At 63.7% G+C, this 57044-nt stretch carries 56 protein-coding genes (2 of these 56 cut by a window edge); 29 read left to right on the top strand and 27 right to left on the bottom strand.

Annotated elements, in window-relative coordinates; genetic code table 11:
- On the bottom strand, positions 1–553 hold the 5' portion of the coding sequence (locus tag PP263_RS16385; RefSeq protein ID WP_308364802.1) for an FMN-binding negative transcriptional regulator. The gene continues 86 nt to the left of window position 1, outside the view; only the first 553 of its 639 coding nucleotides appear in the window; it begins with the start codon at positions 551–553; its stop codon lies beyond the left edge, outside the window.
- A gap of 127 nt (positions 554–680) precedes the next feature.
- Between PP263_RS16385 and rsd the strand changes: the two genes are divergently transcribed.
- Entirely contained in the window at positions 681–1148 is a 468-nt protein-coding gene (rsd, locus tag PP263_RS16380) for a sigma D regulator (protein ID WP_308364801.1), read from the top strand.
- A gap of 140 nt (positions 1149–1288) precedes the next feature.
- On the opposite strand, the gene PP263_RS16375 is transcribed toward rsd, so the two are convergent.
- Positions 1289–2119 carry an FKBP-type peptidyl-prolyl cis-trans isomerase gene (locus PP263_RS16375; protein ID WP_308364799.1) on the bottom strand — a complete coding sequence of 277 codons (831 nt, stop codon included), beginning with the start codon at positions 2117–2119 and terminating at the stop codon, positions 1289–1291.
- Positions 2120–2573: 454 nt separating this feature from the next.
- On the opposite strand from PP263_RS16375, the gene PP263_RS16370 reads away from it, so the two are divergent.
- Positions 2574–3587 carry a histidine kinase gene (locus PP263_RS16370; protein WP_308364797.1) on the top strand — a complete coding sequence of 338 codons (1014 nt, stop codon included), beginning with the start codon at positions 2574–2576 and terminating at the stop codon, positions 3585–3587.
- A 6-nt stretch (positions 3588–3593) separates the two neighbouring features.
- Here the strand turns inward: PP263_RS16370 and PP263_RS16365 are convergent, their stop codons facing one another.
- Positions 3594–4079, bottom strand: coding sequence for a TIGR02444 family protein (locus PP263_RS16365; protein WP_308364794.1), 486 nt, complete (start codon positions 4077–4079; stop codon positions 3594–3596).
- Between the two features lie 69 nt (positions 4080–4148).
- Here PP263_RS16365 and PP263_RS16360 point away from each other — a divergent pair, with 69 nt between their 5' ends.
- Positions 4149–6050 (top strand): ATP-binding cassette domain-containing protein, encoded by a 1902-nt coding sequence (locus PP263_RS16360; protein ID WP_308364791.1) that lies wholly within the window; start codon positions 4149–4151, stop codon positions 6048–6050.
- 165 nt (positions 6051–6215) lie between these two features.
- Here PP263_RS16360 and PP263_RS16355 read toward each other — a convergent pair whose 3' ends face one another.
- Both PP263_RS16355 and ycaC read right to left on the bottom strand, forming a co-directional pair.
- On the bottom strand, positions 6216–7049 hold the full coding sequence (locus tag PP263_RS16355) for a porin family protein (protein ID WP_308364789.1): 834 nt from the start codon (positions 7047–7049) through the stop codon (positions 6216–6218).
- Positions 7050–7349: 300 nt separating this feature from the next.
- Positions 7350–7979 (bottom strand): isochorismate family cysteine hydrolase YcaC, encoded by a 630-nt coding sequence (ycaC, locus tag PP263_RS16350; protein WP_308364788.1) that lies wholly within the window; start codon positions 7977–7979, stop codon positions 7350–7352.
- A gap of 423 nt (positions 7980–8402) precedes the next feature.
- Between ycaC and PP263_RS16345 the strand changes: the two genes are divergently transcribed.
- Positions 8403–9818, top strand: coding sequence for a DUF1254 domain-containing protein (locus tag PP263_RS16345; protein WP_308364787.1), 1416 nt, complete (start codon positions 8403–8405; stop codon positions 9816–9818).
- 27 nt (positions 9819–9845) lie between these two features.
- On the opposite strand, the gene trmB is transcribed toward PP263_RS16345, so the two are convergent.
- From trmB to ftsY, 6 genes are all read right to left on the bottom strand, one after another.
- Positions 9846–10562 (bottom strand): tRNA (guanosine(46)-N7)-methyltransferase TrmB, encoded by a 717-nt coding sequence (gene trmB, locus PP263_RS16340; RefSeq protein ID WP_308364785.1) that lies wholly within the window; start codon positions 10560–10562, stop codon positions 9846–9848.
- A 148-nt stretch (positions 10563–10710) separates the two neighbouring features.
- Positions 10711–11088, bottom strand: coding sequence for a DUF423 domain-containing protein (locus PP263_RS16335; RefSeq protein WP_308364784.1), 378 nt, complete (start codon positions 11086–11088; stop codon positions 10711–10713).
- Positions 11089–11267: 179 nt separating this feature from the next.
- A complete protein-coding gene (gene rpoH, locus PP263_RS16330) occupies positions 11268–12122 on the bottom strand; it encodes an RNA polymerase sigma factor RpoH (protein WP_308364783.1) in 855 nt (284 codons plus the stop codon).
- A 214-nt stretch (positions 12123–12336) separates the two neighbouring features.
- Positions 12337–13383 (bottom strand): permease-like cell division protein FtsX, encoded by a 1047-nt coding sequence (gene ftsX, locus PP263_RS16325; RefSeq protein WP_308364782.1) that lies wholly within the window; start codon positions 13381–13383, stop codon positions 12337–12339.
- The gene (gene ftsE / locus PP263_RS16320) at positions 13364–14050 is read right to left on the bottom strand and encodes a cell division ATP-binding protein FtsE (RefSeq protein WP_308364780.1); all 687 of its coding nucleotides are present in this window, start codon (positions 14048–14050) and stop codon (positions 13364–13366) included. Before ftsE ends, ftsX begins: the two co-directional genes overlap by 20 nt.
- Positions 14051–14164: 114 nt before the next feature.
- Positions 14165–15265, bottom strand: coding sequence for a signal recognition particle-docking protein FtsY (gene ftsY / locus PP263_RS16315; protein ID WP_308364779.1), 1101 nt, complete (start codon positions 15263–15265; stop codon positions 14165–14167).
- Positions 15266–15348: 83 nt separating this feature from the next.
- On the opposite strand from ftsY, the gene rsmD reads away from it, so the two are divergent.
- The 4 genes from rsmD (at position 15349) to ggt (ending at position 20212) form a co-directional block, all read left to right on the top strand.
- Positions 15349–15930: a 16S rRNA (guanine(966)-N(2))-methyltransferase RsmD gene (gene rsmD / locus PP263_RS16310; RefSeq protein WP_308364778.1), complete on the top strand. Its 582-nt coding sequence runs from the start codon at positions 15349–15351 to the stop codon at positions 15928–15930.
- A 36-nt stretch (positions 15931–15966) separates the two neighbouring features.
- Complete coding sequence (locus PP263_RS16305; protein ID WP_308364777.1) at positions 15967–17844, top strand: fructose-specific PTS transporter subunit EIIC; 1878 nt, start codon at positions 15967–15969, stop codon at positions 17842–17844.
- A 111-nt stretch (positions 17845–17955) separates the two neighbouring features.
- Positions 17956–18432 carry a pantetheine-phosphate adenylyltransferase gene (gene coaD / locus PP263_RS16300; RefSeq protein ID WP_308364775.1) on the top strand — a complete coding sequence of 159 codons (477 nt, stop codon included), beginning with the start codon at positions 17956–17958 and terminating at the stop codon, positions 18430–18432.
- A 61-nt stretch (positions 18433–18493) separates the two neighbouring features.
- Entirely contained in the window at positions 18494–20212 is a 1719-nt protein-coding gene (ggt, locus tag PP263_RS16295; protein WP_308364773.1) for a gamma-glutamyltransferase, read from the top strand.
- A gap of 4 nt (positions 20213–20216) precedes the next feature.
- Here ggt and PP263_RS16290 read toward each other — a convergent pair whose 3' ends face one another.
- From PP263_RS16290 to radC, 7 genes are all read right to left on the bottom strand, one after another.
- Positions 20217–20762 carry an amidohydrolase family protein gene (locus tag PP263_RS16290; RefSeq protein ID WP_308364772.1) on the bottom strand — a complete coding sequence of 182 codons (546 nt, stop codon included), beginning with the start codon at positions 20760–20762 and terminating at the stop codon, positions 20217–20219.
- Between the two features lie 89 nt (positions 20763–20851).
- Positions 20852–21403, bottom strand: coding sequence for a disulfide bond formation protein B (locus tag PP263_RS16285; protein WP_308364770.1), 552 nt, complete (start codon positions 21401–21403; stop codon positions 20852–20854).
- A gap of 2 nt (positions 21404–21405) precedes the next feature.
- Positions 21406–21564, bottom strand: a complete 159-nt coding sequence (locus PP263_RS16280; RefSeq protein WP_183460246.1) for a DUF5993 family protein — start codon at positions 21562–21564, stop codon at positions 21406–21408.
- A 49-nt stretch (positions 21565–21613) separates the two neighbouring features.
- Positions 21614–22429, bottom strand: coding sequence for a bifunctional DNA-formamidopyrimidine glycosylase/DNA-(apurinic or apyrimidinic site) lyase (mutM, locus tag PP263_RS16275; RefSeq protein ID WP_308364767.1), 816 nt, complete (start codon positions 22427–22429; stop codon positions 21614–21616).
- Between the two features lie 127 nt (positions 22430–22556).
- Positions 22557–22712 carry a 50S ribosomal protein L33 gene (gene rpmG / locus PP263_RS16270; RefSeq protein WP_069946430.1) on the bottom strand — a complete coding sequence of 52 codons (156 nt, stop codon included), beginning with the start codon at positions 22710–22712 and terminating at the stop codon, positions 22557–22559.
- Between the two features lie 35 nt (positions 22713–22747).
- Complete coding sequence (gene rpmB / locus PP263_RS16265; RefSeq protein ID WP_183460240.1) at positions 22748–22984, bottom strand: 50S ribosomal protein L28; 237 nt, start codon at positions 22982–22984, stop codon at positions 22748–22750.
- Between the two features lie 448 nt (positions 22985–23432).
- A complete protein-coding gene (gene radC / locus PP263_RS16260) occupies positions 23433–24107 on the bottom strand; it encodes a DNA repair protein RadC (protein WP_308364762.1) in 675 nt (224 codons plus the stop codon).
- 95 nt (positions 24108–24202) lie between these two features.
- Here radC and coaBC point away from each other — a divergent pair, with 95 nt between their 5' ends.
- The 4 genes from coaBC (at position 24203) to slmA (ending at position 29567) form a co-directional block, all read left to right on the top strand.
- Complete coding sequence (gene coaBC, locus PP263_RS16255; protein WP_308364761.1) at positions 24203–25414, top strand: bifunctional phosphopantothenoylcysteine decarboxylase/phosphopantothenate--cysteine ligase CoaBC; 1212 nt, start codon at positions 24203–24205, stop codon at positions 25412–25414.
- Between the two features lie 12 nt (positions 25415–25426).
- Positions 25427–27793 carry a phosphomannomutase/phosphoglucomutase gene (locus tag PP263_RS16250; RefSeq protein WP_308364758.1) on the top strand — a complete coding sequence of 789 codons (2367 nt, stop codon included), beginning with the start codon at positions 25427–25429 and terminating at the stop codon, positions 27791–27793.
- 74 nt (positions 27794–27867) lie between these two features.
- Positions 27868–28821 carry an acetylglutamate kinase gene (argB, locus tag PP263_RS16245; protein ID WP_308364756.1) on the top strand — a complete coding sequence of 318 codons (954 nt, stop codon included), beginning with the start codon at positions 27868–27870 and terminating at the stop codon, positions 28819–28821.
- Between the two features lie 140 nt (positions 28822–28961).
- Positions 28962–29567 (top strand): nucleoid occlusion factor SlmA, encoded by a 606-nt coding sequence (slmA, locus tag PP263_RS16240; protein ID WP_183460230.1) that lies wholly within the window; start codon positions 28962–28964, stop codon positions 29565–29567.
- 26 nt (positions 29568–29593) lie between these two features.
- Here the strand turns inward: slmA and PP263_RS16235 are convergent, their stop codons facing one another.
- The gene (locus PP263_RS16235) at positions 29594–30211 is read right to left on the bottom strand and encodes a hypothetical protein (protein WP_308364754.1); all 618 of its coding nucleotides are present in this window, start codon (positions 30209–30211) and stop codon (positions 29594–29596) included.
- 8 nt (positions 30212–30219) lie between these two features.
- A complete protein-coding gene (gene pyrE, locus PP263_RS16230) occupies positions 30220–30888 on the bottom strand; it encodes an orotate phosphoribosyltransferase (RefSeq protein ID WP_308364753.1) in 669 nt (222 codons plus the stop codon).
- Between the two features lie 128 nt (positions 30889–31016).
- Between pyrE and PP263_RS16225 the strand changes: the two genes are divergently transcribed.
- Positions 31017–31784: an exodeoxyribonuclease III gene (locus PP263_RS16225; RefSeq protein ID WP_308364751.1), complete on the top strand. Its 768-nt coding sequence runs from the start codon at positions 31017–31019 to the stop codon at positions 31782–31784.
- A gap of 229 nt (positions 31785–32013) precedes the next feature.
- On the opposite strand, the gene rph is transcribed toward PP263_RS16225, so the two are convergent.
- Complete coding sequence (gene rph / locus PP263_RS16220) at positions 32014–32733, bottom strand: ribonuclease PH (RefSeq protein WP_308364750.1); 720 nt, start codon at positions 32731–32733, stop codon at positions 32014–32016.
- Positions 32734–32829: 96 nt separating this feature from the next.
- Between rph and PP263_RS16215 the strand changes: the two genes are divergently transcribed.
- A complete protein-coding gene (locus PP263_RS16215; RefSeq protein ID WP_308364748.1) occupies positions 32830–33723 on the top strand; it encodes a YicC/YloC family endoribonuclease in 894 nt (297 codons plus the stop codon).
- A 79-nt stretch (positions 33724–33802) separates the two neighbouring features.
- On the opposite strand, the gene PP263_RS16210 is transcribed toward PP263_RS16215, so the two are convergent.
- Positions 33803–34345 carry a DUF805 domain-containing protein gene (locus tag PP263_RS16210; RefSeq protein WP_308364745.1) on the bottom strand — a complete coding sequence of 181 codons (543 nt, stop codon included), beginning with the start codon at positions 34343–34345 and terminating at the stop codon, positions 33803–33805.
- 472 nt (positions 34346–34817) lie between these two features.
- Here PP263_RS16210 and PP263_RS16205 point away from each other — a divergent pair, with 472 nt between their 5' ends.
- The 6 genes from PP263_RS16205 (at position 34818) to PP263_RS16180 (ending at position 42392) form a co-directional block, all read left to right on the top strand.
- Complete coding sequence (locus tag PP263_RS16205) at positions 34818–36881, top strand: S8 family peptidase (protein WP_308364743.1); 2064 nt, start codon at positions 34818–34820, stop codon at positions 36879–36881.
- Positions 36882–37062: 181 nt separating this feature from the next.
- Positions 37063–38307: a sterol desaturase family protein gene (locus tag PP263_RS16200; RefSeq protein WP_308364742.1), complete on the top strand. Its 1245-nt coding sequence runs from the start codon at positions 37063–37065 to the stop codon at positions 38305–38307.
- Positions 38308–38571: 264 nt separating this feature from the next.
- Positions 38572–39192 (top strand): guanylate kinase, encoded by a 621-nt coding sequence (gene gmk / locus PP263_RS16195; protein WP_308364741.1) that lies wholly within the window; start codon positions 38572–38574, stop codon positions 39190–39192.
- Positions 39193–39325: 133 nt separating this feature from the next.
- Positions 39326–39592: a DNA-directed RNA polymerase subunit omega gene (rpoZ, locus tag PP263_RS16190; protein ID WP_308364740.1), complete on the top strand. Its 267-nt coding sequence runs from the start codon at positions 39326–39328 to the stop codon at positions 39590–39592.
- A 52-nt stretch (positions 39593–39644) separates the two neighbouring features.
- Complete coding sequence (gene spoT, locus PP263_RS16185) at positions 39645–41747, top strand: bifunctional GTP diphosphokinase/guanosine-3',5'-bis pyrophosphate 3'-pyrophosphohydrolase (RefSeq protein ID WP_308364739.1); 2103 nt, start codon at positions 39645–39647, stop codon at positions 41745–41747.
- A 261-nt stretch (positions 41748–42008) separates the two neighbouring features.
- Complete coding sequence (locus tag PP263_RS16180) at positions 42009–42392, top strand: RidA family protein (protein WP_308364737.1); 384 nt, start codon at positions 42009–42011, stop codon at positions 42390–42392.
- Positions 42393–42593: 201 nt separating this feature from the next.
- Here the strand turns inward: PP263_RS16180 and PP263_RS16175 are convergent, their stop codons facing one another.
- Positions 42594–43475: an NAD-dependent epimerase/dehydratase family protein gene (locus PP263_RS16175; RefSeq protein WP_308364736.1), complete on the bottom strand. Its 882-nt coding sequence runs from the start codon at positions 43473–43475 to the stop codon at positions 42594–42596.
- Between the two features lie 138 nt (positions 43476–43613).
- On the bottom strand, positions 43614–43874 hold the full coding sequence (locus PP263_RS16170; protein WP_183460201.1) for a GlsB/YeaQ/YmgE family stress response membrane protein: 261 nt from the start codon (positions 43872–43874) through the stop codon (positions 43614–43616).
- A gap of 188 nt (positions 43875–44062) precedes the next feature.
- Here PP263_RS16170 and PP263_RS16165 point away from each other — a divergent pair, with 188 nt between their 5' ends.
- The 4 genes from PP263_RS16165 to PP263_RS16150 all read left to right on the top strand — a co-directional run bounded on the left by PP263_RS16165 (position 44063) and on the right by PP263_RS16150 (position 48974).
- Positions 44063–44980 (top strand): hydrogen peroxide-inducible genes activator, encoded by a 918-nt coding sequence (locus tag PP263_RS16165; protein ID WP_308364734.1) that lies wholly within the window; start codon positions 44063–44065, stop codon positions 44978–44980.
- A gap of 279 nt (positions 44981–45259) precedes the next feature.
- Positions 45260–47344 carry an ATP-dependent DNA helicase RecG gene (recG, locus tag PP263_RS16160; protein WP_308364732.1) on the top strand — a complete coding sequence of 695 codons (2085 nt, stop codon included), beginning with the start codon at positions 45260–45262 and terminating at the stop codon, positions 47342–47344.
- 160 nt (positions 47345–47504) lie between these two features.
- Positions 47505–48191 carry a hypothetical protein gene (locus PP263_RS16155; protein ID WP_308364731.1) on the top strand — a complete coding sequence of 229 codons (687 nt, stop codon included), beginning with the start codon at positions 47505–47507 and terminating at the stop codon, positions 48189–48191.
- A 120-nt stretch (positions 48192–48311) separates the two neighbouring features.
- The gene (locus PP263_RS16150) at positions 48312–48974 is read left to right on the top strand and encodes a hypothetical protein (RefSeq protein WP_308364730.1); all 663 of its coding nucleotides are present in this window, start codon (positions 48312–48314) and stop codon (positions 48972–48974) included.
- 50 nt (positions 48975–49024) lie between these two features.
- Here the strand turns inward: PP263_RS16150 and PP263_RS16145 are convergent, their stop codons facing one another.
- Positions 49025–50353 (bottom strand): dicarboxylate/amino acid:cation symporter, encoded by a 1329-nt coding sequence (locus tag PP263_RS16145; RefSeq protein WP_308364729.1) that lies wholly within the window; start codon positions 50351–50353, stop codon positions 49025–49027.
- Positions 50354–50545: 192 nt separating this feature from the next.
- Between PP263_RS16145 and PP263_RS16140 the strand changes: the two genes are divergently transcribed.
- From PP263_RS16140 to PP263_RS16120, 5 genes are all read left to right on the top strand, one after another.
- Entirely contained in the window at positions 50546–51157 is a 612-nt protein-coding gene (locus PP263_RS16140) for a chorismate lyase (RefSeq protein WP_308364728.1), read from the top strand.
- Positions 51150–52031 carry a 4-hydroxybenzoate octaprenyltransferase gene (gene ubiA, locus PP263_RS16135; RefSeq protein WP_308364727.1) on the top strand — a complete coding sequence of 294 codons (882 nt, stop codon included), beginning with the start codon at positions 51150–51152 and terminating at the stop codon, positions 52029–52031. Before PP263_RS16140 ends, ubiA begins: the two co-directional genes overlap by 8 nt.
- Before the next feature lie 88 nt (positions 52032–52119).
- Entirely contained in the window at positions 52120–52824 is a 705-nt protein-coding gene (phoB, locus tag PP263_RS16130; RefSeq protein ID WP_308364725.1) for a phosphate regulon transcriptional regulator PhoB, read from the top strand.
- Between the two features lie 37 nt (positions 52825–52861).
- Positions 52862–54157: a phosphate regulon sensor histidine kinase PhoR gene (gene phoR / locus PP263_RS16125; protein WP_308364724.1), complete on the top strand. Its 1296-nt coding sequence runs from the start codon at positions 52862–52864 to the stop codon at positions 54155–54157.
- 82 nt (positions 54158–54239) lie between these two features.
- Positions 54240–56471, top strand: coding sequence for a lipopolysaccharide kinase InaA family protein (locus PP263_RS16120; protein WP_308364722.1), 2232 nt, complete (start codon positions 54240–54242; stop codon positions 56469–56471).
- A 180-nt stretch (positions 56472–56651) separates the two neighbouring features.
- Here PP263_RS16120 and PP263_RS16115 read toward each other — a convergent pair whose 3' ends face one another.
- Positions 56652–57011, bottom strand: coding sequence for a hypothetical protein (locus tag PP263_RS16115; protein ID WP_308364721.1), 360 nt, complete (start codon positions 57009–57011; stop codon positions 56652–56654).
- Positions 57012–57022: 11 nt separating this feature from the next.
- Positions 57023–57044: the final stretch of a DUF938 domain-containing protein gene (locus PP263_RS16110; protein ID WP_308364720.1), read on the bottom strand. Its footprint extends 599 nt past the window's final position; 22 of the gene's 621 nt are visible here — the last part of the coding sequence; its start codon lies off the right edge, out of view; its stop codon occupies positions 57023–57025.

The following is a 57044-nucleotide window of genomic DNA, read 5'->3' as shown; positions in this document are numbered from 1 at the left end:
CACGGGTTGCGCGGCGCTGGTTCTGGCTGACTTTCCACTTTCCCTCCAGCGTATCGATGCTGAGCTCTATTCCCACGATGGCGGCTGAGAGTTTTTCAATGAAGTCCTCCGGCGCGTCCGCCACCGACCAGGGTGATGGAGCCCCAGCCTCCTTTTGCCCGGTCAGTCCTTCCAGTTGCTCCCTCAACCAGTGGGGCTCCTCCACGATTCGCAGGCTGCCGCGGGCATGGACCGCCACATAATTCCAGGTGGGCACTACCTTGCCGTGCTCGACTTTCTCCGGATACCAGGAGGGGGAGATATAGCTGTCGGGGCCGCAGAATATCGCCAGCGCCTGCAGCGGCTCCTCCGCTTCCCGCGCCAGCGGGTTGGCCCGCGCGATGTGCCCGCGCAGTACACCCCGGGAACCCGGCTCGGCGACCAACTGCAGGGGGATATGGTTGGCGTTGGGACCATCCGGCGAACTGGTTACCAGGGTTGCCAGCGGGCGATCGCGCATCAACTGGTGCAGAGCTGCCATATCCTCCTGGCGAAAGCTGCTGGGTATGTACATTTATTCCTTCCTTTCAGTTTTTCAGTTGGTATCTATCTGGCGCAGAATGTACTCAGTTCCTTGCCGGCGGCGGGGGAATCTCCTATCTTGCAGAAAGCCGTTAGGAGTCACAAAGGGAAACCCGGAGATGCTGGAGAATTGCAAATCGGCGCGAGAGCGCTGGGGAGGCGTAAGCGAGATCATCGATCGCTGGTTGCTCTCGCGCCAGGAGCTGCTGGTGCGCTTCTGTACGCTCTCGCAAAAAAAGGAAATCGCCGAGGGCGATGCCGAAACCGAGGAGAATGTGCGTCAGCTCTGCCAGCAACTGGTGGACTATGTCTCAGCCGGCCACTTCGAGGTGTACGAACAACTGATCCACGAGGGAAAGGCGTTCGGCGACAAGCAGGGCCTGGAGACAGCGCGCCAGCTTTACCGGGAAATCGACGGCACCACCGATATCGCCGTGGACTTCAACGACAAGTACCAGGAGACCGACGACCTGACCGCGCTGCAGCGCGACCTGTCCCAACTGGGTGAGGCGCTGGAAACCCGCTTCAGTTCCGAGGATCAGATGATCGCGCTGTTGCACACGGCGCACAAGAACCAGTTGGCCTGAACCGTAATACTGCTCACTTACTAATAAGGCGGAAGGGAAGGTCCTGCCGGGGCGAATTCAAGATTCGCCTCTATATTTTCAATCGGCACAAAAAAGGGGCTCCGGAGAGCCCCTTTTTTTTGTGTCACTGACGAACAGCCTTACTCTTCCTGGGCACCTGCTTCCCCGGCGCCCTCTCCCTGAGTGCCTTCCTCCGGCTGCTGCTCTCCCTCGGGGGACTCCTCACCGCCGTCGGCCTTCACATTGGCCTTGTGCAGCTCAACCTCAAAAATCAGCGTGGCGTTGGGGCCGATCAGACCGCCGGCACCACCGGGCCCGTAGGCCAGGTCGGAAGGAATATACAGCTCCCACTTGGCGCCTTCCTTCATCATCTGCAGGGCCTCGGTCCAGCCCTTGATCACACCGTTCACCGGAAACTGTACCGGCTCGCCACGGGCGTAGGAACTGTCGAACTCAGTGCCGTCGATCAGGGTACCTTTGTAGTCCACTTCCACAGTGCTGTCGGCGCTCGGGGAGTCGCCAGTGCCCTCTCTGATCACCTTGTACTGCAGGCCGGAGTCGGTGGTGACCACCCCCTCCTTCTTGGCGTTCTCCTCGAGGAACGCCTTGCCTTCCGCCAGGTTCTGCTCCGCCTTCGCTTTGAACTCTTTCTCCTGATCGGCCAGCATTTGCTTCTGCTTGGCCTGCATCTCCTCCTGGAAGACCGCGATGACCTGCTGCTTGTCCTCATCGGATATGCGCGACTCGCGATCGTTGGCCACATCGTCCAGGGCCATCAGCACCACCTGCGGGTCCAGCTCCACGTCCTGGGACTTCAGGCGCTTGGCCATATCTTCAGCGATGATGTAGCTGACCTTTTGCTCCTGGGTCTCCAGGGCAACCTCCTCGCTCGCCTGCTCGGATTTCTGTTTGTCACAGCCGACCAGCGCGATGCCCAGGGCAATTGCTGCAGCCAGTGGATATTTGTTCATGGGAATTGTCTCTTTATCCGTGATGTATTTGTTTAATCGTTTGGCCAGTTGGCCAACGCAAAGAAGCGACACAAGATCATCGCAGAAGCGCTCGGCCGGTAGCGGCCGGTCCCCGCCAAGTCTAACCCATGGCGGCTGGAGGTGCACACCGGCACGCTGGTCCATACTGTGGATCTACTTCACACTAATCGACAGAGACAGCGGATTTGTGCATACCCGACTGTCCCGCAGGGAATGAAGTGCAGGGATGCACTTCACCAACAACAGCGCTATTATCGGCTCTCCACCGGTTGTTCCGGCACGCTTTGGGTGAATTGGCACTGCCGGTGCAGCGGACCGGCCAGCGAGGCTGGCAAGGGTGTGGGTCTGTGATAGCGGCTCGACCGTATAAAACGCCGGGTGTGTGCACCGCCCGGGTGTACCGAATAGATCGAAAACCTCAGGATATCAACTCATGGCTGCCAAACAAAAAACTCTGGACAAGGTCGCGGAGCTGGAAGCTCAAATCGCCAAGCTCACCACTCAACTGGACAAGGCCCGGGCCAAGCAGGTCGCCGACGCCGGCAAAGCGGTACAAAAAGCCGACAAGGCAATGACCGCCGCCCAGAGCAAATTGTCCAAGGCCAAGACCAAGCTCGCCAGCGCCCGCGCCGCGGCAAAGAAAAACAAGACCGCCGCCGTGCAAAAGCGGCTGGACGCCGCCAAGGCCACCGTCGCCAAACTGACTGAGGCCCTGCAACAGGCCAAGGACGATGTCGCCAAAGCCAAGCAGACCGAGGCATCGGCCAAGCTGGAGAAAAAGCTCGCGGACAGCCTCGACAAGGTAGCGGCCAAAGCCGAAAAAGCCGCCGCCGGCAAAACCAGGAAAGCCAAGAAGAAGAAAGCGACTGCGAAAAAATCCGCGACAAAGACCGCAGCAAAGAAAACCACTGCGAAAAAGGCCTCGGCCAAAAAAGCGGCGCCCAAGAAAAGCGCGGCAAAGAAAACTGCCGCAAAGAAAGCCGAAACGAAGAAAACGGAGACGAAGAAAACGGCGGTGAAAAAGGCCACCCGCAAAAAAGCTCCGGCCAAGAAGCCCTCCACTGCCAAGGCGCCGGCCGAGAAGGCCGCCGGTAAGTCAGCGGCTTCCAAGCCGGCGGCCCAAAAAGCCCCCCCCGGAAAACCTGCCGAGCCGAAGAGCCAGAAGCCTGAGGTTAAGAAGGCCCCTTCCGGAGAGGCGGCGAAACCCGCCGAGCCCAAACCCGGGAAAGCCGCTGCCGAGCCCAAGCCGACTCCCCCCGCGGAGAAAAAGCCGGAGAGCATTCCATCCAGCAGTGCACCGTTCCAGGGCAAAACACCGGAGCCCCGCCCCGTCGGCAGCTCCGAGCCGGCCGGAGAGCAAAAACCCTCTCCCGAACCCAAGCCGACCATCACTCCGGCGACACCGCCCAACAGCCTGTTCGCCAGCGAGAAGTCCGGCAACGAGTAATTCCCGCTAACGGGAACCGGATTTAAAGGCTTCGATCAGGCCCGCCCAGCGGGCCTGATCTTTTTGCAGCAGCCCGTATTGCTGTCCCGCCAGTTCCAGGGCCGGTCGGTCCTCCGGCCAGCTCTCCTCCTGCAATTTCCACAACGCCGCCAGCTGGCGCTGTTCCAGTTTTTGCTCATAGCCTTTGCAGTAGTCGTAGAGCCACTGGGCGCGCGGCCGCATGTTTCCGAGCCAGCGGCGCAGGTGACGCACGCTGGAAATCATCCGCCGCCGCGGCGCCAGGCCGCTGTCCGCCACGCGCCAACTCTCCTCGCTGAGCCGCCGGCCCCCGGCTTCCGCGTAGCTGGCCCAGAGCAACAGGCACACGTCTGCCCCCCTCTCGTCCTGGCACTCCAGCAGGAATTCCTCGACCTGGGGCTGGCGATAAAAGTCCAGGCAGAACTGCCACAGGGGGTTTTCCAGAGGCGACGATGGAGGTGCGGATTTTGTCACGGTAGAATCCCGACCAATTTATTACGTCGATAGCCTAGCACTCCAGGCTCCAGACAACAGAGGTTTTAGTTGATCAATCTGCAAGGCGTTTCCCTGCAAATAGGCGGCCGCGAACTGCTGCAAAATGCGGACTGCCGTATCTTTCCCGGCCACAAGGTTGGCGTCATCGGGGCCAACGGCTGTGGCAAGTCCAGCCTGTTCAAACTGCTGCTGCACCAACTGGACAGCGACAGCGGCCGGGTGGATGTGCCCGCCGGCTGGCGCATCGCGCATATGGCCCAGGAAGTGGCCGCCGGCCAGCAGAGCGCCCTGGACTATGTGCTCGACGGCGACGACGAACTGCGCCGGCTGCAACGGAAGCTGCAACAGGCTGAGAACGGCGATATCGGCGGCCGCGAACTCGGCGAACTGCACGAGCGAATGGCGGCGATCGACGGCTACAGCGGCCCGGCCCGCGCGGCGCAGCTTCTCGACGGCCTCGGTTTCGCGCACGCCGACCAGCAGCGCCCGGTCAGCAGCTTCTCCGGGGGCTGGCGCATCCGCCTGAACCTGGCCCGGGCGCTCATGTGCCCGGCGGATCTGATGCTGCTCGATGAACCCACCAACCACCTGGACCTGGACGCCACCCTGTGGCTGGAACAGTGGCTGCAGCGTTTTCCCGGCACTCTGCTGGTCATCTCCCACGACCGGGATTTTCTCGACGCGGTGGTGGACGGCATCGTCAGCTTCGAACAGCGTCAGCTACGCCTGTACAGCGGCAACTACAGCGCGTTCGAGCGCGCGCGCGCAGAGCGCCTGGCACAGCAGCAGGCACAGTACGAGAAGCAGCAGGTGGAGCGGGCGCATATGGAGGATTTCGTGCGCCGCTTCCGCGCCAAGGCGAGCAAGGCGAAACAGGCACAGAGCCGCCTCAAGGCGCTGGACCGCATGGTGCAGATAGCGCCGGCGCACGCCGACTCACCTTTTCACTTCACTCTCCCCGCCGCCGACAAAACTTCCGACCCGCTGATCGACCTGCGCGAGGCGGATATCGGCTACCGGGGCAGGGTCGTATTGCATCGGGTGCAGCTGGGCATCCAGCCCGGGCGCCGCATCGGCCTGCTGGGGCCCAATGGCGCGGGTAAATCCTCGCTGATCAAAACCCTGGCGGGGGAGCTGCCGTTGATCGGCGGCGAGCGCCTGTGCGGTGAACACCTGGCGATCGGCTACTTCGCCCAGCACCAGTTGGAGGCGCTGGACGGCGCCGCCTCACCCGTGTTGCACCTGCAGCGACTGTCCCCGGAGGCCAGCGAGCAGTCCCTGAGGGATTTTCTCGGCGGCTACGGTTTTGCCGGCGACCGCGCCTTCGAAACGGTGGCGGATTTCTCCGGCGGCGAAAAGGCGCGGCTGGCACTGGCGATCCTCGCCTGGCAGAAACCCAACCTGCTATTGCTGGACGAGCCAACCAACCACCTGGACCTGGAGATGCGCCACGCGCTCACCCTGGCGCTGGCGGAATTTCCCGGCGCGGTGGTGCTGGTGTCCCACGACCGCCATCTTCTGGCCAACACCACCGACGAGTTCCTGCTGGTGGCGGACGGCCGCGCGGAACCCTACGCCGGTGACCTGGAGGATTACAAGCAGTGGCTGCTGGCCTTCAGACGAGGCGAAAAGGCGGAAGAGAAATCCACCGGCAGCGAAAAACCGGCGGACGACAAAAAGACCCAGCGCCGTGCCGCCGCCGCACTGCGGGAGCAGCTGAAACCGCTCACCGACAAATTGAAGCGCGTCGAACGCCAGATGTCGCAGGCGGAGAAGAAGCTGGCCGAACTGGAAAACCAACTGGCGGACGAGAGCCTGTACAGCGGCGGCCAGCAGGAAGAGATAGCCCGCCTGAACCGCGAGCAGTCACAACAGCGCGAGGCGCTGGACGAGTTGGAAATGCAGTGGCTGGAAATTTCCGAGCAGTTGGAGGCGGCCCGCGGTGCCTGACGCAGGGCGAACCTTGTTCACCTTTACAGCCGTAGGGTGCGCCGTGCGCACCGGCCCAGGGCTGGCACGGGTTTCGGACTTTTTTGGTGCGCACGGACAGAAAATTGCTCCTGCATTTTCTGCACTTCCGCCATCCATGGCGGTCGCGCACCCTACGTTTGAATTTTATTCAGTCCACAATTGCGGGCAGCCATCCTCGTACACAGGGGTTCCCAGTGGGGTTGTGGGGCATATGTCCAGGTAGTTGGGCACGCCGTCGCGATCGGAATCCACCGGACAGCCGTCCAGGCCCACATCCACACCGATGGGCGTCTGCGGGCAGTAATCCACATCGTCCAGGATGCCGTCCGCGTCGCGGTCGCGCATTATCACCAAGTCGTCGATCCACTGGTAGCCGATGCTCAAACTGATGTGGCCGTCCAGGCCGCCCTCCTCGATGCCCTGGAAGGCGCGCGCATCCGCCCGCGCCTGCCAGCGCGGCCCCAGCTGGTATTTGACCCCCAGCCCCAGGTTCACCATGGTCTGGCGGTCGTAGTCCTTATCCAGGAACGGGTCCAGCAGATATTCCTCCCAGACCAGTAGATCGTCTTCGTCGAAATCCACGCGAAACTCCCCCACCCCGAAGGCCACGTAGGGCTGCCAGCAGAGATTGCCGCAGAAGCGCCCGGCAAACTGGTAGAGAAGATCCATGTGGTAGTTGCTGCCGTCCAGCTTTTCGTCGATACCCTCCACACTCACGGTGAAGACGTGGTAGACCCCTTCCAGCGCCCAGCGGTCGGTGACGTTGTAGCCGAAGCCGAAGCCGCCACCCCAGGTGTCCTCCGGCTCCAGTCCCTGAAAGGGGGTGCCGTCCAACCGGTCGCTGTCGAACCAGTAGTAGCCGCCGTTGAGGTATAGGTTCAGCGTGCCCTCCAGGTCGGCGTGCGCCGGCGCGGCGGAAATCGCCAGCGACACCAGAACAGTATGGAGAATAAGCGGGCAAGAGCGGCGTTTTATCATTTATCGCTCCGGAAGTTCCTTTTACCGGTATTAAACAGTGCCTGGGCAAACCTATAGCATTTGCGCTGCAGGTTTTCCCTGACCTGTTTGAAGATAGCAGACATTGCGCGGCGCAATGGCGCGCCAATGGACCTGATCCGCCGATAGCTATCCATAGCAAACGAGGAAATCATCGAGGCGCAGCGGGAGTGGGAGCGGGGCGGCGAACGTTTCGGAACCATCGCCGGCTGCAACGACCCGCCGCTGGCCGCCCCGGAAATTCCCTGGGCGAACGGCTGGCGGAGCACAGCCGTTCGCCCTTTACTTGTTTGTCCCCGCGAGGGTGTTATAGCTGTTGATCAGGTTGCGGTAATCGGGGATGTGATTGCTGAACAGATTACCCAGTCCCTCGACATCGTTGCGCCAGTCGCGGTGCAGTTCGCAGGCGGCGCCGAACCAGGTCATCAGCTGCACCCCTGCTTCCGCCATGCGGTGCCAGGCGGCATCGCGGGTCAGCGGGTTGAAGGTGCCGGAGGCATCGGTAATCACAAACACCTCATGACCTTGCTCCATGGCGGACAGCGCCGGGAAGGCCACGCACACCTCGGTGACCACGCCGGCGATGATCAACTGCTTCCTGCCGGTGTCTTCGACCGCAGCCACGAAGTCCTCGTTGTCCCAGGCATTGATCTGGCCCGGGCGGGCGATATAGGGCGCCTGCGGAAACTGCTCCTTGAGTTCCGGCACCAGCGGGCCGTTGGGGCCGTCCTCGAAACTGGTGGTGAGGATGGTGGGCAGCTCGAAGTACCTGGCCAGATCGGCCAGCGCCAGCACATTGTTTTTGAATTTGTCCGGGTCTATATCGCGCACCAGGGAGAGCAGGCCAGTCTGGTGGTCCACCAGCAGCACCGCGGCGGCGTTTTTATCGAGACGGATATAGGATTTGCTCATATCGGTTTCCCTACCAATTGAAAAGCGTGAATACCGCATCTCTGAGTTAAGCCCAGAAGCCGCCCCAGCACTGGCCGTCTGCCGCCTTTTTTCCTCTTGAGGGATTTCGCGTTCGTCAACAACAAATGCCCGGCAGAAACCGGGCGTTTTTGTTCCCCGCTCTGGTTCCCGCTTCGCGTAAGCCGGACTACACGGGAGTTGCTGGCATGCCAAATGACAGAAATCCCGTTTGCACCGGACGCAGTGCTCCGCCCGGCCGCTTTCTCCGCCTGTTTGCTATCGTTTAAAGGTTTCCCCGGACCAATGCGAAATTCCGTCGCAGGCCTGTAACTTTTCTGCCATTTTCCATTCGCCGACGATTCGCGGTCCAGGGCGAACCGCGCGGCGATCTGGACGGCAAAAATTTGCGCCAGGAGATCCTCTATGCAAACCCCCGTTGACACTCTTCTGAGATTTTCGCTGGCGATCGCCATTGCTTTCACATTCGGCCCCCTGGCGAGGGGGGAGTCGCTGTCGCCGCAGGAGGCCAAAAGCATAGCCGTGGATGCCTATATCTACGGCTATCCGCTGGTCACCCTGGAGATGACCCGCCGCGTGATGACCAATGTCGCCAAGCCGGAAGGCAACCGCGCCCCGGTGGGACAGTTCGCGCGCCTGCGCAAGTACCCCACGGCGGCCTTCCACGACGTAACCGCCCCCAATGCCGACACGCTCTACACAGTGGCATGGATCGATGTGGGCAAGGAGCCCTGGGTGTTGAGGCTGCCCGACGCCCACGGCCGCTACTACCTGTTCCCCATGCTGGACGGCTGGACCAACGTATTCGAGGTGCCCGGCAAGCGCACCACGGGCACCGGGGCGCAGACCTATGCGATCACCGGTCCCGGTTGGGAAGGATCACTGCCCGAAGGCGTCACCCGATACGAGTCGCCCACCGCCATGGTCTGGCTGCTAGGCCGTATCTACTCCACCGGCACGCCGGAAGATTACGCCAAAGTACACAGGCTGCAGGACGAGATTTCGGTGGTGCCGCTCAGTGCCGATGGAAAAAACTACACGCCTCCGCGAGGGAAGGTGGACCCCGCTATCGATATGAAAACGCCGGTGCGCGATCAGGTCAACGCACTCGGCAGCGCCGATTATTTCAATTTGCTGGCGAAGCTGATGGAAGACAACCCACCGGCAGCGGTCGATGCGCCCATGGTCTCGAAAATGGCAAGGCTGGGCATAACCCCCGGCAAACCCTTCACCCTCGACAATCTGGACCCAGCTGTGCAGAAGGCATTGCAGGATGTGCCCAGGCTCGCCTTTGAAAAGATCGAAGGCCACTTCAAATCCGCGGGCAAAGACATCAACGGCTGGCTATTCACCACCAAGACCGGAACCTACGGCACCGACTATCTGCAGCGCGCATTCATAACCGCCGTCGGTCTGGGCGCCAACCGGCCGCAGGATGCGGTCTACCCGACGTCCAACAAGGATGCCGCGGGCAGCCCTTACTCCGGTGCCAACAAGTACGTGATACATTTTCCCAAGGGGCAGATGCCGCCGGTCGAGGGTTTCTGGTCGTTGACCATGTACAACGACAAATATTTCTTTGTCGAGAACCCACTCAACCGCTATACACTCAGCGAGCGCAACCAGCTGAAGAAGAACCCCGACGGCTCCGTGGATCTCTATATACAGCACGAGAATCCCGGGCCGGAAAAAGAATCCAACTGGCTGCCCGCACCCGAGGACGGATTCAACCTGATGCTGCGCCTCTACTGGCCGAAGGAGACTTCCCCCTCGATCCTTGACGGCAGCTGGAATCCGCCCGCGGTGAAAAAAGTCGAATAGGCAGAGAGGAAACGGGCCTGCGCCCGGCTATTTGCGCCGGTACAGCAGATCCCAGACGCCGTGGCCAAGGCGCTGGCCGCGGCGCTCGAATTTGGTCTCCGGGCGGAATTCCGGGCGCTCGGAGTAATGGTTTTTGCCCGCGGTGTTTTCCAGCAGCGGCTCCGCCTCCAACACTTCGAGCATATGCTCTGCGTAGTTTTCCCAGTCGGTGGCCATATGCAGCAGGCCGCCGGCTTTCAGCTTTGCGCAGATCAGGCGTACGAATTCCGGCTGCACGATGCGGCGCTTGTGGTGCTTCTTCTTGTGCCAGGGGTCGGGGAAATAGAGCTGGAAACGATCCAGCGACCCGTCGGCGATACAGTCGTTCAGCACGTCCACCGCATCCGCCATATACACCCGCAGGTTTTTCAGGCCCAGTTTGCCGGCATTGTTGATCAGCCGGCCGACACCGGGCGGGTGCACTTCGATGCCGATAAAATCCTTGTCCGGTTCCGCCTCCGCCATGGCCAGCAGCGAATCGCCCATGCCGAAACCGATCTCCAGCACCAGCGGCGCCTCGCGGCCAAAAACTGCGCGCGGTTCCAGCGGGCCGTCGAACAGGGACAGGCCGTATTCTCCCCAGTAATTGTCAAAAGCGCGGCGCTGGCCCTCGGTCATGCGCCCGGCGCGAATCACATAGCTGCGGATGGATTTCTTCTTGTATTCGGTGCGGTAGGGAAATTCCTCCGCGGATTCTTCTTGCATTATTCGCGACCTCTGATGCGAATTCGATTCACTGTATTGTAGGGCCGAAGGCGCCGTGAATACATGGAGCGGCCGGGGCGGCCGTTGGCCGCGACTGTGGTTCCGGCAGAGACTGATCGCGGCCAACGGCCGCTCCTACAGAGAGAAATTATTTGGGGAGATTCAGCGCGGCGACAAACAGCGCCGCCCAGCCGCCGATCATCGCCAGCCCGCCCAGCGGGGTGACCGGGCCTAGCCAGCGCGGACCGCCGAAGGCCAGGGCGTAGAGGCTGCCGGAGAACAGCAGCACGCCCAGCGCGAACAGCCCACCGCTCACCTGCAGTGATGTCTTCTCGCCCCAGTGCCGCATCAGCAGTGCGATGCCGAACAGGGCCAGCGCATGCAGCATCTGGTAGAGCACACCGGTTTTGTAGGCCTCCAGCAGATTCTCGGCGATTTTGCCGCGCAGGCCGTGGGCGCCAAAAGCGCCGAGTATTACGCCGGTGCCGCCGAAAAAGGCGGCGATCAGTAGATAGAGTTTTGCCATGGTTTTTCCTTTTGATTTGGCACCTGTAGGAGCGGCCCATGGCCGCGATCGGGATAGCAGGCAAGGTAGAGTCGGAAAGATCGATCGCGGCCATGGGCCGCTCCTACAGGGAGCCTACGGCCCCCAATAAAAAAACCGCGCGGCTGCGCGGTTTTTTCGCCGGTCATCGATATGCCCTGTCAGGCTTCCATCGCCACCCGCACTTTCTTCATCGCATTCTTTTCCAGCTGGCGGATGCGCTCGGCGGAGACGCCGTACTTGTCCGCCAGTTCGTGCAGAGTGGACTTCTCGTCGCTCAGCCAGCGAGCCTGGATGATATCGCGGCTGCGCTCGTCCAGCTGCTCCAGCGCGGAAGCCAGGCTGCTGAGATTGGTCTCCTGCCAGTTGTCCCGCTCCAGTTGGGCCGCCGGGTCGTAGCGGCGGTCCTCCAGGTAGTGGGCGGGGGCCTGCCAGGCGGTGTCTTCGTCCTCATCCACGCCGGCATCGAAGGCGGCGTCGTGGGCGGACAGGCGGCCCTCCATCTCGTGTACCTGGGCCACGTCAACGTTCAGGTCCTGGGCCACCGCCCTGGCCTCGTCGTTGGTGAGCCAGGCCAGTTTCTTCTTCTGCCCGCGCAGGTTGAAGAACAGCTTGCGCTGGGCCTTGGTGGTGGCGATCTTCACGATGCGCCAGTTGCGCAGGATAAACTCGTGAATCTCCGCCTTGATCCAGTGCACCGCGAAGGACACCAGGCGCACGCCCTTTTCCGGGTTGAAGCGCTTGACCGCCTTCATCAGGCCGACGTTGCCCTCCTGGATCAGGTCCGCCTGGTTGAGGCCGTAGCCGGAATAGGACTTGGCGATATGGACCACGAAGCGCAGGTGCGACAGCACCAGCTGGCGCGCGGCGTTGAGGTCTTCGCGGTAGTAGAGGTCTTCCGCCAGGCGCTTCTCCTCCTCGGCGGTCAGCACCTCGAAACTGCTGACCGTCTGGATATAGGCGCCCAGGTTGGCGCCCGGAGACAGCATATGGACTGGCTGTAGGCTGGTTCCCATTCAGGTCTCTCCTTCTGAAAACTCGATCACCGGAGCAGCGGTTGGCTCCCCGGCTGCCGGCGCTTGCACGCGGCAAATTGGCTTCAGTGTAGCACCTGCGCGACCGCCTTAGGAAGCCCGCGCAAGTGCGGCGCAATGTGTTGATATCCGGGGCCTTAGAGGGGTTATCCACAAGCGGGTTCCGCCCTCGCGCAGTCTTTACCTTTCTTATCCCTCAGCGCGGCTCTATCGCTTTGATGTGCCGCGCCACCGCCACCCAGGCGCCGAGCAGGCCGAGCACCGCGGCGGCGCCGACGAGCGCCAGCAGATAGCTGAACCCGGGACCGCGCAGGGCGTAGCCGCTGTCGTAGGAAGAGGCCAGGGCGGATACCGGGCCGGACAGCAGCGCCGCACCGACGCTCACCAGCAGCCAGGCGAGCAGGCCGCCGGCGACGCCGTAACAGAGGCCACTGTACAGGAAGGGCCGGCGCACGAAGGCGTCGGTGCCCCCCACCAGCTTGACCACCAGTATCTCCTCGCGGCGGCTCTCGATATGCAGGCGGATGGTGTTCACCACCACCAGCAGCACCCCCAAGGCCAGCAACAGCGCCAGGCCGGCGGACAACCGCCGGCCCAGTTCGGTCAGCTGGGCCAGGCGCTGTACCCAGGCCATATCCAGCACCACGGCATCGGTGAGCGCGCTGTCCCGCAGTTGGGAGGCCAGGGCCTCCAGCCGGTCGCTGGCGGTATCCCGCGGGCGCACCAGCAGCACCGCCGGCAGCGGATTGGCGCCGAGTCCGGCCAGCGCGTCGCCCAGCCCCGAGGCCTGCTGGAATTCCCGCAGCGCCTCCTCCGGGGAGATATAGGTGACCTCGGCCACGGCGGGATCGGCGCGCAATTTCCCGGCAAAGGACTGCACCGCGGTGTCGCGGGCGTCCTTGTGCAGGAATACCGAGATCTGCGGTTGGCCGTCCCAGCCGGCCACTGCGCGCTGGAAGTTGAGCAACCCCAGTTGCAGCGCCGCGGGCAGGGCCAGGGCGATGGCGATCACCAGCGCGGTCATGCCGCTGGCCAGCGGCGCGGCGAAAAAGCGCCGCAGGGCCTCGACCGCCATCTCCCGGTGGTGGCCGAGCCAGCTGTGCCAGCGGTCCCCCAGGCGGGTGCGCGCCGCCACCGCCCCGGTGGGCCTGGGCTTGGCTTCCGGCACCTGTCGCTGCGGCTTGCGGGACGCCCGCTGAGCCTTGTGCGCCGCCTGCGGCGGCCTATGGGATGACTGCTTCACGGCTGGGGATTCCGTCGTAGATCAACTGGCCCGCCTGCAGGGTGAGCACCCGGCGTTTCATGCGCGCGATCAGTTCCAGGTCGTGGCTGGCCACCATCACGGTGACACCCACGGCGTTGAAGTCGGCGAACAGCTGCATGATCTCCGCCGACAATTGCGGGTCCAGGTTGCCGGTGGGTTCGTCGGCCACCAGTATCGCCGGCTTGTTCACCACCGCGCGGGCGATGCCCACCCGCTGCTGCTCGCCGCCGGAGAGCGCGATGGGGTTCTGCTTCTCCTTGTGCAGCAAACCCACCTTGTCCAGCGCCGCGCGCACCCGGCGGCCCACCTCGCGTTTGCTGCACCCGGCCACCGACAGCGGCAGGGCGACGTTGTCGAACACATTGCGGTCAAACAGCAGCTGGTGGTTCTGGAATACGATGCCGAGGTTGCGGCGGTAGTAGGGAATCTGGCCGTTGCGCAGGCGGCCCAGGTTCTGCCCGGCCACCAGGATACTGCCGCGGGTGGGGCGCTCTATCGCCGTGAGCAGCTTGAGCAGAGTGCTCTTGCCTGCGCCGGAATGCCCGGTGAGAAACACCATGTCGCCGCGCTCTATCTCCAGGCTGACGCGCACCAGGGCGTCCTGGCCGGATTCGTAGCGTTTGTTGACGTTGTCGAAGGTGATCATGGAATTGCGGCACTATTTTTCTTGTTCTTGCTGTAGGAGCGGCCCATGGCCGCGATCGATCCATCCGAATTCTCTGGAATCCGTTCGCGGCCATGGGCCGCTCCTACAGGCGAATCAGCCGGGCTCACGTGCGAACAGCGCGGCGACGAATTCCCGCGCCTTAAACGGCTGCAGGTCCTCCGCCTGCTCGCCGACGCCGATAAAGCGTACCGGGATCCCGAACTTACGCGCCAGCGCAAAGATCACCCCGCCCTTGGCGGTGCCGTCCAGCTTGGTCAGCACCAGCCCGGTGACGCCCGCGGCGTCGCGGAACTGCTGAGCCTGGCTGATGGCGTTCTGGCCGGTGCCAGCGTCCAGCACCAGCATCACCTCGTGGGGCGCACTCTCGTCCAGCTTGCCCATCACCCGGCGCACCTTGGTCAGTTCCTCCATCAGGTTGGACTTGGTGTGCAGGCGGCCGGCGGTGTCGGCGATCACGATATCGATGCCCCTGGCCTGGGCCGACTGCACCGCATCGTAGATGACCGAGGCGCTGTCGGCGCCGGTGTGCTGGGCCACCACCGGCACATTGTGGCGCTCGCCCCAGACCTGCAGCTGCTCCACCGCCGCGGCACGGAAGGTGTCGCCGGCGGCCAGCATCACCGAGCGGCCCTGGTTCAGATAGCGGTGCGCCAGCTTGCCGATGGTGGTGGTCTTGCCCACACCGTTGACGCCCACCACCAGGATCACGAAAGGTCTCTTCGCGGTGTCGATCTCCAGCGGCGCCTCGACGCCGTCGAGCAGGTCCGCCAGTTCCCCCTGCAGCGCATTGTACAGCGCCTCGCCGTCGGCCAGTTCGCGGCGGGATACCCGGCCGGTAAGCCGCTCGACAATCTCCCCGGTGGCCTCCACCCCCACGTCCGCCATCAGCAGGTGGGTCTCCAGTTCCTCCAGCAGATCCTCGTCGATCTCCTTGGCGCCCAGGAACAGGTTGCCCATCCCCTCGGCGAACTGGCTGCTGGTGCGGCTGAGGCCGCGGCGGATGCGGGAGAAGAAGCCCTCTGTCTTCGCCGGCTGCGGTGCGCTTTCGGCAACCGCCTCCGGCCGCGCCGACTCGGCGGGCTGTCGGGGCTCAGGCGCGGCGGGCTCCTCCGCCGGCGCTGATTCAGGGGCTGCCTCTTCGGCCTCGGTTTTGCCGGGCTGGGGCTGCTTTTTGCGCAGGAAGTCAAAGATCATTGTGAGTCCGGATGTACCGCTTGCAGAAAGGCGCTAATCTTAGCACCGCTCCAGCCCCCACACAGCCGTTATAGAGAATCGCCTTGGCCAGAAGCCCCTCGCGCAAACCCGCCCCCCAGCCCCTCTCCCAGCTGCGCATCATCGGCGGCCGCTGGCGGGGACGCAAACTGCAGTTTGCGCCGGTCGCGGGCCTGAGACCCACCGGCGACCGGCTGCGCGAGACCCTGTTCAACTGGCTGCAGTTCCGTTTGCCCGGCGCCCGCTGCCTGGACCTTTTCGCCGGTTCCGGGGCCCTGGGGCTGGAGGCCTTGTCCCGCGGCGCGGCCGGGGTGGACTTCGTCGAGCTGAACCGCAGCGCGCTGCAGACGCTGAAGGAGCAGTTGGGCGTACTCCAAGCGCAAAATGGCCGGGTACACTACACTAGTGCAAGCGATTTCCTCGCCCATACAGACACCCGCTACGACATAGTGTTTGTGGATCCGCCGTTTGACAGCGACCTCTGGCAGGAAACGCTGGCTGCCCTCGGCACGCACTTGGCAAGGAATGCGCTGGTCTATGTGGAGACCCCCCGCGACAAGGCAGTCCTCCCACCGGACGGCTGGCAGATCGCAAAGGAAAAACGGGCGGGGCGGGTGTGCATGAGGCTGTTTTCAGTCACTGGATAAGAACCAGGGATTGCCATCTCCGGGTAGGAAGTCCCCATGTCCCTGACCGACTTGCTGGCCGTCGATCGCATAGTTGTCGATCAACCCGCCTGCAGCAAAGACGAAATACTGACGAAGCTGGTAGGGCTGCTTGATCGCGCCGGCAAGCTTGCAGATGCGGCGGCCTTTCTCGATGCCGTGCGGGAACGCGAGGAGGCCGGCAGCACCGGTCTGGAGCAGGGAGTGGCCGTGCCCCACGCCCGCTCCGACGCGGTCCGGGAGCCCGCGCTCGCCTTTGCAATAGTGCCGAAGGGTATCGATTTCGGGGCCCTCGACGGCCAGCCGTCGCACTTTTTCCTGATGATCGCTGAGCCTACGGATGTCGAAAACGCCCACCTCAATATATTGGCCACGGCCACCTGCCACCTGATCGACCCGGCCTTTCGCAAACAGCTGTTCCAGGCCCGCTCGGCGCCGGAAGTGCTCAGGTGCTTTGCCGAGGCGGAAGGCGTCGAGTTGCCGCCGGCAGCCGAAGAGCCCGAAGATGAAATCCGCCTCGTCGCCGTGACCGCCTGTCCGGTGGGTATTGCGCACACCTATATGGCCGCCGAGCGGCTGAGGGAAGCGGCGCGCGAACTGCACCTGAACCTCCACGTCGAAACCCAGGGGGCGAGCGGCGTGCGCGACCCCCTCTCGGACGACGATATACAGCGGGCCGACGCGGTCATCCTGGCAGCGGACCGCGACGTCGACCTGGAGCGCTTCGCCGGCAAACCGCTGCTCCGGGTCCCGGCGGGCGACGCCATCCAGCACCCCCAAAGGGTGCTGCTGACGGCGCTGCGAATGCCGGAAACCGAGGAGGGCGAAGCGCAACGCGGTGAGCCCGGCGGGCCGGCGATAACCGCAGGCAGGATGGCCATATACCGCCACTTGATGGCGGGGGTGTCCGGCATGCTGCCCTTTGTGGTCGGCGGGGGCATCTTGATCGCGCTGTCGTTTATGTTCGGGGTCCATGCGTCCGATCCCGACTCCCCCTACTACCATCCGCTGGCGGAACTACTGGCCAAACTGGGCGGCCCCCAGGGTGCTTTCGGCCTGATGGTGCCGGTTTTCGCGGCCTTTATCGGCCACAGCATCGCCGGCCGGCTCGGCCTGATGCCGGCGATGGTCGGCGGCTACATCGCCGCACAGGCGGGTACGGGCTTTCTGGGCGGCCTGGTCGCCGGCCTGATCGGCGGCTATGTGATCCTGTTCCTGCAGCGGCTCTGCCGCCCGCTGCCGGAATCGCTGGACGCGATGCGCACTATTCTGATCTATCCGGTGGCCGGGCTGTTGTTGTGCGGAGGGCTGATGTATTGGCTGTCCGAACCGATGATTGCGATCAACACTGCCCTGGTGGACTGGCTGAGCGGCCTCACCGCTGCCAACCGCATAGTGCTGGGCACCCTGCTGGGGGGAATGATGGCCATCGACATGGGCGGTCCGGTCAACAAGGCCGCCTATACCTTTGGGATTGCCGCGATCGAAGCCGGCAACTATCTCCCCCCGGCCGCAACAATGGCCGGGGGAATGGTGCCACCGTTGGGGCTCGGCCTGGCGACGCTGCTGTTTCCCGGCGTGTTCAACACCCTGGAGCGCCAGTCCGGGCGCACCTGCCTGATCATGGGGGCCTCCTATATCACCGAAGCGGCCATACCTTACGCCGCCGCCGACCCACTGAGGGTGATCCCTTCCTGCATCGCGGGCTCAATGCTGGCCGGGGCGCTGTCGATGGCCTTCGGGTGCGCGCTACCGGCGCCCCACGGTGGAATTTTCGTGATCGCGCTGGTGCAGCACTGGCCGGGCTATCTCGTAGCCCTCCTGGCCGGGACTGTACTGACCGCTGTTCTGGTCGGCCTGCTGAAGCGATTCCGCACCCCTTCCAAAGTGCCTTGAATTGTCTCCGGGTGTGCGCGAAGGTGCACTTGTGCAGGCTTCCGGATTTTGAGCCCGGACCACAAATTGTTTACCATGCGCGTCCCGTTCGGCCCCACAGAGCCCAGGTCCATGAAAAAAGTCGTCTACCCCGGAACCTTCGATCCGATCACCAACGGCCATCTGGATCTGGTGCAGCGGGCCTGTCGCCTGTTCGACCACGTGATCGTGGCGGTGGCGGCGAGTACCCGCAAAAACCCGCTGTTCACCCTGGACGAGCGGGTTGACCTGGCCCGGCGGGTACTGGGTGACCTGCCCAACGTGGAGGTGATCGGCTTCGATATCCTGCTCGCCGACCTGGTGCGCCAGTTGAACGCCTACGGGGTACTGCGGGGACTGCGCGCGGTCTCCGACTTCGAATACGAATTCCAGCTGGCCAATATGAACCGCCAGCTGGCGCCGGAAATGGAGAGCCTGTTCCTCACTCCGGCGGAGCACCTCTCCTATATCTCCTCTTCCCTGGTGCGGGAAATCGCCTCCCTCGGCGGCGACGTGGCCAAGTTCGTGCCGCCGGCGGTACAGGAAGCGCTGATGGAAAAATTCCGCTAAAACTTCGCTTCGGCACTTTCTGATACACTCGGCGCACACCTGTTTGACCGGGAGTCTTCTTGTGCGCAGCCCGCTCCTCGCCCTCATCGTTTTCCTGTCCCCCGCCTTTGCCGAAGAGCCGCAACCGGAAATCGCCACCGGCCGCGGCGAAATCAAATCCGCCAGCGCGCGGGAATATATGGCGGTCACCGCCAATCCCCTCGCCAGCCGCGCGGCGGAACAGATACTCGCCCGCGGCGGCACCGCGGTGGATGCGGCCATCGCCGCGCAAATGGTGTTGGGGCTGGTGGAACCCCAGTCCTCCGGCATCGGCGGCGGCGCCTTTATGCTGAGCTACCGCGCCGACAGCAAAAAGCTTCACTATTACGACGGCCGCGAGACGGCGCCCGCTGCGGTGGACGAAAACTACTTTATGCGCGACGGCCAGCCGCGCCCGTTTTTTCAGGCGGTGATCGGCGGCTATTCGGTGGGCGTGCCCGGCGCGGTGCGCATGTTGGAGCTGGCCCATCGGCGCGACGGCAAACTGCCCTGGAAATCCCTGTTCGAGCCCGCCATCGAACTGGCGGAGCAGGGGTTCACTGTCTCCCCGCGCCTGCACCAGTTGCTGGAAAGAATGCCCCAGGTGGCCGCGCGCCCGGCCATCGAGGCCTACTTTTTCGACGCCGACGGCGTGCCGCTGCCGGTGGGCCATAGACTGAAAAACCCGGACTATGCGCAGACACTGCGCACCATCGCCGCGAAAGGTGCGGACGCCTTCTACGAAGGGGAAATCGCCGAGGCGATCGTCGAGGCGGTGCGCGAAGACCCGGACAACCCGGGATTGCTCACCGAAAAAGACATGGCCGGCTACCGCGCCAAGGTGCGCGAACCGGTGTGCAGTATTTTTTTCGAGTACCGTGTGTGCGGCGCTGCTCCGCCGTCCTCCGGCGGCACCACCGTGGGCGCCATCCTGGGGATGCTGGAACATTTCCCGCTGAACCCCTACGAGGCGGGCGACAGCGAACTCACGCACCTGTTCGCGCAGGCGTCCGAGCTGGCGTTCGCCGACCGCAATACCTATGTGGGCGACCCGGATTTTGTCGAAGTCCCCACTGCGGCGATGGTGGCACCGGCCTATCTGGCAAAGCGCGCCGAACTGATCGACCCGAAGAAAGCCACCGCGGTGGCGCCCGGCAAGCCGGCGGCTTTCGCGCACAAACGCCTGACCGCGAAATCCCCGGAGCTGCCCAACACCAGCCACCTGTCCATCGTCGACCGCTACGGCAACGGCGTGAGCATGACCACCAGTATCGAGACGGGTTTCGGCTCGCGGCTGCTGGTGAAGGGCTTCCTGCTCAACAACCAGCTCACCGATTTTTCCTTTACCCCGAAAAACGCCGACGGCGCCCTGGTGGCCAACCGCATCCAGCCGGGCAAGCGGCCGCGCTCGTCCATGTCACCCACCATCGTGTTCGACGGGGAAGGGAACATGCGCCTGCTGGTGGGCTCCCCCGGCGGATCGCGGATTATCGACTACACCGCGCGCACCGCACTCTACCACCTGGGGCTGGGCATGCCGATCGCCGAGGCCATCGCCGCCGGCAATATCGGCGCGATCGGCGGCCGGGTGGAGTTGGAGGCCGGCTACTTTTCCGCGGATACGGTGGCGGCGCTGGAAAAAATGGGCCACAAAATTGCCCAGCGCGATCTCAACAGCGGCATCCACGCCATAGCAATTGTCGACGGCGAACTGCACGGCGGCGCCGATCCGCGGCGGGAAGGGAGTGCCCTGGGCGAGTAACCGGCTATGGAGCCGCCTCACTCGCTGGTTTCGGAATGATTTTTTCAATCAGCTGCACGGCGCTGCCCCGCAGCAGGCCCGTAGGCAGGCCGTTGTCAGCCTTTTCGATCACGCCGCCCTCCGGGTTCGGCGTGTCGACGTTGATGCCGGCGGCGGCCAGGGCCTCGGAGTTGGCCCAGATGGTGCGGTGGTCGCGGGAGAAGAGCACTATCGGAATCAGGTCGTTGACCTGATCCAGCTGCGCCTTGTGGGGCGGCGCCTCGCCGAAGGCGGCGGCATCCCAGCCTTTGCCGACGATCACCTGCAGATCCGAGTTGTCGCGAATGAATTTTTTCACCGCCTCGATATAGTCGCCCGGGCTGCGGCCCCCGCGCAGGTCCAGCAGTCGCTCGACGCCGGAGAGCTGCAGCGGTTCGGGCTCGGGCGCAGGCTCGGGCTGGGTCGCCAGATCCGCCGGCGCTTCCGGTTTTTCAGTGGTCGGAGATGGCTCCCTACGGTCGCAGCCGGCGGCGAGCAACACCACGGCACAGACTATCCAGATGCTCTTCATCGTTTTCCCCTTCGCTAAAAAATGCGGACTCCGGGACAAGTATAGAAAGGGGGGCTGCGTTGAATTAAAGCCATTGCCCATCCCGGGATTCACCGGCCCAGCAACTGGTACTCCGTGGGGTTATCCGGGCAGGGCCCCAGGCCGCATTCCAGGGTGGTGGACACCAGGTTGATCAACGCTATGGCCAGGAAGGAGACCGCTGCGAGGTTCGCGAGCGGAGAGAGGGCGCGCGGCGCCGCATCCTCAAAATGCTCCAGCGCCAACGTCACCGCCGCGTACAGCAGCAGCGCGGAAAAGGCGATGAAGGCCCAGGTGTAGAAGTGCAGCCCCAGGAAGGGAGAACCGAACCCCGGATCGCCGGGTGCTATGTGCAGCAGCACCTGGCGCCCGGCGGCAAGCAGCCCGCCCAGGGCGGACACCAGTATCACCGTGTAGTGCAGCGGTCGCGGTCCGCAGCGCAGGTTCAGCAGCAGGCCGATGCCCACCATAAGAAAGGCCACGCGCTGCAGCAGGCACAGCGGGCAGGGAAGTTCGCGCAGCCACAGCTGCCAGATAAGGGCAAACCACAGGATGCCACTCACCCCCAGCAGCGCAAGGGCGTCGGCGGTGCGGAGCGGGCTGAAGGTGCGGGGCGTCTGCATGACTACAGCGAGATATCCAGGGTACTGGTCATGTGGAAGCGGCACCAGATAAGAAAGATCGCCAGGGTTACCAGCCACCACCAGAGGCTTGCCCGGCAATGGCCGCGCCAGGCGAGCCAGGCGGAAATCAACGCGCTGAGGAAGGGCAGCATCATGACCATGAGCGGGCACCGGGGGCTGACAGGTGACTGCCGGAAGTATAGAGAAACTTCAGCGCTGGCAGCGGCTGCAGAAGAAGGTGTTGCGCTGGGCCAGGATCAGGTCGCGGATCGCGCGGCCGCATCCGGGGCAGGGCTGCCCGGTGCGGCCGTAGACCTTGAGCTGCTGGGCGAAGTAGCCGGGCTGGCCGTCGCCGCCGATAAAGTCGCGCAGGGTGGTGCCGCCCTGTTCGATAGCGTGCCCCAGCACTTCCTTGATGGCCTCGGCCAGGCGCAGGTAGCGGGCGCGGGAAATGGAACCGGCGGCCTTGTCCGGGCGGATACCGGCGAGAAACAGTGCCTCGCTGGCGTAGATGTTGCCCACTCCCACGACGATACGCCCGTCCATGATCAGCGCCTTGACTGCCTGGCGGCGGCCGCGGGAGGCGGAAAACAGGTAATCGCCGTGAAAATCACCGGACAGGGGTTCCGGGCCCAGGTGGGCGAGCAGTTCGTGTTCCGCGGGCTCTCCACCGGTCCACAGCAGGGCGCCGAAGCGGCGGGGATCGCGGTAGCGCAGGACCAGGCCACTATCCAGTTGCCAGTCGATGTGGTCGTGCTTTTCCGCCGCGCACTCCGGACCTACGAGGCGCAGGCTGCCGGACATGCCCAGGTGCCAGATGGCGCAGCCCCGGTCGGTGTGCACCAGCAGGTACTTGGCGCGGCGCTCCAGGCGCAGGATCTTCGCACCGGAGATGCGCCTCTCGAATCCCTTGTCCACCGGCCAGCGCAGTTGGCGCTGGCGCACCCTGGCCGAGCGGACCCTGTGGCCCTCCAGGTGTGGGGCCAAGCCGCGGCGGGTGGTTTCTACCTCGGGTAGTTCGGGCATTTTGCTTTGGGCTTGTTGGGTAGGGCGGGCCTCCGGCCCGCGAGCCGAGCTAGAGCTCGGCGCTCCCGGCACACACAAAAAAGCCCGGAAACTCCGGGCTTTTTCCATCCTGCTACAGGCACAATCGTTACTTGATCTTGCCTTCTTTGTACATCACATGCTTGCGGACAACGGGATCGTATTTCTTGATCTCCATTTTTTCCGGCATGTTGCGCTTGTTCTTGGTGGTGGTGTAGAAATGGCCGGTTCCGGCGCTGGAATTCAGGCGAATTTTGTCACGCATTGTTCTGTCTCCGATCTCTTAGCGGACTGCCGCCGTTAAAATTTTTCGCCGCGGGCGCGCAGCTCGCTCAGCACGGTGTCGATACCTTTCTTATCGATCACGCGCATTCCTTTGGCGGATACCCGCAGCTTCACGAAGCGCTTCTCGGATTCGACCCAGAAACGGTGGCTGTGCAGGTTGGGCACAAAGCGGCGCTTGGTGCGGTTTTTAGCGTGGGATACATTGTTACCGGTGACCGGGCGCTTACCGGTGACCTGACATACCTTGGACATCTGATGGCCTCTTCAAAACTCTCGAGCCCGCTGTGACGGAGCGGTGCGGGGACTGATTAATCCGGTTCCTGGGCGGACGCGGTATCTGTATAGAATCTGGCCCGGCCGCAAAAGAGCGGCGTTTTATACCAGAAGAGCCCCTTGGGGGCAAGTTCTGAACAACATAATCGGCCTGTGGGAACTTGCCTGCAAGCGAACAGCTACGGAGTTCCGCCCTTTTCGCCTGCAAGCAGGCTCCTGAGAGCACAGCGCCAGGCACCACATTCAGAGCCTGTTTGGAGTCTCGCGCAAAACTCGCCTGGCCGGTATGGGTGCCTCTTTCCGGGACCGTATGAGGCATGGATGCCGATTACGAGCGTACAGGGACGTATTTACAGCGTGTCCCGGAAAGAGGCACCCATACCGGCCCCGCACGGAACGGGGACGATATGAAGACTCCAAACAGGCTCTAAAGCAACCCCTGCTCGGCAAAAGACAGCGCCGCCCCTTCTCCCACGATCATATGGTCCAGTACCTTGATGTCCACCAGCTCCAGCGCCTGGCTCAACCGCTCGGTGATCCAGATATCCGCCTGGCTGGGCTCACTCACCCCGGAGGGGTGGTTGTGGGCCAGGATCACTGCCGCCGCGCCCTTGTGCAGCGCCGCCTGTACTACTTCCCGCGGGTAGACGCTGGCGGCGTTGAGGGTGCCTTCGAACAGCTCCTCGAAGGCGATGACCCGGTGCTGGCTGTCCAGGTAGAGGCAGCAGAATACTTCGCGCCGGCGGTGGCGCAACTGCGCGGTCAGGTAGTTGCGCACCGCGTCGGGGCTGCACAGGGCATCGGTGCGCTGCAGGGATTCCGCCAGGTGGCGGCGGGCCATTTCCAGCACCGCCTGCAGTTGCACATACTTGGCGTCGCCCAGGCCTTTGCCGCGGCAGAACTCCCGCTTGTCCGCCTCCAGCAGCGGACGCAGGCCGCCGAAATCCACCAGCAGCTGACGGGCCAGATCCACCGCCGAGAGTCCGGGAATCCCCGTGCGCAGGAAAATCGCCAGCAACTCCGCGTCCGAAAGCGCCTCCGGCCCCCGCTCCAACAGTTTCTCCCGCGGCCGTTCCGCCGCCGGCCAGTCCGTGATCGCCATGGTCTCCCTCCCTGATTATCCTTATTCGCGAGGCACAGAAATGCTAATCTTACCCGCTCCCCCGATTTTGGAAATATTGTTTCGGAACCGCGCCTATGTCCTCCCTGGCCGACAAACACATACTGCTGGGCGTCACCGGCGGCATCGCCGCCTACAAGAGCGCCGACCTGGTGCGCCGCCTGAAGGAGCGCGGCGCCCGGGTGCGGGTGGTGATGACCGCGGGCGCACAGGAATTTGTAAAGCCGCTCACCTTCCAGGCCCTCTCCGGCGAGCCGGTGCACACCGACCTGCTGGACCCGGCGGCGGAGGCGGCCATGGGGCATATCGAACTGGCCAAGTGGGCCCAGTTGATCCTGATCGCACCGGCCAGCGCCAACCTGATGGCCAAGCTGGCCGCGGGCATGGCGGACGACCTGCTCACCACCCTGTGCCTGGCGAGTGAGGCGGAACTGGCGCTGGCGCCGGCGATGAACCAGGCCATGTGGCGCCACCCGGCCACCGCCGCCAACAGGCAAACCCTGTTGAACCGCAACACCCGCATCTGGGGACCGGCGGCGGGCAGTCAGGCCTGTGGGGACGTGGGTCCCGGGCGCATGCTGGAGCCGGACGCCCTGGTTACGGAGGTGGAAGCCCTGTTGGCACCGAACCCTTCGCTGGCAGGCAAAAGGGTGGTGATCACAGCCGGCCCCACCCGCGAGGCGCTGGACCCGGTGCGCTTCCTCAGCAATCACAGCTCCGGCAAAATGGGTTTCGCCCTGGCCGCCGCAGCGCGCCGCGCCGGTGCCGAGGTCACCCTGATCGCCGGCCCGGTGTCCCTGGCCACACCGCCGGGAGTCAAGCGTATCGACGTAATCGACAGCCGGGAGATGCGCGATGCCGCCGAGCGCGCCGCGGATCTGTGCGACCTGTTTATCGCCGCCGCCGCGGTGGCGGATTTTCGCCCCGCCACGGTGGCGGAGCAGAAAATAAAGAAGCAGGACGGCAGCGAGGAAGACGTCGTGGCGCTGGTCAAGAACCCGGACATCGTCGCCGGCATCGCCGCGCGCAGCAGCCGGCGCCCCTTTACCGTCGGCTTCGCCGCGGAGACGGAAAAGGTACTGGAGCACGCCCGGGGCAAGCTGGTGCGCAAGAAACTCGACCTGATTATCGCCAACGATGTGAGCACGGAGGACGGCGGCTTTGACAGCGACCGCAATGCCGTTACCGTGATCGACAGTACCGGCAGCGAGGCCCTGCCACCGGCATTGAAAACGGAACTGGCCGAGCGGCTGATCGAAATCATAGCCGCCCGAGCATTTGCACAATAATTGGAACCATTCGTGTCTTCCCGCAAACAAAATCGTCAATCTCTGATTCACAGCGGCCTGCTGTTGCCGGCCCTGCTGGCCGCCGCGGTCTGGCTGGGCGGTGCCTACATCATCGAGCGCAATATCATCGCCCCGCGCAGCGCCGCACAGGCCGAAGAGGCGGCCCGGCGGCAGGGAGAGGAGTATGCCGCCGAGCTGAGCCGCTATTTTGCCGAGCGCGCCCGGCAGTGGGAAAGCATCGGCAACGGCGGCCATACACCCGTTGAATTGCAGAAGAGCGATGCCCTGCCGCCGCAGGCCTCCGCGCAGTTTTTTGCCGACGGCGGCATACGCGTCGGCGCGGGAGATAATCCCCCCCTCAATTTCGCCCTGGTGGACCTGCTCAAACGCAGCCAGACAGAGGGCCCGCAGCCGGCGGAATTCCTGCGCACCGGCGCCGGCGACAGCTGGCAGCTGCACAGCGCCGTTGCCGGAGAGGGCGGGCTGCTGCTGATCACCCAGCCTTTTTCCGTCATCGAAAAAATCCTGCAGAAATTCGACAGCGGCAACGGCGCCATTGTCCTGGTCCAGAAATTTCCCGACGGCACACCGCAGACACTGTGGCGGGCGGGGCAGGGCAACGGCGGCAGCACCAGCGCACCGGTCGGCGGCAGCTACCTGATTGTGCAGTTCCAACCCTCCGCATCCTTTGCCCAGCGCCACGGTTTCGGCGCGCACTGGTGCTATATCGCCGCCGCGCTCGGGCTGCTGGTTTCCCTGTTGTTATTGCTGCGCTTCCTGCCCCGCAACGCTCCCGCACCCTGGGAACGCATCAACGATAAAATGAAACAGCACAGGCGCGGGGGGAAACCCGACGACGCGGAGCCGGAAGCCGAGCAGTTCCAATCGCCGCCGGAACCGCGGGAGCCGGGTCCGCAGCGCGCCGCCGCGCCCGACGTACACGAAGAAGTTGTGGAAGAAGCCCCGGCGAAATCCCGGCCGCCACTGGGCACCGACTTCCCCCGCCACGTGTTCCGCGCCTACGATATCCGCGGCGTAGCCGGCTCGGAAATCAACGAACCCTTCGCCTACCAGTTGGGGCGCGCCCTGGGCACCCTGGCCCAGCACGCGGGCGAGAAAATCCTGCTGGTGGGGCGCGACGGCCGCAACAGCAGCGAACTGCTGAGCAGCTGCCTGATCGAGGGAATCCTCGACAGCGGCTGCAACAGCGTCGACCTGGGCCTGGTGCCCTCGCCGCTGCTCTACTACGCCTGCGTCCGCGGCAAAAACACCAGCAGCGGGGTGATGGTGACCGCCAGCCACAACCCGGCGGAGTACAACGGCTTCAAGATCCTTTTGCGCGGGCGGCCACTGGCCGAGGACAAGCTCTCGGGATTGCGCCAACTGATGCAAAAGGGCCCGTTCAAAAGCGGGCAGGGCAGCAACCGCCAACAGGATGTGCGCGAGAGCTATATCGAGCAGATCTACAACGACGTGGCGCTGGCGGGACAGCCGCACCTGGTGGTGGACGCCGGCAACGGCTCCACGTCCCTGTTGGCGCCGAGGTTGTTCGAACAGCTGGGCTGCGCGGTCACGCCGCTGTTTTGTGAAATCGACGGGGATTTTCCCAACCACCCGCCGGACCCCTCGCGACCGGAAAACCTTCAGGCCCTGATCGAAAAGGTAACCGAGACCGGCGCAGACCTGGGCGTGGCCCTGGACGGCGACGGCGACCGGGTGACCCTGGTCTCCGCCTCCGGGCGCATCGCCTGGGCGGACCAGCTGGTGATGCTGCTGGCCCGGGACGTGCTCGCGCGCAACCCCGGCGCAGATGTGGTGTTCGACGTAAAAAGCAGCCGCGCCGTCGGCCAGTTGGTGAACCAGTACGGCGGCCGCCCGATCATGTGGAAAACCGGCCACGCGCCCATGAAAACCAAAATGCAGGAAACCGGTGCGCTGCTGGGCGGCGAACTGTCCGGGCATATTTTTATCAAGGACCGTTGGTTCGGCTTCGACGACGGCATCTACGCCGCCGCGCGCATCCTGGAAATCATGGCGCTGCGCGAGCAGAGCCTGGACGACTTGCTCGATTCGCTGCCACAGCTGGTAAGTACCCCGGAAATTCTTTTGCCGGTGGAGGAGGGCGAGAAATTCGCTTTGATCGAGCAGCTGAAAAACACCGGCGAGTTCGACGCGGCGGATATCAACACCATCGACGGCCTGCGCATCGAGTACGCCGACGGCTGGGGCCTGGTGCGCGCCTCCAACACCGGCGCCGCCCTCACCCTGCGTTTCGAGGCGGAAACCGAGGAAGCGCTGGAGCGCATCCGCAAACAGGTGATGACACAATTGAAAAAAATCGATCCCAAGCTGACGGTACCGGACTGGCAGCTGGTGTAGCGCCGTGCACACCGAGAAACCCCGGAACACTTTCGGTGCGCACGGCGCACCCTACGAACAGGAACTTTCCCTTTATGTCATTGGATCAGAAATCCGCCCTACGCGTCGCTCAGGTACTGAACGAGGCGCTACCCTATATCCAACGCTTCACCGGCAAGACGATAGTGGTGAAATTCGGCGGTAACGCCATGGTGGATGAAAAGCTGCAGAACAGCTTTGCCCGCGACATTATCCTGATGAAACTGGTGGGCATGAACCCGGTGGTGGTGCACGGCGGCGGGCCGCAGATCGGTGAGCTGCTGGACAAACTCAGCATCGAATCCCGCTTCGTGGACGGCATGCGGGTCACCGACAGCGAGACCATGGACGTGGTGGAAATGGTCCTCGGCGGCACGGTGAACAAACAGATCGTCAACCTGATCAACAAGAACGGCGGCCGCGCCGTGGGCGTGACCGGCAAGGACGGACTGCTGATTCGCGCCAGGAAACTGCAGCGGGAAAACGCCGCCGCGGGGCTGCACGCCTCGGAAATTATCGATATCGGCCATGTGGGCGAAGTGGAGAGCGTCAACACCGATGTCATCGATATGCTGATCCACAGCGACTTTATACCGGTGATCGCCCCTATCGGCGTGGGCGAGGACGGCGCTTCCTACAATATCAACGCGGATCTGGTGGCCGGCAAGATCGCCGAATACCTGCGCGCAGAAAAACTGATGCTGCTCACCAATGTGGCGGGCCTGCAGAACAGGGAAGGCAAAGTGCTCACCGGCCTCACCACCCTGCAGGTGGACGGGCTGATCGCCGACGGCACCATCTACGGCGGTATGCTGCCCAAGATCGCCTGCGCCCTCGACGCGGTGAAATCCGGGGTAACTTCCGCGCATATCATCGACGGCCGCGTACCCCACGCGGTGCTGCTGGAAATTTTCACCGATACCGGCGTGGGTACCCTGATCACCAACAACGGGGCACAATCGCAGGCCCAATTGCCGGATAACATTGAAGCGCGCGAGACAAATCGCTAGGATTCCCGCGCCTCTCCCAGCCGGCAGAGCCGGCGGCGGCTCCCGCTTAGGGCCTGTTTGGAATTTTGTACACAACTCTCCGGGCCGAGAGAGATTCCAGACAGGCGCTTACTCTCAAAGGCATAACAACAAGGCAGTCAATGAGCAGCGAAAAAATCAACCGGCGCCAACAGATACTGCAGGCCCTGGCGCATATGCTGGAGGCCAGTCCCGGCGCCCGCATTACCACCGCGGCCCTGGCCAAGGAAGTGGGCTTTTCCGAGGCGGCTCTGTACCGCCACTTTCCCAGCAAGTCCAAGATGTTCGAGGGCCTGATCGAGTTTATCGAGGACACCGTTTTCAGCCGCGTGTCCCTCATCCTGCAGGAGGAGCCCTCCGCCCTGGCGCGCTGCCAGAAAATCCTGCACCTGTTGCTGGCCTTCTGCGAGCGCAATCCGGGCATCACCCGGCTGCTCACCGGCGATGCTCTCACCGGCGAGACCGAACGGCTGCACGGCCGCATTCTGCAATTCTTCGACCGCCTGGAAACGCAGTTGAAACAGATCCTGCGCGAGGCGGAGCTGCGCGAGCAGCTGCGCCCGGCCATTCCCCTCGGCGGCGCCGCCAACCTGCTGCTGGCCAGTGCCGAAGGGCGCATCGTGCAGTACGTGCGCAGCGGCTTCAAGCGCAAGCCCACCGAGTACTGGGCGGAGCAGTGGCCGGTATTGATGGCGGGATTCTTTCGCGAGACGGCGCTGGCGCAGTAGCCAGAGGAGAGGGGTGAGGATACACCCTACGGGGCGATTTCTGCGTAGCGCCTGGCGGCGTGATCAAACTCTTTGTTGAGTCGCTCCGCTTCGGCCTCGCGCCGGCCCAGGCGCTCCCTCAGCACCCCGATTTCCTTTTTCAGGTCGGCGATGCGCGCCAGCAACTCCGGCGGCACTTCGCGGCCGTTGCGTTGGGTGCGTGCGGCAGCGGTTTCTTCCTGCTCTACCTGCCGGTGAAGGCTGGTGATATTGGAGCGCATGATCGCCATATCCTGGTTCACCACCGCCAGTTTGCGCGAGCGCGCGCTCTCGATATCCGCCACGCTGTTATAGCGCTTGAGCAGTTTGAGGTCCTCTTCCCGCTGCGCCTCGCGGCGCTGTTGTTCCGCCAGCTCCTCGCCGCTGAGCTGCGGCGGCACCACTTTAAGCACGCGCCCGGAGAGGCTGAGCACTTCGTAGCCATCGGCTACATAGCGGGGCGGCACCAGATCGTCCAGCACCTGGATACCATGCTCATCCTTATAGCGGTAGAGCACCTTGCCACTGAACTCGAAATCCCCCTTTTTTCCGGGCTGTGCCCATACGGGGGCCCAGGCGACAGAGAGCGCGAGGATGACGGCCGGGAACAGGGGGGCGATTTTCATCGCTCTTCTCACAGGGGTTGACCGGGTTTGCCGGAGACGCCGTAGCGCCGCCGATAGTCCACTATCTTCTGCAGGGCCTCGCTGTCTTGCGACTCCTCCCGCAGGTAACTGACGATGTGATCCAGCTGCACAATGCTGATCACCGGGATATTGTACTGCCGCTCCACCTGCTGGATAGCGGACAGTTCACAGTCCTCGCCGGCCTTTTCCTGCCGGTTCAGGCCGATCACCACCCCGGCGGGGTCCGCCCCCTGCGCGGCGATGATTTGCATGACTTCGCGCACCGCGGTGCCCGCCGTAATCACATCATCGATGATCAAAACCTTGCCAACGAGCGGCGCACCCACTAAGGTTCCGCCTTCGCCGTGATCCTTGGCCTCTTTGCGGTTGTAGCAGAAGGGCTTGTCCACGCCTTTCTCTGCCAGCGCCACGGCGGTGACCGCTCCCAGCGGTATGCCCTTGTAGGCCGGCCCGAAGATGACATCGAACTCCACTCCCGAGGCCATTATCGCCTCGGCATAGGCCCGCCCCAGTGCCGCCAGCGCGGCGCCGGTGTGGAATCGGCCGGCATTGAAAAAATAGGGGCTGCGGCGGCCGGATTTCAGTGTGTAATCGCCAAAACACAGCACCTGGTGCTCCAGGGCCAGTTGGATAAAATCGCGCTGATACTGCTGCATGGAAATTTATTAACTATTGGCTAAGGTGAAGGGAGACTTCTCCACAGATGCCTGTCGGAGAATGACAGTCGAATAATGCTAGTGACAATGCGGGTAATCATACACAGTCCGCTGGTAAGGGGCTAATAATGCGAATAGTGAGTCTGTCGGTAGACGGAGTGCACCAGGCGGCGCAGCGCGGTCTTTACGACTGGTTGGCGGATCAGGACGCGGATATCATCTGCCTGCAGGACCTGCGCTCGCTGGAGCCGGAACTGGACCACCCGATCTTCCACCCCGACGGCTATTACAGCTACTTCTTCGATTCCGGCAATCCCCACGAGAACGGCGTCGCCATCTATACCCGCTATCAGCCCAAGGCGCTGATCTACGGCATGGGCTTCTCCAACGGCGAGGATATGTACGGCCGCTATCTGCAGGCGGATTTCGAGCGCCTGAGCGTGGGCTCACTGCTGGCGCCGGCAGCCAGGGACGAGGCGTCGCTGGAAAAGAAGGTGCAGTTTTTCGACGACATGCAGGCGCACCTGGTGAAGATCAGCCGCAAGCGCCGCGACTTTATCTTCTGCGGCAACTGGGGCTTGGCCCACCGCCGGGCCGACGTGCAGAACTGGCAGGACTACCAGGACACCCCCGGCTTTATGCGCCACGAACAGCGCTGGCTGGACCAGTTATTCAACGACATCGGCTATGTGGACGCCTTTCGCAGGGTTGTCAAAGATGCCGACGAGTTCACCTGGTGGCCCAGCGGCAAGGTGGGCGAGGGGGACGGCTGGCGCACGGATATGCAGATAGTGTCCCAGACCCTGAAAAACCGCATCGAGTACGGCGCCATCAACAAGAACGTGGATTTTTCCAGTCACCTCCCGGTGATTATGGATTACGACCTGGAGGTCTAATGCGGAATGATGAATGCGGAATGCGGAATACGCGATCTAGCTGATTGCCGCCGGAACGGCCATAGGCCGCGCGCGGGCTGACGGTTGGCAGCGAAGGCCTTGGAGCACAGAGAAGCCTTCCCGCATTCCGCATTCCGCATTCCGCATTTATGGAGCACATCCCTGTGCTCCACTCGCTTCGCGAGCAGCCTTCGGCTGTGCAAATCCGTTCCCGACAGATTTGTCCGCCTTATTCTGCCAGCGCAGCCCGCTGCATGCCGATCAACTCGTCTATCCCCGCCCTGCCCAACGCCAACATCTGCGCGAACTGCGCCTCGGTAAAGGGCGCCCCCTCGGCGGTGCCCTGCACCTCGATCATGCCGCCGTCCGCCGCCATCACCAGGTTCATATCGGTGTCCGCGCGGCTGTCCTCGGGGTAGTCCAGGTCCAGCACCGCCTCGCCCTCATAGATACCCACGGAGACTGCCGCGACGAGATTGATCAGCGGATCGGTATCGATGATTTTCTCCCGCTGCATATAGCGCAGCGCGTCCACCAGCGCCACACAGGCGCCGGTGATCGCCGCGGTGCGGGTGCCGCCGTCCGCCTGGATCACGTCGCAGTCCAGGGTGATCTGGTTTTCCCCCAGTAGTTTCAGGTCCACCGCCGCGCGCAGGGAGCGGCCGATCAGCCGCTGGATCTCCACCGTGCGCCCACCCTGTTTGCCGCGCGCCGCCTCCCGCCCCATGCGCGAGCCGGTGGAGCGGGGCAGCATGCCGTACTCGGCGGTGATCCAGCCGCTGCCCTGGCCGCGCAGGAAACGCGGCACCTCGGCGGCCACCGAGGCGTTGCACAGCACTTTGGTATCGCCGAACTCCACCAGTACGGAGCCCTCCGCGTGGCGGGTGTAATGGCGGGTAATGCGCACGGGGCGCAACTGTTCGGGCGCGCGGCCGCTGGGACGCTGCATGATTCACCTCGGGTCGGTTCAAAACGCGACATTATACCTGCCCGGGGCGCCCGCGGCGGCTGTGCTATGATTCCCGGCCACTTCGCGGAGAGACTTATGGCCAGCAACAAGGTTCACAACGACTGTGTGCGCAGCATGACCGCCTTCGGCCGCGCCGAGGCCCCATACGCTACCGGCACTGCCACCTGGGAACTGCGCTCCGTCAACCACCGTTACCTGGAGCCGCTGTTCCGCCTGCCGGAAACCGCGCGCCCGCTGGAATCCCAGCTGCGCGAAAAGCTGCGCAAGCAGCTCGCGCGGGGCAAGGTGGAACTGACCCTCAGCCTCAAAGCCACCGGCAGCGAAAGCGCCAGCCTGGAAGTCAATCGCGAACTGGTCCGCGCGCTGGCGCAGGCCGCCGACTCCGTGGCCGCAGAACTGCCCAACACCGCGCCGCTCAACCCCCTGGAACTGCTGCAGTGGCCCGGCGCCATCGCAGAACTGCAGACGGATGTGGAGCAGCAGGCACAGGCAATCCTCACCGCTTTCGACGAGGCCCTGTGCCAGCTCAACGCCAACCGCGAGCGGGAGGGCGCAGAGCTGCGCAAGTTTATCGAAACCCGATTGCAGCGGGTCGAGGAGCAGGTCGCGCGGGTTCGCGAACTGTTGCCGCAAATCCTGCAGGCGCAGCGGGAAAAACTGCGCGGGCGGCTCGAAGAGCTGCTCGCAGAACTGGACCGGGATCGGCTGGAACAGGAAATGGTATTTCTCGCCCAGAAGGCCGACGTGGACGAAGAGCTGGACCGTCTGGACGCCCACGTGGCGGAGACCCGGCGCGTACTGAAAGGCGGCGGCCCCATCGGCCGGCGGCTGGACTTCCTGATGCAGGAATTCAACCGCGAGGCAAACACCCTCTCATCCAAATCCGCGGTGACCGACACCACCCAGGCGGCGGTGGAACTGAAGGTGCTGATCGAGCAGATGCGCGAGCAGGTGCAGAATATTGAATAGCTTCTCTGCTCTCGACTAGTTCACCAATAAAAAGCCGCTCACGAGCGGCTTTTTCGTTTTTAGCGCAGCGCTTGCGAACCTACATCTGCATCTGCGCCCGCTCGACGTAACCCTGGTATGCGGGTATGGCAATCGCGGCAATGATGCCGATAGACGCAATACCGAGAAAAATACTCAGAATAAAGCCGACGATCACACCCGATGAATTGGGGACCGTCCTGGGTCCGTATTCGTTGGCACCCTCCTTGCCGGGGAAGAAAAACAGGTAGATCAGAAGCCCCAGATTGACCAGGGGCAAAACAAACAGCAGCAGCCAGATCCCCGAGTGCCCCAGATCGTGCAGGCGGCGCACATACAGGGAAAACCCGTAAACCATGCTGACCAGCAGCAGGGCAATGTAAGCCAGGGCTCCCAGCCATGCGCTGACAGGTGTGAATACAGCCACTGCCAGCGAACAGGCCACCATAAAGATAAAAGAAGAGACCAGCGAATAGGTCACCAGACGCAGGCGCCCCAGGCGGCCGGAAAAGGAAAAGATCTTCGGCTCTGCCGGCTGCATATCCTTCTCCTGAACCAGGTCTGCGGTCTCCGGCGAAGCGTAGGGGTTGGCTATTGTGGACATAAAATTTCCCGTGTTTTTGTTATTTCCTCAAGAAAACAGCCGGGTTTATCCCCCGGCTGCCAACCCGGATTATCTCAACCGCCCCTCACAGCAACAAGGCGCTTCCTCTTTGGCAAAGTGACTGAGATCTGCTTCTCAGTATTATCCAGACATATCCGCCTATCCTGTAAAAAATCCATTTTTTGCCCAGAACATCAATATTTGTCTTTATTTTTCCATGAGGTAAGGAAGTATCTTTCCGTTATAGGTAAACATTAGGACAAAGTTGATTGGCGTATTGCACTTCTTTCTCCCGGAAAATCATCCATTCGCACTAAATCGGTGCAAATAAATTTCACTCAATCCATTCATCCGGTCAAAAAGGAGGGACAGAAACAACAAAAATCCATGCGGTATCAGGAGAATCAAACGACGTGCTCACACAGATAATCGGGCGCGGCGAATAAAAACAACCACGGAGCATTTAGCAACAATGAAAGTACTTTTTAAAAACATCCTGCGGAAATCGGCAACGGCCGGCGCGGTCGCGCTGCTGGCCGGTGCGCCTCTCGCAGCCACAGCGGTGGAGCACAACAGCCCCTCGGCGGTCCCCGCCAATACGGCGACAATCACCGACCGTATTATCGTCAAATACAAGAATTCCTCGCAGATGGGCATCGCCTCCAGCATGTCCCGCGCGGCGCTGGAAAACGCCTCACATCTGGCCGGCACCGAATTGAAGCACATGCGGCGCCTGGCTACCGGCGCACAGCTGATGCGCCTCAACGGCCGCAAGGGAAAGACGGAACTGGCGGAAATTATCAGCCGCCTGCAGCAGGACCCCAACGTGGAATACGCGGAACCCGACCTGCTGCTGAAACCCATGGCCACCCCCACCGACCCGCGCTACAACGAGCAGTGGCACTACTTCGAATCCACCGCCGGCCTGAACCTGCCCACCGCCTGGGACACCACCGAGGGTGAAGGCGTGGTGGTCGCAGTGATCGACACCGGTTACCGCCCCCACGCAGACCTGGTGGACAACCTGCTGCCGGGCTACGACATGGTCTCCGATCCCGATATAGCCCAGGACGGCGGCGGCCGCGACAGCGACGCCAGCGACCCGGGCGACTGGGAGCCGGCCGGCGTCTGCTCACCCGACGCCCCCGCCGCCAACAGCAGCTGGCACGGCACCCACGTGGCCGGCACCATCGCCGCCGCCACCAACAACGGTATCGGCGTGGCAGGCGTCGCCTACAAGGCCAAGGTTGTGCCGGTCCGCGTGCTGGGACGCTGCGGCGGCTACACCTCAGATATCGCCGACGCGATCATCTGGGGTGCCGGCGGCTCCGTCAGCGGTGTGCCCGCCAACGCCAACCCGGCGCAGGTGCTGAACCTGAGCCTCGGCGGCAGCGGCAGCTGCGCCAGCACCACCCAGAATGCGATCAACACCGCGCGCAACCTGGGCGCCACCGTGGTGGTGGCCGCGGGCAACTCCAACGCCAATGCGAGCAACTTCACTCCGGCCAGCTGCTCCGGTGTGGTCACCGTGGCCTCGGTGGACCGGTCCGGCGGCCGCGCCTGGTACTCCAACTACGGCAGCGTGGTGGATGTGGCGGCGCCCGGCGGCGACACCTCCACAAACAGCAACGGCGTGCTGTCCACCCTGAACAGCGGTACCCAGGGTCCGGCCAGTGACAACTACAGGTTCTACCAGGGCACCAGCATGGCCGCCCCCCATGTGGCCGGCGCCGCGGCGCTGCTCTATGCGGTGAATCCGGGCATCACCCCCACGGAGGTGGAGTCCACCCTGGTGAACACCGCGCGCAGCTTCCCCGCGTCTTGCAGCCAGTGTGGTTCAGGCATCGTAGACGCCGCGGCCGCAGTGGCAGCGGCTGGCGGTGGCGGCGGCGGCACCGATCCGGGTAACGGAACACTGGAAAACGGCGTGGCGCAGACCAACCTGTCCGCCAACACCGGCGAGGAACTGCACTACACGCTGGAAGTACCCGCGGGCGCCTCCAACCTGCAGTTCCAAATCTCCGGCGGCAGCGGCGACGCGGACCTCTATGTGCGCTTCGGTTCCGCACCCACCACCTCCAGCTACGACTGCCGCCCCTATGTCGGCGGTAACAGCGAGAACTGCAGCATCTCCAATGTTCAGGCCGGCACCTACTATGTGATGGTGCGTGCCTACAGCAGCTTCTCGGGCGTGAGCCTGGTGGGAAGCTTCGACGAAAGCGGCGGCGGCAGTGGCAGCGGCTGGACCGAGAGCAATCTGTCCGGCAACCAGGGCTCCTGGCAGCACTTCACCCTGGACGTGTCCTCCGGCATGTCCTCGCTGGACGTGCAGATGTCCGGCGGCAGCGGCGACGCCGACCTCTACGTGCGCTTCGGCGCCCAGCCCACCACCGGCAGCTACGACTGCCGGCCCTACCGCAACGGCAACAATGAGAGCTGCAGTCTCAGCAGCCCCAGCGCGGGCACCTGGTATATCAGCATCCACGGCTACTCCGCTTATTCCGGAGTAACCCTGGAGGCGCAGGCGAGCCCTTAATCGCTGCGAAGGGAGGCCACCGGGGCCTTCCTTTTCCCTTGGGGCGAACCTCGTGTTCGTCCCTATTCCCAGCCCCAAATCTCTAACGAATTCCGAAATCTGTCCCCCGTCGCCGTTTCCCGGCATCCGCCCCTGTGGCACAGTCCCCGCATCCCCCATAAGAAATATAAAAGAGGTATCCGTGAGCCTGGTCACCCTGGCGATTCCCTTTTTCCTGATCGCAGTACTGGTGGAACTGGCGCTGGACCGCTGGCGCGGCTGGGGCTTGTACCGGTTGAACGACGCCATCGGCAGCCTGAGCGCGGGGATCCTCAGCCGCATCACCGGGCTGCTGCGCAAGGGCGTACTGCTGCTGGTCTATATCCCGCTGCACGAATTGCTGGACCCCTACTACCGGGCGGTGGGTTTCAACTGGTCCGCGGACAACCTCTGGCACCTGTTGCTGGCGGTGCTGGCCTACGATTTCTGCTACTACTGGAAGCACCGCATGGCCCACGAGATCAATATCTTCTGGGCCGACCACCTGGTGCACCACCAGAGCGAGGACTACAACCTCACCACCGCACTGCGCCAGCCCAGCGGCGGCCCGCCCATCGGCTGGATTTTCTACATACCGCTGCTGCTGATCGGCCTGCCGGCGGAGCTTCTGATCACTGCCGGTGCCATCGACCTGATCTACCAGTTCTGGGTGCACACGCAGAAATTCCCCAAAGTACGGTGGATGGAGTGGATTTTCGTCACCCCATCAAATCACCGGGTGCACCACGCGCAGAACAAAATCTATGTGGATAAGAATTACGGCGGCGTGCTGATTGTCTGGGACCGGCTGTTCGGCAGCTACCAGGAGGAGTTGGAAAAAGAGCCCTGTATCTACGGGGTGCGCAAGCCGCTCAACAGCTTCGACCCCCTGGCCGCCAATCTGCAGCATTACAAGCGCATGGCCCTGGACGCCTGGCACACCAAAAGTTGGGGGGACAAGCTCACCCTCTGGTTCCGCCGCACCGGCTACCGCCCGGCGGATGTGGAGGCGGCGATGCCGGTACCCTCCTGCGATCTGGACAATTTCCGGCGCTACGACCCGGAAGTAGGCAGGCCCCTGCGCCTCTACGCGCTGGCCCAGCACCTCTGTTACTCCGCCGCCACCCTGGCGCTTCTGTGGTACACAGGGAAACTCGACTATATACAGCAGGTGGCCGGCGTGGCACTGCTGGCCGTCGGGCTGATCGTCAACGGCCGCATTCTCGACGGCCACCGGCTCGCCCGCTACTGGGAACTGGCGCGGCTGGCTGTACTGACCGCTGCCGCACCCCTGCTGCCCACAGTGTTTTTAGCGCCGCTTGCGGCCTACGCTTCGGTCAGCGGGCTGGCCTGGTGGCGGTTGGCTTTTGCCGGCAAAGGCGCTACAGTCGGCCCGGTTAGCGATTAGCGACAGGGAGCCAGGATCGACCGCGGCAGTTTTGCGGCGGCCGGCCGAACTTCCGCTGGCGGTCCCGGCCGGGGCTCAGGTTGCGCACGCAGTACCGCGCGCCTGGAAATCCCAACACATCCCCCCCAATCCCGGCCGGGACTCAGCCTTCTATCCACAACCAATCAAATGGCTGATCCATTTGATTGTCGCCTCTCCTAAATCCTTCAGTTGCTCTCTCCTCGGGTATAATGGCCGGCGCATTTGCCGGATACAGGATCAGTTGTGCCGACAGGAACCCTCTTCACCGTTTCCGCCCCCTCCGGTGCGGGAAAAACCAGTCTGGTCAAGGCGCTGGTGGACAGCGACAGCCAGGTCACCGTCTCGGTGTCCCACACCACAAGACCCATGCGCCCGGGCGAAGAGGACGGGGTCAACTACCACTTCGTCGACCGCGCCCGGTTTAAACAGATGCTCGACGAGGACGCCTTTCTGGAACACGCCCGGGTGTTCGACAACTACTACGGCACTTCCAGGCACTGGGTGCGGGAGACCCTGACTGCGGGCCGCGACGTGATCCTGGAGATCGACTGGCAGGGCGCCGCCCAGGTGCGTCGACTGCTGCCGGACACCGTGAGCATCTTTATCCTCCCTCCCTCCCAGGAGGCCCTGCGCGAGCGTCTCACCGGGCGCGGCCAGGACGATCGCAGCGTGATAGAACGGCGCATGGAACAGGCCATCGACGAGATGTCCCACTACGTGGAAGCGGACTACCTGGTAATCAACGACGACTTCGACACCGCCCTGGATGAGTTGCGTGCCGTGGTCACCGCCCAGCGCCAGCGCCTGGAGTGCCAGCAACAGCGCCACGGGGATCTGTTGCAAGCACTACTGCGCCACTCCTGATTCCGCGAGCGGGCTGTCGGTAATATCCTCCTGCGCACCGACTGGTCGATTTACGTACACTCTCCGCTGCGGTAAAATAATCGGTCCTGTACCGAATTCGCCCTCCGGGGCACTGCAATGGAACCGAAAGTTTATGGCACGTATCACCGTTGAAGATTGCCTCGAGCACGTGGACAACCGCTTCGAGCTGGTTATCGTGGGCAGCAAGCGCGCCCGCCAGATCGCCACCGGCGGCAGAGATCCGCTGGTGCCGGAGGAGAACGACAAGCCCACGGTTATCGCCCTGCGCGAAATCGAGGAGGGCCTGGTGGACGCCAGCATCCTCGACGAGCCGGAAGAGGAAACCACCGTGGCGCGGGTAACCTCCGCCCCGGTCTACCTGTCCGAACAGGACCTGTGATTGATTCCGATTCTTCGACACTGTAAGAGAGACAAAAGAGGCGCGCGCGGCTTTGCATACTATCGATAGTCTGGCCCACCGCCTCTCCTCCTACCTCCCCCCTGAACAGATCCAGAGCATCCGCCGGGCCTATTTCTACGCGGAACAGGCCCACGACGGCCAGCAGCGCCGCTCCGGCGAACCCTACGTCACCCATCCGCTGGCGGTAGCCACCATCCTCGCCGGCATGCACATGGACCACCAGAGCCTGGCTGCGGCCATGCTCCACGATGTGATCGAGGACACCGGCATTCCCAAGGCCGCGCTGGAGGAACAGTTCGGCGGAGAGGTGGCGGACCTGGTGGACGGTGTCTCCAAGCTGACCCAGTTCGAGACCGACAGCCCCGCGGAAAAGCAGGCGGAAAATTTCCAGAAAATGGCCCTGGCGATGGCGCGGGATATCCGCGTGATCCTGGTAAAGCTCGCCGACCGGCTGCACAACATGCGTACCCTGGGCGCGCTGAAGCCGCAGAAGCGCGCGCGCATCGCCCGCGAGACCCTGGAGATCTACGCGCCCATCGCCAACCGCCTGGGCATGAACGACGTGCGCATCGAGTTCGAGGACCGCGCCTTCTTCGCCATCTACCCGCTGCGCGCGGCTTTGGTCGCGGCGCGCGGCAACCGCAAGGAGCTGCTGGAAAAAATCCAGAATGCCATCGAGCTGCGCCTGCAGCGGGAGGGCATAGACGCACTGGTGATCGGCCGCGAAAAGCACCTGTACAGCATCTACCAGAAGATGCGGACCAAGAAAAAATCCTTCAAGGAGATCATGGACGTCTATGCCTTCCGCATCATCGTGGACAGCGTGGACGCCTGCTACCGGGTGCTGGGGGTGATGCACAACCTGTACAAACCGGTGATCAGCGAGTTCAAGGACTATATCGCCATCCCCAAATCCAACGGCTACCAGTCGCTGCACACGGTGCTGCTGGGCATGCACGGCGTGCCCATCGAAGTGCAGGTGCGCACCAAGGAAATGGACGAGATGGCCAACAGCGGCATCGCCGCCCACTGGCTGTACAAGGCCGCCGGCGACGAGGTGATCAACACCGGCGGCACCAGCCAGGTTCGCGCGCGCCGCTGGGTGCAGGGTCTGCTGGAAATGCAGCAGCGCGCCGGCGATTCATTGGAATTTATCGAGAACGTCAAGATCGACCTGTTCCCGGACGAGGTCTACGTATTCACCCCCAAGGGGCAGATCGTCGACCTGCCCGCCGGCGCCACCGCGGTGGACTTCGCCTACTCGGTGCACACGGATATCGGCAACTCCTGCGTGGCGGTACGCATCAACCAGCGGCTGGCGCCCCTGTCGCAGCCTCTGGAAAGCGGGCAGAAAGTGGAGATTCTCACCAGCAAGAACGCCCAGCCCAACCCCAACTGGCTCAACTTCGTGGTCACCGCCAAAGCGCGCAGCGCCATCCGGCATTTCCTCAAGCACCAGCGCCACCACGACTCCGTGGCCCTCGGCCGCCGCCTGCTGGAAAAGGCCCTGGGCAAGTTCAATACCCGGCTGGAAGACCTGGGCGAAGAGCAACTGCAGAAAGGCCTGCAGGAAGCCAAGTGCGCGACCCTGGAAAAACTGCTGGAGGAGATCGGCCTGGGCAACAAAGTCGCCTTCTCCGCCGCCAAGCTGCTGGTACCCGCGGGCAGCGAAGAAGCCGAGGCCAGCCATATCTCCTCGCCGCTCACCATCGACGCGCAGGAGGGCATGATGATCAGCTTCGCCCGCTGCTGCCGTCCGATTCCCGGCGATACCATCATCGGCCATATCAGCTCCGGCAAGGGCGTGGTGGTGCACCGGGACACCTGCCGCAACACCATCGAATTCCGCGAGCATCCGGAAAACATCATGCTGGTGAACTGGTCGCCGGACGTGAAGGGGGAATTCCTCGGCGACGTGCGGGTGGAAGTGGAATCAGAGCGCGGCATTATCGCCCGCCTGGCCACGCGGATCACGGAGGAGGGCGCCAGCATCGAGCAGATCCATGTGGACGAAAAGGACGCACACAACAGCGTCATCTCCCTGACCCTGGAGGTCAACAGCCGCGTGCACCTGGCGCGGGTGATGAAACGCCTGCGCAACCTGCCGGCGGTGATTCGCATCGCCAGGCCCTAAGGAATAATGCGGAATGATGAATACGCGGGCCATCTCAGTGCCGTAGGAGCGGCCCATGGCCGCGATCGGTCTTCCGGAAATCCCGAAAGTTCAATCGCGGCCATGGGCCGCTCCTACAGCAGGATGCCAGATCGCGTATTCCGCATTCCGCATTCCGCATTCCGCATTCCGCATTCCGCATTCCGCATTCCGCATTCCGCATTCAAGAGTTTCGCGCTATATTTGCCGGCTTTCGTTTCAGCAAAGCACTGGAGTACCCCCATGCCCAACCGCGCCGTGATCAAAACCGACCAGGCCCCGGCCGCTATCGGCAGCTATTCCCAGGCGGTCAAGGTCGACAACACCGTGTATCTCTCCGGCCAGATTCCGCTGGACCCCCAGAACATGGAACTGGTGCCCGGCGATTTCGCCGAGCAGGCGCGACGGGTATTCCGCAACCTGCAGGCGGTGTGCGAGGCGGCCAACGGCTCCCTGGGGCACGTCGTCAAGCTCAATCTGTACCTCACCGACCTGGGGAATTTCGCCACTGTCAACGAAGTGATGGCCGAATTTTTCGACGAGCCCTATCCCGCGCGCGCGGCGGTGGGCGTGAAGGAATTGCCGAAAGGGGCGCTGTTCGAGGCGGAAGGGGTGATGGTTATTTAAATGCGGAATTAGGAATGCGGAATGATGAATACGCGAGCCAGCCTGCGCTGTAGGAGCGGTCGCTGGCCGCGATCTGGCTCCCTTTTGAATAGACCCCAACGCCCCGCATTCATGAGGCACGTCCCTGTGCCTCACCCGCTTCGCGGGCAGCCTTCGGCTGTGCAAATCTGCTCCCGGCAGATTTGTCCGCATCCGCATTAATTATCCCTCGCTCTCCAGCAGCGCACTGTACCCGCTCCGATAGTCCGGATATTTCATCTCGTAGCCGCTGGCCAGCATGCGCCTGTTGCTGAGTTTCTTCGAACGCCGCTCGCTGGTGCGGACGATTTCCCGCAGGTGCGCGCTGGAATAGCCCATCGCCTTTACCAGCCACTGCTGCAGTTCGTGCATGGGCACCGGTGTGCAATCGGCGCCGATATACAGCTGCTCCGGCGACCGGCCCCGCTTCTGCTGTTCCATCAGATAGATAAGAAAACCGATACAGTCGTCCACGTGAATGCGGTTGCTGTACTGCGGCGGCTGCGGCGGCGCGCAACGACCCGCGCGCACCTGGGACAGCAGGCGATCGCGCCCCGGGCCGTAGATTCCGGCAAAGCGCACCACGCAGGCAGTGGGTATCGCGTTGCGGATAATCTCCTCCGCCGCCAGCAGAATGTCGCCCTGGTAGCCGCTGGGAATGGGCGGCGTCCGCTCGTCGAGGAGCTGGTCGCTGCACTGCCCGTAGACCCGGGTTGAGGAAACCCAGATCAGCAGCCGCGGCGGGCGCGCCAGGTTGGGCAGCACCGCCGCCAGCGCGGTGGCGGTATCGATATAGGCGCGGTGATAGGCACTTGGAGTGCTGTCGCTGGGGGTAAAAGTGGCGAGCACCACGTCTGCGCCCTGTTCCAGGTGCCGCTCGATATCCTCTTTGCTGGTGGCGTCCCCGCGGCGCCAGTTTACCGCGTCGGCCCGACGCTTGTTCGCCAGAGCCACCAGCGGGTTGCGGCGTACACCGTAAACAGTGTACTCCTGCCGATTCAGCTGCAATGCCAGGCGCGCGCCCAGGTCGCCGCAGCCAAAGATCCAAAGTTTTTCCTGTGCCATAACCGTCCGTGCACTTGTCCGGGCCGATACAGCGCCCCCCAATTAAAGTTCCGCGGGTGCGTCCCCGCTGTATTTTTTATTCTTCCCTGCAACGAAAACCCGGGGCACTGAGGCCCCGGGGCTCATCAATCCTGTCTGTCAGTGATGGCGCCGCTTGAGCATCCGGTAGATGAACAGCAGGATAATAGCGCCAATGGTAGCGGTCACTATATCGCCAAGCGCAAAACCGGTCACCGGCCCGCCGATTCCCACCAGGGAGCCGAGCCAGCCGCCGATAAAGGCGCCGACGATGCCGATCACGATAGTGACGATCCAGCCGCCCGGGTCCGGACCCGGCATGATCCACTTGGCCAATACGCCCGCGATAAGTCCGAGAATAATCCAGGAGAGAATGCCCATAGAGATACTCCGCTCAATGTTTCCCTACACATATAGCAAAAAATTGCGCCTTTATCCCTTTACTCTGCCCATAAATAGCAAAAATTACTAATAACCACCACAGATATCCCCAGTCACATTCTCTATTGGCCTGCGGCCACTATTTATGAATAATTGCTATTACCCCTAAGCAGCTGATTGCCTGAACCATGACCCTGAATGAACTGCGCTACATAGTGACCCTGGCCCAGGAGCAACACTTCGGCCGCGCCGCCGAGCGCTGTTTCGTCAGCCAGCCGACCCTGTCCATCGCCGTGAAAAAGCTGGAAAAGGAGCTGGGAGTAGCTCTGTTCGAACGCTCCAAGACCCGCGTGCAGGCCACGCCCCTGGGCGAGCGCATCGTGGCCCAGGCGCAGCTGGTGCTGGAGCAGTCCGCGGCTATCAAGGATATCGCCAGTGCCGGCAAGGACCAGTTGGCCAGCCCGCTGTCCGTTGGCGCTATTTTTACCATCGGACCCTATCTGTTTCCGCACTTCATTCCACAATTACAGCGATTGGCTCCGGAAATGCCCCTCTATGTGGAGGAGGGCTACACCGCCACCCTGCGCCAGCGGCTGCGCAAGGGGGAGCTGGACGCGATCATCATCGCGCTGCCGTTTACCGAGCCGGACGTGGTCACCCAGCCACTCTACGACGAGCCCTTCGTGGTGCTGATGCCCGCCGGCCATCCATTGGCGGAAGAATCCCTGATCACCCCGGACCAGCTCTCCCGGGACAACGTGCTGCTGCTGGGCGAAGGCCACTGTTTCCGCGACCAGGTGCTGGAGGCCTGCCCGCAGTTGCAGCATTCCATCGAGAAGGAGTCGGGGAACGGCCACATCCGCACCGCCGCCGACGGCAGCTCCCTGGAGACCCTGCGCCACATGGTGGCGTCGGGACTGGGCATCACCGTGCTGCCGATGTCCGCGGCCACCGCCTCCCAGTACGCCAGCGGCCTGTTGGAAACCCGCCCCTTCGCGCCACCGGCCCCCAGGCGCACCGTGGCCCTGGCCTGGCGCGCCAGCTTCCCGCGCCACCGGGCGATCGACATACTGCGCGACGCCATCGGGCAGTGCCGCCTGGAGTAGTGTGGTGAAAGGTACTAATTGTATATATCAGCGGGCCGCTAAGCGGCCAGATGCAAGGCGCATTTGCGTCGGCATAGTCATCTATGTCAAGCAAATGCAACGCCGCAGATGGCTGCTTAGCGGCCCGCCCGAAGGGAGCCCCCCAAATCGTCCACAGCGGCGTTGCCGCTCTTGGAAATGGAATGACCATTCCCTGCGAGCGGCGCCTAACTGTGAACAATTTGGGGGGCTCTGATATACACAATTAGTACCTTTCACCACACTAGGGCCAGCTCCGGAATGGGAAGACCACAGGGAGAACTCAGCGCACTACCGGTCACTGCTCTCAAGGGCGTGGGAGACAAGTTCGCCCTGGTGCTGGCAAAGCTGCACATCGCCACGGTTCAGGACCTGCTGTTCCACCTGCCGCTGCGCTACCAGGACCGCACCCACATCACCCCCATCGCCGCTCTGGCGCCGGGGGTGGACGCGGTGATCGAGGGCGAGGTGCGCGCCGCGGACGTGGTGTTCGGCCGCCGGCGCAGCCTGGTGGTGCGGCTGCAGGACGGCAGCGGCACCCTCTCCCTGCGCTACTTCCACTTTACCGCCGCGCAGAAAAACCGCTTCGCCCGTGGTGTGCGCCTGCGCTGCTACGGCGAGGCCCGCCGCGGGGCCGCCGGCCTGGAGCTGTACCACCCGGAAACGGAGATAGTCGACGGTGGCAGCTTCAGCGCGCCGGACACCCTCACTCCGGTCTACCCGCTGACCGAGGGCGTCAGCCAGGCGCGGCTGCGCGGCCTGGTGCAGCAGGCGCTGGAACTGCTCGCTCGTTGCGGCGCCGAGGAACTCCTGCCGGCGGAGCTGCTGCCAGCGCGCCTGCGCTATCCCCTGGCGGAGGCGCTGCACTACCTGCACAGCCCCCCCGCCGGCGCCGACCTGGCGCAACTGGCCGACGGCATGCACCCGGCACAGCAGCGCCTGGCCCTGGAGGAACTGCTCGCCCACCACCTGAGCCTGCTGGAGCTGCGCCGCAACAGCGCGGTGCACGCGGCGCCGGCGCTGGCTCCCAATCCGGCACTGGAGAGGGACTTCCTCTCCCGCCTGCCATTTGCCCCCACTGGCGCGCAGCGGCGGGTCTGCGCCGAGATCGCCGAAGACCTGGCCCGCAACCGCCCGATGATGCGGCTTCTGCAGGGGGACGTGGGTGCCGGCAAGACCCTGGTGGCGGCCCTGGCCGCACTCAAGGCCATCGGCGCCGGCGCCCAGGTAGCGGTGATGGCGCCCACGGAAATCCTCTCCGAACAGCACCGGCGCAATTTCAGCGACTGGCTGGAGCCCCTGGGTGTCCCCGTGGCCCATCTCACCGGCGGCCTGAAATCCGCGGAGCGGCGCGCGCAGCTGGCGGCCATCGCCAGCGGGGAAGCAAAATTGATAGTGGGCACTCACGCACTTTTCCAGGCTGAAGTGACCTTCCACCGGCTGGCGCTGGTGATTATCGACGAGCAGCACCGTTTCGGTGTGCGCCAGCGCCTGCAGCTGCGCCAGAAGGGCGGCGACGGCGCGCTGCAGCCGCATCAATTGATCATGACCGCCACACCCATCCCGCGCACCCTGGCCATGTCCGCCTTCGCCGACCTGGACTGCTCGGTGATCGACGAACTGCCACCCGGGCGCCAGCCGATCAACACCGTGGCAATCTCCAACCAGCGCCGCGACCAGGTGGTGGCCAGGGTGCAGGGCGCAGTGACCGAGGGGCGCCAGGCCTATTGGGTCTGCACCCTGATCGAGGAATCGGAGAGCCTGCAGGCCCAGGCCGCCGAAACCACCGCCGCAGAGCTGGCGGAGGCCCTTGACGGTGTGCGCGTGGGCCTGGTGCACGGTCGCCTCAAAGCCGATGAAAAGGAACGGGTGATGAACGCCTTCAAGGCTGGCGAGATAGACCTGCTGGTGGCCACCACTGTGATCGAAGTGGGCGTGGACGTGCCCAACGCCAGCCTGATGATCATCGAAAACCCCGAGCGCCTGGGTCTGGCCCAACTGCACCAGTTGCGCGGACGGGTGGGGCGCGGCTCCACCGCCAGCCATTGCGTGTTGCTCTACGGCACCCCGCTGTCGCAGAACGGCCGTGCGCGGCTGCAGGCCCTGCGCCAGCACAGCGACGGCTTCGCCATCGCCGAGGAAGATCTGCGCCTGCGCGGCCCCGGGGAAATCCTCGGCACCCGCCAGACCGGCGAGATCCAGCACCGCATCGCCGACCTGCAGCGGGACGCCGAACTGCTGCCGCAGGTGCAGAAAATCGCCGCCTCCGCCGCCCTTACCGAAAACGCCCGCCGGCAGCTGATCGTGCGCTGGCTGCAGAACAAACCGCGCTACGCCGAGGCCTGAATACCGGTTTTCCGGGCCGGCGCAAGGTCCCGTTTATCTCTCCCCCAAAATGTGACCCAAATCACACCTCCGTCATAAATGATTTTGCACAAGCCTCATACCAATGGCAGCCTCACCGCCGCAAAAAAAGCCAAGAAGAGATCCACTTAGGGAAAGTCTCGTGAACAAAAACCTCTTGAAGAAACGCACTCTCAAAAGCCTGGCACTGAGCAGCCTGCTCGCTTTCACTTCCCCCACCTGGGCCCAGGGCTGGTTTGGGGGCGATGCGCCCCCTCCCAGCCTGACCCTGGCCCCGGCGGAAATCGCAATAAACATCCCACTCCCGGTACAGGGCAGGGATCTGGAACGGCTGCTGTCCCGCGCCGGGGGGAGCAAAAGTCTCACCGAACTCAAGGCCCGCGCCGTGCGCAAGTTCAGTGAAGTGTTGCGCAAGGAACTGGATGCGAAGCTGCGCGAGCACTTCGACGGCGAGGAGATCCCCCTGGTACAGGAGGGCGGTCTCCTCACCCTGCACAATTTCCTGGACATCGCCGTTGGCAGACAACTCAACGACATGGAAACCACAGCCGATTACGAATTGGAGCGGGGCACCCTGACCCTGTCCGGCACTTTCCACTATCGGCTGGAAAATAACTCCGGCGAGGCACTGGGCGAACGGCGGCTGGATATCGCCGAACTGCGGGTGCAGGAGAAATACCAGGTCAAAACCCCATTGGACGGTGGCGAGGCGGAGAACACTGCCGATCAGGCAACCGAGCAGGCACTGATGAAGCTGGTCGGGCAGTTGCTGGAGCGCATCGTGGACGACCTGGAAGCCGACGAGTTGAGGGATATGGCGGCGCCCTGACCCCGCAGCCATCCGCTGGATAAATCAGCGCCAAAATTATCACGCAGTTGCACTCTCCTCCCAGCAGTGGCAGCCTTTGACGGCGATCACAAAAAATAAAGATAATTGGGAGAAAACCAGGTGATGATAAGCACAACCCGCGGGCTGGCCCTGGCCGGCCTGCTGATCTTTTCCTCCGCCTCCGCCGCCCAGGGCGAGGAGCAAAAACCCAGCCTCACTATCCTCCCCCCGGAGATAACAATGGACATCCCCATGCCGGTCCAGGGGGGCGACCTGGCCCTGCTGCTGGCCCAGGCCAGCCAGGGCAACAGCCTCAGCCAGCTCAAGGAGGCCGCTGTACTCCGGTACAAGCAACATCTGGAGCGCGAACTGACCCAACAGCTGCGGGAATTCTTCACGGACGAGGAAATACCGCTGGTGGAGCGGCAGGGTCTACTGTCCCTGCGCAATACGCTGGATATCACCGTGGTCAAGCACTTCAGCAGCCTGCAGTCCAAGAAAGATCACGAGTTGGAAAAAGGCACCGTGGAACTGTCCGGGGACTACCACTACCGCCTGGAACATATCTCCGGCAGTGCGATGCGCGAACAGCAGGTGAATATCTCCGAGCTGAAAATACGCGAGAAATACCGGGTCGTGACTCCCAATGACGGCAGCGAAATTGAGAACACCACCGATCGGGCAATCGAGCAGGCACTGTCGGAGCTGGTTGAGCAGTTGCTGGAGCGCATCGAGGACGACCTGGAGGCGGACGAACTGGAGTCCTTTGCCCGCGCCACCTAGTGGACGTGCTCAGTGGTCAAGGCGGCATGCGCAAAGGCAGCCGCCGCTGATCAGCCGTTGCTGGCGCGGTACTGGCCACTCACTGCCATATCGCCGCCGTTGGCCGCACTGTCGTAGTTGCGATCGTTGAAGGTCTCTTCCGACAGGGCGCCCTCGCTCTTCGCCACAATGGCGCTGACCACCGAATCCCCGGTGATATTGACCGCGGTGCGCACCATATCCAGCAACCGGTCCACGCCCAGGATAATGCCGATACCCTCCAGCGGCAGGCCCACCTGCTGCAGCACCATCGCCAGCATGATCAGGCCCACCCCGGGCACACCGGCGGTGCCCACCGAGGCCAGGGTAGCGGTGAGGATTACCATCAGATAGCCCGACAGTCCGATATCGATGCCGTACATCTGGGCGAAAAACACCGTGGCCACGCCCTGCATGATCGCAGTGCCGTCCATATTGATGGTGGCCCCCAGGGGAACGGTGAAGGCCGCCACCTTGTTATCCACCCCCAAGCGCTTCTCCACCGTGGCCAGGGTCACCGGAATGGTGGCCGCGGAGGAGGCGGTGCTGAAGGCGAACACCATGGCCGGGCGCATCTTCTTGATCAGCTCCACCGGGTTCAGCCCGGAGAGCAGCTTCAGCAGCAGCGAATAGACCCCCAGGGCGTGCAGCAACAGAGTGGCCAGCACCACCAGGAAATACTTGCCCAGTTGCACGATCGCCTCCACACCCAACTGCGCAAACAGCTTGGCCAGCAGGGCGAAAACCCCGTAGGGGGCGAAAGCCATCAGCACTCCCACCATGCGCATGATGACGTCGTTCAGGTCGTTGAAGAAGGATGCTATCCGCCGTCCCGGCTCACCGCTGCGGGAAACCGCGTAGCCCATCAGCAGGGCGAAGACAATAATCTGCAACATATTGCCAGCCGCCATGGCCTCCACCGGGTTGGTGGGGAAGATGTCGATCAGAACATCCTTCAGCGACGGTGAAGGGGGGGCTTCAAAAGTGGCGTCGGCAACCAGCCCCTCCATACCCTTGCCGGGCTGGAACAGCGTGCCCATCAGCAACGCGAGGGTGATCGCAACCGCGGTGGTCAACAGATAGAGCGTTATCGTCTTGACCGCCAGCACGCCCACGCGGCTGCCCTCGGAGAGGGCGCAGGCACCGCAGATCAGCGATACCAGTACCAGCGGCACCACCATCAGTTTCAGCGAAGCGATAAAGATGCGTCCGGCGATGTCGAACAGGCCATCGACCAGATAAGTGTCGATGACTCCGGTAACACCACTGCCCAGCAACTGACTGGTACTGAGAAAGTTGAACAGTACACCGACGACGATGCCCAGCAGCATCGCCAGCAGGATTCTAGTGGTCAAACCCATGGGGTGATTCCCGTGTTGATCTCGTTGTTATGCGTGCGGCCGGCCACTATAGCCACTGGCGTGGCCCGGGGCAAAGCGGAGTAGTGTCCTGTCTGGTATTAAATAGCGATACGAGACAGGACACTAGGGGCCACTGACCACCGACCCTGACCACTGTACAATCCCGCCTTTGTGGAACGCGCGGAGCTTGCTGTGCTTTACTCCCCCCCCGGGTACCAATCCCCCTACGAACCGGACGGCGCCTGGCTCAGCCAGCCGCTGGAAACCCTGCAGGGAGAGAGGCCACCGGCGGAACTGCTGCCCTGGCTGTTGCACCCGGGATCGCTCACTGCCGCACTCAAGCACCTGAGTGGTGGCGGCTTCCGGGTGCAGGTGCTGTCCCAGCGCTGGCAGCAACCCGGTTTGGAGGAGCGCCGGGCGCTGGACATGCGCGAACGCCAGCGGGCACTGGTGCGCGAGGTGCTGCTGTACGGCAACGGCCGGACCTGGGTATACGCGCGCAGTGTACTGCCCGAGCGCAGCCTGCAGGGCAGGTCCCGCTACCTGCGCAGCCTGGACAACCGCCCGCTGGGGGAACTGCTGTTCAGCCAGCCGGATATCCGCCGCGGGCCCATCGTGCTGAACCGGCTGCGCCGCAACCCCCGCTGCCGGCTGCGCGAACTGGCCGGGGAGGGCGCGAGCGCCTGGGGGCGCCGCTCCACTTTCTGGCTGCGCGACAAGCCGCTGCTGGTGGCGGAGGCCTTTCTCGACGGTTTTCGCCCGCAGCACCCGCCCTTCAACAAGTTGGAAGTGCGTAATGATTAGTCGACAACTTTCCCAGCACTGGCCCGCCGCGCTGCCCTACTGGCAGCTGGCGCGCCTGGACAGGCCCATCGGCACACTGCTGCTGCTCTGGCCCACCTGGGGAGCGCTATGGCTGGCGGCGGAGGGCTGGCCCGGGCTGCACCTGTTCGCGGTATTCACCCTGGGGGTGCTATTGATGCGCGCCGCCGGCTGTGCGGTCAACGACTTCGCCGACCGCCGCATTGACGGCCACGTCAAGCGCACCGCCGCGCGCCCCCTGGCAACCGGCCGGGTCACCCCGCGCGGCGCGCTGCTGCTGTTCGCCGCCCTGAGCCTGCCCGCGTTTCTGTTAGTGCTCACCACCAACCGGCTCACCATCTTGATGTCCCTGCCGGCGCTGGCGCTGGCCTTCTGCTACCCCTTCGCCAAGCGCTATACCCACCTGCCGCAGGTGGTGCTGGGGGCGGCCTTCAGCATGGGCATTCCCATGGCCTTCGCCGCCGCCACCGGCGAGGTGCCGTCCACCGCCTGGCTGCTGGTGACCGCCAACCTGCTGTGGACCGTGTGCTACGACACCTTCTACGCGATGGTGGACCGCGACGACGACCTGCGTATCGGGGTCAAGTCCACCGCCATCCTGTTCGGCGACATGGACAAGGCCATGACCGGCGCGCTGCAGCTGATGGTGCTCTTCGCGCTGCTGCTGGTCGGCCGCCGTTTTGAGTTGGGCACTCCCTACCAATTCGGCCTGGCCGTCGCCGCCGGCCTGTTCGCCTACCAGCAGTGGTTGATCCGCGGCCGGGAAAGGGATGCCTGTTTCCGCGCGTTCTTGAACAACAATTGGGTGGGCACAGCGGTATTCAGCGGAATATTTTTCCACTATCTGCTGAGTTGAGCCCCCGCAGCCTGGGGGCTGTTTTACGCCTGTCATATATTTGTCATAGGAATGCCGTTAAATGACCGGCAAAAGCAGGGTATGACAGATGCAAAACAAAACCATTCTGATAGTCGACGACGAAGCCGCTGTGCGCGATATGCTGCGCGTGGCACTGGAGATGGCGGAGTACCGTTGCATCGAAGCGGAAAACGCCCAGGCCGCGCACGCGCAGGTGGTCGATGAAAAGCCGGACCTGATCCTGCTCGACTGGATGCTGCCGGACGTGTCCGGAGTGGAGCTTGCCCGCCGCCTCAAGCGCGATGAACTCACCGCCTCCATCCCCATCATCATGCTCACCGCCAAGGGCGAGGAAGATCACAAGATCAAGGGCCTGGAGACCGGCGCCGACGACTATATCACCAAGCCGTTTTCCCCCCGGGAACTGGTGGCGCGCCTCAAGGCGGTGTTGCGCCGCGCCGGCCCCAGCACCCCGGAGGAACCACTCACCGCCGGCCAACTGGCGCTGGATCCGATCAGTCACCGGGTGACCATCGGCGGCCAGGCGGTGGAGATGGGCCCCACGGAATTCCGCCTGCTAACGTTTTTCCTCTCCCACCAGGAGCGCGCCTACACCCGTACCCAGCTGCTGGACCACGTCTGGGGCGGCAACGTCTATGTGGAGGAGCGCACCGTGGACGTGCATATCCGCCGCCTGCGCAAGGCCCTGGCAGTGGACGGCCACGACCGCTACATCCAGACGGTGCGCGGCACCGGCTACCGCTTTTCTGTGCAAACCGCGGAAAAAGTGTAAAACTTTGCCCGCCTGAATCAACACAGCGACACCTTCAATGCTGGATCGCAGTATCGGCGAGTTCTCGCGCTTTGCCGTCATCGCCCTGGGCTGCGCCATTCTCGGTTTCTCCACCGGACGCTGGCTGCCGGCCATCGCCCTCGGCCTGGCGGTCTACCTGGGTTGGGTGCTCTGGCAGCAGAGCCGCTTCAACCGCTGGCTGGCCAACGGCCGCCGCGGCCCCGCGCCCACCGCCTTCGGCGTCTGGGGCGACATCTACGACGACTTCTACCGCCTCCAGCGCCGCCACCGCCGCGAGAAACAGAAGCTGCACGCCATGTTGCGCCGCGTGCAGGACAGCACCAGCGCCCTGCGCGAGGGCATAGTGGCACTGGAGGACGACGGCAACCTGGCCTGGTGGAACCCCGCCGCCGGCGAGCTGCTCGGCCTGCGCCCCGAGGACGCCGGCCAGCCCCTGATCAATTTCGTGCGCGAACCCGGTTTCGTCAGCTACATGCAGCAGCAGGGCCGGCGCGAGCCGCTGACCCTGCCGGCGCCGGGCAACGACGCGCGCATCCTGCAGATGGAAGTCACCCGCTACGGCCGCGACGAGGCCCTGGTGATCGTGCGCGACGTCACCCGGCTGCACAACCTGGAACAGATGCGCCGGGATTTCGTCGCCAATGTGTCCCACGAGCTGCGCACCCCGCTGACGGTGATCGCCGGCTACCTGGAAACCCTGGAGGGCAGCGGCCAGGCGCCCCAGGGCTGGCAGCGGCCGCTGGCCCAGATGCTCGATCAGACCCAGCGCATGACCAGCCTGGTCAACGACCTCCTTCTGCTCGCGCGCCTGGAAACCTCAGAGCGCAACAGCGGCCGCGAACAGATCCCCGTGCGCGAGCTGATGGAGCGGGTGGCGGGGGAGGCCCGCGGCCTCAGCGCCGGACGCCACCAGATCAGCGTCGAGTGCCTGCAGGACGCCACCCTCACCGGCGACGCCACCGAGCTGCACAGCGCCTTCGCCAACCTGGCGCTGAACGCGGTCAAATACAGCCCCGCCGGCGGCCCCATCCAGCTGCGCTGGTGGGTGGACAGCCGCGGCGGCCACTTCTCGGTACAGGACAGCGGCATCGGCATCGACCCCATCCACATCCCCCGTCTCACCGAGCGCTTCTACCGCGTGGATGCGGGCCGCTCCCGCGACAGCGGCGGCACCGGCCTCGGCCTCGCCATCGTCAAACACGTGCTGCTGCGCCACAGCGGCGAACTGAGCGTGGACAGCACACCCGGCCGCGGCAGCACCTTCGCCCTGCACTTTCCCCCCAGCAAACTCTCCACCGCCGCTTCCGCCTAATTTACAGGTTAAAAATTACCCAATTGCTGCTAGAATCCCCCGCCTCACGATCACGTCAGAGTAATTCTCCGGGAGACCAGCAGTGGCGGTAGAGACTTTTCCTGCAGATGGCGACCGCGATTTGTCCTCGGTGCGGGGCGCCTTCCACCTCGGGGCCCTGTCCTACCTGCTGCGGGGCCACTTCCGGGCTCCCGCCGGCCATCTCGCCAGCGCCGGTCACCGGGTGCCGCAGGACTTCTCCGCCATCTGCGTGGCCAGCCAGGCGGACCCGGACAGCGACACCTACATCATCGAACGGCTGCGCGAGCTGGGCCTTCGCCACGTGCGCCTGGACTACGGCTACTGCGCCCCCGGCGGCCACACCGAGCGCTTCCTGCAGCGGCTGCTGGACGAGGGCTTCGCGGTGTTGCTGCACCTGGTGCAGCCGCCGGAGGAGGCCGCGCGCATGGGGCTGCCGGACGCCTGCCAGCGCTGGCACGACTTTGTGGTAACCGCCCTGGAGCGCTGGGGCGATCGGCTGGAGGCGGTGGAGATCGGCAACACCGTGAACCGCCGGCGCTGGTGCGGCTATCACCGCCTGGAATTCTTCGCCCGCGCCTGGCAGATAGCCGCCGGAGAGGTACAGCAGCGCGGCCTGCGCCTGGCCGGACCCAATATCACCGACTTCGAACCCCCCTATAACGTCGGCCTGCTCAAAGCCCTGCGCCGTTGCGGCGGGCTTCCGGAAATCCACACCACCAACCTGTTCGCCGAGCGCGCCACCGAGCCGGAGAACTACGATCGCAAGGTACTCGGGCGCCGTTTCGCCCACCTGCACCAGCTCAACCTGGTGAAGAAGGCGCGCCTGCTGGCGGCCATCAGCGAGCGCTTCCAACTGGCGCACACCTGGTCCACCAACGCCTTCTGGACCCTTGGGCGAATCCGTCGCATGCTGGAGGACTGCGAGCAGAAGCAGGCGGACTACCTGGCCCGCTACATGCTGCTGGCCGCCGCTTCCGGCAGCCTGGGCCGCGCCTACTGGGGCCCGCTGGTGAGCTGGCGCGAGGGACTGATCGACGACGGCAGCGGCCGCGCCGCGCCCCACGAACTGGTGTGCTTCTACGGCACCAACTACGGCGAACTGCAAAACTACCGCGCCCGCCCGGCCTTCGATGCCATGGCCTTTTTCAACCGCACCGTGCCCGGTGCGGAGTATCGCGGCCAACTGTGCGATTCCCGCCGCCTGCAGCTGCACGAATTCGTTCGCGGCGACCAGCGCATCCACGCGGTGTGGACGGTCAACGGCTGTGCCGCCGACCTGATGACCATCTACTCCCGCGAGGATCTGGCCCGCGCCGAGTGGCGCAATCGCGACGGTGCGCCGCTGGCGGAGATGCCGGAGGTGGCCGGCGAGGCGCCGCTCTACCTGGCCTGGCCTGTGTCGGTGGAGCCGGCGGTCAACCGCGCTGCCCGGGTGTTCGCCGGTGCGCGCATCGCGCCCCACGCGGATGCCGGCAACTACTACTGCTTCGACGACGGCCAGTGGCGGGGCATGGTATGCGCCGCCAGCCGCGCCGATGCGGACAAGCTGTTCGCTGAACTGCACCCGCAAAAGCTGCCGGCACCGGCGAAACAGGACGCGCTGCGCAAGACCCGCAATGCGGTGTGGAAGGTCGCCGACCCCCGCGATCCGGAAAAATCCCTGGTGGTAAAGAAGCCGGACCGGCTGCCCTGGAACAAGAAGCTGGCGGACCGCTTCAAGCCCTCCAAAGGGCTGCGCAGCTGGAACGGGGCGGTGGAGCTGCAGCGCATCGGCGTGGCCACCCCGCGCCCGGTGGCCTGGTTCGAGCGCATCGAGCGCGGGGCCCCAACCGAAAACTGGTATATCTGTGAATTCCAGCCCGGCAATCTCTCGGTACGCGATTTCTTCTCCGCGTTCAAACAGGGGACGAGTTGTCACCGGGGTGTGGCCAAGAGGGAGTTCCTGCAGAAGCTGGCGCAGTTCCTGCTTAAGCTGCACAAGCGCGGGGCCTATTTCCGCGATCTGTCCGGCGGCAACATGCTGGTGCGGCTGGACGAAAACAACGAGCCGCATTTCTCGCTGATCGACACCGGCCGCGCGCGCTTCTACCCCAAGCAGCTGACCGTCTCCCGCCGCCTTTCAGATCTGAAGCGCGCCTGCTACAAGCTGGACTGGCAGAGCCGGAAGGAATTTATGGCGCTCTACCTGGGTGCGCTGGGGCGCCGGTTCACGCCGCTGCACCGACTGCCGTTCCTGTACTACGACCTGAAGATCGGGCTCAAGCGCAGGCTGAAGGGCAAGAAGAAATCCTGACCGCGATAAATGATCTGTAGATACTCAATTTCGATTTGAGCTCTCATTAACTCGTCATACCGGCGCAGGCCGGTATCCAGTCCAGTGGCACCTGGATTCTGGCTTGCGCCAGAATGACGAAACGCGCCGAAGGGGCGAACACGAGGTTCGCCACTACGGGCATGGGATAGGATGGGTAGGCTACGACAGCTCTTCGAGCTCCCGCTCCTCTCCGCCCTTGAGATAGGTGACCGTCTCCCCCTCAGCCACCGCGTTGCACTCGCGACGCAGGGTCAGGTGATACAGCTGCTTTTCCCCGTCGCGCAGCAGCAGGTGCTCGAGCCCCTGGTCGTCCACCGGCAGGGTGCCGTTGCTCACCAGGGCGTCGCGCAGGGCGCGCAGGCGCGGCATATCGCGGTAGCGGTCCAGGTCATCGGAGAGGCGCTTTTTCATGCGCTCGCTCTCGTGCAGTATCGCGACGGTCTCGCGGTATTTGGCAAAAAAGAACACCGCCGCAATCGCGAAGGCGATGATCACTCCCGTTTCCAACCAGTCCGGCATCCCAAACCCCCTTACTCGATAAGTTGCCAGACC

The organism is Microbulbifer sp. TB1203, assembly GCF_030997045.1.
GTDB lineage: Bacteria > Pseudomonadota > Gammaproteobacteria > Pseudomonadales > Cellvibrionaceae > Microbulbifer.
The sequence above is the reverse complement of the archived record's forward strand: the minus strand, read 5'-3'. Positions and strand labels throughout refer to the sequence as shown.

Coding starts and splice junctions, on each gene's coding strand:
- rsd (WP_308364801.1), top strand. CDS start 681: ATGCTGGAGAATTGCAAATCGGCGCGAGAGCGCTGGGGAGGCGTAAGC.
- PP263_RS16375 (WP_308364799.1), bottom strand. CDS start 2,119: ATGAACAAATATCCACTGGCTGCAGCAATTGCCCTGGGCATCGCGCTG.
- PP263_RS16370 (WP_308364797.1), top strand. CDS start 2,574: ATGGCTGCCAAACAAAAAACTCTGGACAAGGTCGCGGAGCTGGAAGCT.
- PP263_RS16355 (WP_308364789.1), bottom strand. CDS start 7,049: ATGATAAAACGCCGCTCTTGCCCGCTTATTCTCCATACTGTTCTGGTG.
- ycaC (WP_308364788.1), bottom strand. CDS start 7,979: ATGAGCAAATCCTATATCCGTCTCGATAAAAACGCCGCCGCGGTGCTG.
- PP263_RS16345 (WP_308364787.1), top strand. CDS start 8,403: ATGCAAACCCCCGTTGACACTCTTCTGAGATTTTCGCTGGCGATCGCC.
- trmB (WP_308364785.1), bottom strand. CDS start 10,562: ATGCAAGAAGAATCCGCGGAGGAATTTCCCTACCGCACCGAATACAAG.
- PP263_RS16335 (WP_308364784.1), bottom strand. CDS start 11,088: ATGGCAAAACTCTATCTACTGATCGCCGCCTTTTTCGGCGGCACCGGC.
- rpoH (WP_308364783.1), bottom strand. CDS start 12,122: ATGGGAACCAGCCTACAGCCAGTCCATATGCTGTCTCCGGGCGCCAAC.
- ftsE (WP_308364780.1), bottom strand. CDS start 14,050: ATGATCACCTTCGACAACGTCAACAAACGCTACGAATCCGGCCAGGAC.
- ftsY (WP_308364779.1), bottom strand. CDS start 15,265: ATGATCTTTGACTTCCTGCGCAAAAAGCAGCCCCAGCCCGGCAAAACC.
- PP263_RS16305 (WP_308364777.1), top strand. CDS start 15,967: ATGTCCCTGACCGACTTGCTGGCCGTCGATCGCATAGTTGTCGATCAA.
- coaD (WP_308364775.1), top strand. CDS start 17,956: ATGAAAAAAGTCGTCTACCCCGGAACCTTCGATCCGATCACCAACGGC.
- PP263_RS16290 (WP_308364772.1), bottom strand. CDS start 20,762: ATGAAGAGCATCTGGATAGTCTGTGCCGTGGTGTTGCTCGCCGCCGGC.
- PP263_RS16285 (WP_308364770.1), bottom strand. CDS start 21,403: ATGCAGACGCCCCGCACCTTCAGCCCGCTCCGCACCGCCGACGCCCTT.
- PP263_RS16280 (WP_183460246.1), bottom strand. CDS start 21,564: ATGGTCATGATGCTGCCCTTCCTCAGCGCGTTGATTTCCGCCTGGCTC.
- mutM (WP_308364767.1), bottom strand. CDS start 22,429: ATGCCCGAACTACCCGAGGTAGAAACCACCCGCCGCGGCTTGGCCCCA.
- rpmG (WP_069946430.1), bottom strand. CDS start 22,712: ATGCGTGACAAAATTCGCCTGAATTCCAGCGCCGGAACCGGCCATTTC.
- rpmB (WP_183460240.1), bottom strand. CDS start 22,984: ATGTCCAAGGTATGTCAGGTCACCGGTAAGCGCCCGGTCACCGGTAAC.
- radC (WP_308364762.1), bottom strand. CDS start 24,107: ATGGCGATCACGGACTGGCCGGCGGCGGAACGGCCGCGGGAGAAACTG.
- coaBC (WP_308364761.1), top strand. CDS start 24,203: ATGTCCTCCCTGGCCGACAAACACATACTGCTGGGCGTCACCGGCGGC.
- argB (WP_308364756.1), top strand. CDS start 27,868: ATGTCATTGGATCAGAAATCCGCCCTACGCGTCGCTCAGGTACTGAAC.
- slmA (WP_183460230.1), top strand. CDS start 28,962: ATGAGCAGCGAAAAAATCAACCGGCGCCAACAGATACTGCAGGCCCTG.
- PP263_RS16235 (WP_308364754.1), bottom strand. CDS start 30,211: ATGAAAATCGCCCCCCTGTTCCCGGCCGTCATCCTCGCGCTCTCTGTC.
- pyrE (WP_308364753.1), bottom strand. CDS start 30,888: ATGCAGCAGTATCAGCGCGATTTTATCCAACTGGCCCTGGAGCACCAG.
- PP263_RS16225 (WP_308364751.1), top strand. CDS start 31,017: ATGCGAATAGTGAGTCTGTCGGTAGACGGAGTGCACCAGGCGGCGCAG.
- rph (WP_308364750.1), bottom strand. CDS start 32,733: ATGCAGCGTCCCAGCGGCCGCGCGCCCGAACAGTTGCGCCCCGTGCGC.
- PP263_RS16215 (WP_308364748.1), top strand. CDS start 32,830: ATGGCCAGCAACAAGGTTCACAACGACTGTGTGCGCAGCATGACCGCC.
- PP263_RS16210 (WP_308364745.1), bottom strand. CDS start 34,345: ATGTCCACAATAGCCAACCCCTACGCTTCGCCGGAGACCGCAGACCTG.
- PP263_RS16205 (WP_308364743.1), top strand. CDS start 34,818: ATGAAAGTACTTTTTAAAAACATCCTGCGGAAATCGGCAACGGCCGGC.
- rpoZ (WP_308364740.1), top strand. CDS start 39,326: ATGGCACGTATCACCGTTGAAGATTGCCTCGAGCACGTGGACAACCGC.
- PP263_RS16180 (WP_308364737.1), top strand. CDS start 42,009: ATGCCCAACCGCGCCGTGATCAAAACCGACCAGGCCCCGGCCGCTATC.
- PP263_RS16175 (WP_308364736.1), bottom strand. CDS start 43,475: ATGGCACAGGAAAAACTTTGGATCTTTGGCTGCGGCGACCTGGGCGCG.
- PP263_RS16170 (WP_183460201.1), bottom strand. CDS start 43,874: ATGGGCATTCTCTCCTGGATTATTCTCGGACTTATCGCGGGCGTATTG.
- PP263_RS16165 (WP_308364734.1), top strand. CDS start 44,063: ATGACCCTGAATGAACTGCGCTACATAGTGACCCTGGCCCAGGAGCAA.
- recG (WP_308364732.1), top strand. CDS start 45,260: ATGGGAAGACCACAGGGAGAACTCAGCGCACTACCGGTCACTGCTCTC.
- PP263_RS16145 (WP_308364729.1), bottom strand. CDS start 50,353: ATGGGTTTGACCACTAGAATCCTGCTGGCGATGCTGCTGGGCATCGTC.
- ubiA (WP_308364727.1), top strand. CDS start 51,150: ATGATTAGTCGACAACTTTCCCAGCACTGGCCCGCCGCGCTGCCCTAC.
- phoB (WP_308364725.1), top strand. CDS start 52,120: ATGCAAAACAAAACCATTCTGATAGTCGACGACGAAGCCGCTGTGCGC.
- phoR (WP_308364724.1), top strand. CDS start 52,862: ATGCTGGATCGCAGTATCGGCGAGTTCTCGCGCTTTGCCGTCATCGCC.
- PP263_RS16115 (WP_308364721.1), bottom strand. CDS start 57,011: ATGCCGGACTGGTTGGAAACGGGAGTGATCATCGCCTTCGCGATTGCG.